This window comes from Shewanella olleyana, assembly GCF_023283825.1.
GTDB lineage: Bacteria > Pseudomonadota > Gammaproteobacteria > Enterobacterales > Shewanellaceae > Shewanella > Shewanella olleyana.
Map to the genome: position 1 here is coordinate 173,014 of NZ_JAKILD010000003.1, position 57,671 is coordinate 230,684.

Genomic DNA, 57,671 nt, shown 5'->3' on the forward strand with positions numbered 1-57,671 from the left:
ATTTCATCAAGCTTATAAGCAAAGCTCTCTTTTTCATCTTTCTGAGTAAGTAGCGTACGATATTTACCTAAATAATCCATAACCTCCGTATTATGGGCAGTAAATATAAATTGTGCGCCTTTAGTGTTCTTTTCTGGATCTAAGAAAAGTTCAAGTATCCTAGGTAACATTAATGAATGCAGATGTTTATCAAACTCATCTAAAATCAGTACTCCACCACTAGATAATGTCCATGCATAGAGAAAGAGTTGCCTATAAAGAGTTTTTGTTCCACTGGACTGTTCATAAAGCATCATTCTTTCTTTCATATCACCAATTTCGTAAATGAAAACAGGATAATATTCAGTCGCACCATCTTTTTTAATAGTTTCAGCAATTTCAATATTATCTATTCCAATGTCACTCTCGACTAGAATATTTTTCATAAAATCAAATGTGGTTTTATTTTCGTGGTAAACCTTACTTATCCAGGAGTCGTCTACTATTTCAGTATCAGTCTCAATCATTCCATCTACATAGCTCACGTTAGATAAAAAATTATGATTTAATTTCAAAAAATCATTTAATTCTTTCATCTCAGCTTTAAATTCAAATAATGAAAGATGAGATACAACTGATGCATTTTTTCTCAATGAGATGCCACTAAACTCTTTATACTCAGCATCCAAGAAACTAAATTTATGACTGGAAGATCTTTTAAATATATTTTTTAACGCTTTACCTTTTACCTTTATTGACAAAGATTCATAATTAACAAAGTTTGAATTTAGTTTTAACTCATATATATATTCAGTATCTTCACTTACAAACTCGACATAGAATTCGGTATCATTTGTATTATGAAAGTATGAGTTTACTAAGGTTCCGCTATTTTTATCTTTGGTTACTGAATTTTTTATAAATGAGCCTAAAAACTCCATGCTCTTTAGTATCGCTGTTTTACCAGAACCATTTGCCCCTTTGATACCAAGAGCAAATAAAGACCCATTTGGGTTCTTCTCAGTTTTTAGCTTTGTTGATTCAAAAGATATTTCAAAAGATTCTTTAAATGAACAAAAATTATTCACATAGAAAGTTTTATACATAGTGCAACCAAAAAAAATGTCATTAATGGCAAATATCCTACATCAAAAACCATTAATTAACCAATTATCTGCTCATTTTTACCAATACTGTCATTTTTAGCATAGGTGTTTTTTTTAAAGCATGTTTTTAACAAAAAAACACATTTTAAGCCCTTAAGTAAACTTCAAACCACTTAAAAACACCGTAATTAAGTCGTTCGTGATTCTACTCTTAAATACGACGAACCGAAGGGTTAGCGCTGAATTGACTATTGTCAAACCCTTAACTTCGAGCCATGCAAAAAGCAGCAGCTGATGCTGTATTACTGATATTAAGTAGCCAATAAAAAAAGCGAACCAATCGGTTCGCTTTTTCTCGTTATAAATAGTCAAACTTCGATGAAGTCAGCTACCTCGATAATTGCGTCGCTGGCGATGCAAATGCAAGGCGAATTGAAAGCTTTCGCGCGGAGTTGACTGTTGTCAATGAGCACGAAAGCTGAAATTCAACGCCGCAGTAGCGAGCCTAAGCAGCCATTATCATCATTCATATTCACTCAAAGGGACGCAAGAACACATTAAGTTGCGATCCCCATAAACATCATCAATACGATTAACCGTCGGCCAGAACTTGTTCGCTCTTGCTGCTGCACTTGGGAACACGGCTTCTTCACGGCTGTAAGGACGTGAATCAAACGCTGGGTCCATAATGTCTGCCATGGTATGTGGCGCATTGTGCAGTGGGTTGTTGTCCGCTGGCCACTCGCCTGCTTCTACTTTAGCGATTTCGCTGCGAATTGAGATCATCGCTTCAACGAAACGGTCTAGCTCAACTTTTGATTCCGATTCTGTTGGCTCAATCATCAGCGTACCCGCTACTGGGAAGCTCATGGTTGGTGCGTGGAATCCGTAGTCGTTTAGACGCTTAGCAATGTCCATTTCGGTTACGCCTGATGACTCTTTAAGTGGGCGTAAGTCGATAATACATTCGTGCGCAACGCGCTCATTTCGGCCAGTGAATAATACTGGGTAGTGACCTGATAGTTTCTTCATCACGTAGTTAGCGTTTAACAGTGCCATTTGAGTTGACTGCTTAACACCTTCGGTGCCCAGTAACTTTATGTACATCCAGCTGATAGGTAGGATGCTGGCACTGCCGTATGGTGCAGCAGAAACCGCGCCATTGTTGTCGCTTTCGCGGCCTGGCTTAACGATTTGGTGGCCTGCTACAAACGGTGCTAAATGCTTTTTAATACCGATTGGGCCCATACCTGGTCCGCCGCCGCCATGTGGAATAGCGAAGGTTTTGTGTAGGTTAAGGTGCGATACGTCTGCGCCGATAAAGCCTGGTGATGTTAAGCCTACTTGTGCGTTCATGTTGGCGCCATCAAGGTAAACTTGGCCGCCAAACTCATGGACGATTTCACAGATTTCAGCGATTGATTCTTCATACACACCGTGAGTCGATGGATATGTGATCATGATGCACGATAAGCTGTCTGCAAGTTCTGCCGCTTTTGAACGTAAGTCTTCAATGTCGACGTTACCTTCTTTATCACATGCAGTAACAACAACCTTCATACCTGCAAGCTGCGCTGATGCTGGGTTAGTACCGTGAGCAGATTGTGGGATTAAACAGATGTCTCTATGCCCTTCTCCGCGTGACTCGTGGTACTTTTTAATCGCAAGCAGACCTGCGTACTCGCCTTGTGCACCAGAGTTCGGCTGGATACATACTGCATCGTAACCTGTGATGTTAACTAAGAAGTCAGATAGCTCGTTGATAAGCTGAGTGTAACCTTCAGCTTGGTCTAGCGGGCAGAATGGGTGCATGTTAGCAAATTCTGGCCAGCTTACCGGTAGCATTTCAACGGCTGCGTTGAGCTTCATGGTACATGAGCCAAGCGAAATCATTGAATGGTTAAGGGCTAAATCTTTGTTTTCTAGACGCTTGATGTAACGCATCATTTCAGTTTCGCTTTGGTAGCGATTGAATGTTGGGTGCGTCAAGATAGCATCTTTACGTTCAAGTTCTGCAGGGATTGAGCTTGAACCGTTAGCAACGATGTCAGCATCGATTGCAGCGACATCTAAGCCATGACCTTCACCGATAATCACATCAAATAACTGGGCGATATCTTCACGTGTGGTGGTTTCATCTAAGCTGATACCCACAACGCCGTCAGCATCGATACGTAGGTTAAGCTCAGCGGCAACTGCACGCGCAGTGACGGTTGAAATGTCTAACCCTTTAACACTGATAGTGTCGAACCAAGTGTTGTTAACTAATTCAACGCCTTTAGCGGTTAAGCCGTTAGCTAGAATGTCAGTTAAACGGTTAATGCGACTTGCAATGGTTTTAAGCCCCTGTGGGCCGTGGAATACGGCGTAAAACGATGCCATATTCGCTAATAAGATTTGCGCAGTACAAATGTTTGAGTTGGCTTTTTCGCGGCGAATGTGTTGCTCGCGCGTTTGCATTGCCATACGCAGTGCTTGGTTACCACGGGTGTCTTTTGACACACCGATGATACGACCTGGCATTGAACGCTTGTGCGCGTCACGGGCAACAAAGAAGGCTGCGTGTGGTCCGCCGTATCCCATTGGTACGCCAAAACGCTGTGCGCTACCAAATACGATATCTGCGCCCATTGAACCTGGTGATTTAAGCAGTACCAGTGACATGATGTCAGCGGCAACAGTCACGATGGCTTTCTTTTCAGCAAGCTTAGCAAACAGTTCAGTGTTGTCGGTGATTTCACCATGGCGATTGGTGTACTGGAATAACGCGCCAAAGAGTTCGTAGTTAGCGGCATCGGCTGCTGGACCTACAATGACTTCAAAACCGAAACACTCTGCACGGGTTTGCACTACATCTAATGTTTGTGGGAACACATCGTCTGCCACAAAGAAAATGTTGGCTTTTTTAGCTTTAGACACACGCTTGGCCATGGCCATAGCTTCAGCAGCTGCGGTAGCTTCATCAAGTAATGATGCTGAAGCAAGGTCAAGACCGGTTAAGTCCATAGACACTTGTTGGAAGTTTAGAATCGACTCTAAACGGCCTTGAGCGATTTCTGGCTGGTACGGGGTGTACGCTGTGTACCAACCCGGATTTTCAAACACGTTACGTAAAATGACGTTAGGTACATCAGTACCGTAGTAGCCCATGCCGATGTAGCTTTTGAATACTTTGTTTTTATCAGCAATAGTGCGGATGTAGGCTGTGCCTTCCGCTTCGCCACATGAATCACCAATGGTTAACTCTTGCGGTAAACGAATTGAACCCGGCACGGTTTGTGCGGTTAAGTCTTCAAGCGACTCAGCGCCGACGAAGTTCAACATTTCTTGCTGTTGCGCTTGGTCTGGGCCTATGTGTCGGCTTAAAAATAATTCGTGTTGCTCTAATTGAGTTAGGGTTTGCTTAGTCATGAGAAGTCGTGTTCCAAATCTGCCAGAATGTCACTGTAGGGTTATAAACTGGTCTAGGGAAAAATGTTGTTGTGCAATACTTTAATGACTGGCGGAAGGATCGCTATATCATTAAAAAAACTTTTAAAGGCAAAACAAAAAGAAGCTCCCAAGGGAGCTTCTATTAGCGTCGACGATTATTCTTCGTCAATCACTTCTTGGTAAGCGTCAGCGTCTAACAAGTTAGCCACTTCAGCTTCGTCAGATGGCTTAACGCGGAAGAACCAACCTTCGCCAAATGCTTCGCTGTTCACTAGCTCTGGTGAATCTTCTAGTGCTTCGTTAACGGCAACAACGTCACCTGAAATTGGTGCGTAGATGTCAGATGCAGCTTTTACAGACTCAGCTACAGCGCAGTCTTCGCCAGCAGTCACAGTGTCGCCTACTTCTGGTAATTCTACGAATACCATGTCACCTAATAGCTCTTGTGCATGCTCAGTGATACCCACTGTGTAAGTTCCGTCTTCTTCTTTACGGATCCACTCATGTGATGAAGCATATTTAAGTTCAGCTGGAATGTTGCTCATTGTCATAATTCCTATATCTATAAATTTAAAGCGCAAATTTTTATTGTTAATGGGATAAGTACTTAATCATCAACTCATTGACCATTGATTGATATTATCTAAATAAGTCCATTTCCCAAAATATGTTAGTAGCAAAATGTGCTATGAAATCACAATTTTGCTTACTCACATCAGAATGCTTGTTTACCGTTACGTACAAAACTTGGTGCAATAACTTTTACTGCAACACGTTTTTTGCGCATTTCAACTTCAGCAGTATCGCTAATACCCTTAGGTACGCGTGCCATGGCAATAGAATAGCCTAAAGTTGGCGAGAAAGTCCCGCTGGTGATCGAACCTTCATGTTCAACGCCGTCTGCGTCAGTGAAAAACACTGGCATGCCATGACGAAGAACACCTTTTTGCTCCATCACTAGGCCGACTAATTTGTCAGGACCTGCGGCTTTAATCGCAGTTAATGCTTCACGACCGATAAAGTCACGGTCTTCTGGCTCCCACGCGATTGTCCAGCCCATGTTAGCGGCTAATGGGTTAATGGTTTCATCCATATCTAAACCGTAAAGGTTCATACCCGCTTCTAAACGTAGGGTGTCACGTGCACCGAGTCCACATGGCTTAACGCCTGCTTCTAATAGTGCTTGCCATAAAGCTTCAGCTTCAGCTTCTGGTACGATAATTTCGTACCCTGCTTCACCGGTGTAACCAGTGGTCGCAATGAATAATGACTCAGATTGAACACCAAAGAACATTTTCATGCCTTCAACGGCAGCTTTTTGCTCTGCTGAGAATACTTCTGCTGCTTTGGCTTTTGCGTTAGGGCCTTGAACCGCAATCATCGCCAGCTCAGGACGCTCAGTGATAGTCACATCAAAGCTTGCAGACTGCTTGTCCATCCACGCTAAATCTTTAACGCGAGTGGCTGAGTTAACTACGACACGATAATGAGTGTCAGTAAGGTAGTAAGTAATAAGGTCGTCGATAACGCCAGCGTTGTCGTCTAGCATGCCGCTGTATAGCGCTTTGCCAGCCACTTTAAGCTTAGCAATATCGTTTGCTAATAATTTACGAAGGAATGCACAAGCATCGGTACCAGCCACATCAACCACTGTCATGTGTGATACATCGAACATACCTGCGTCTTGGCGCACTGCGTTATGTTCTTCGATTTGTGAACCGTAGTTAAGTGGCATGTCCCAACCGTGGAAATCGACCATCTTGCCGTTTGATTCTAAATGCTTGTTAAAGAGTACTGTTTTATTAGCCATTATAATCTCTTTTTTAAGAGCCTTCTGAGGGTAAAACAATTGAAGGCATTTATATTCCGTGAACACTGAAAATGCGAGATTAACAATCCTCACGGTTATGAATGGGGCAAAATTATACCCATAGGGTAAGTTTTGTATAGTAGGAAATTTTCTAATCCGAGCTTGTTAACATTAGATTTACTAATGCGTTACTTCTCGTTTTTTTAACAGAATTTCATCCACTTCGGCCGATCCCCTGATATATAAGCGGTTTTAGGCTAAGGTGGTGATAAAATTTTACTCACGGCAAAGTTTGGGAAGTTTGAGTTTATTGCCTATAGCCTGTTTGATGAACACTGTTTTCAGTCCAGCAACATTATCAATTAGGGTTAACCCCAGATCCCGAAAGGCTTTTTTGAATGGGTTACTCCCCGCAAAGAGTCGCTTGAACCCTTCCATGGCACTGATCATTTCAATGGCTTCGGCTTTACGGTAGCGTTCTAAGGCGCGAAGGTTGGCGTAATCGCCGATATCTTTGCCAGCTTCATTTAACTCGCTAATTGTTTCAATAATACTAGCGGCGTCTAAAAAGCCTAAATTAACCCCTTGGCCAGCCAACGGATGGATAGTGTGGGCAGCATCGCCAGCCAGTAATAAACGGTGACGAGCAAAATGACGTGCATAACGCATACGCAGTGGATGCGATTGACGCTCGCTGACTAATTCGCACACGCCTAAACGACCATCAGATGCGGCTGTTAATGCTTTAGAGAACTCTTCACTTGAAAGCGCCTTTAAGCGCTCAGCTTCTGCTGGCGATACCGACCATACGATTGAACATAAGTTATCTTCGTACAGTGGCAGTAAAGCTAATGGGCCATCGGCTAAAAACACCTGACGTGCGGTGTCTTCATGGGGCTCTGTGGTGCGAATGGTGGCAACAATGGCGTGGTGGCCATAGTCCCAAAAAGTCAGTGGAATTTGGCATTGGCTGCGCACCCAAGAGTTTGCGCCATCGGCAGCAACCACTAATGCTGCGCTTAAGTTTTCGCCGTTATCTAAGGTTAACCATGACTCACGCTCACCAAATGCGATGCGTTCAAGTCGCTGACCTTCAAGATGGGTAATGTTACTGAGCTCGCTAGTGCGCTGCGCTAACGCATAACTAATTGATTGGTTTTCGATAATTGCGCCAAGGGATGGCTCGCTAATACTGGCAGCATCAAAGGCTATTTTACCTAATCCGTCTTTATCCCATACCGCCATTTTTTGATACGGCGCGGTCCGGTCATGGTCAATGTATTGCCATGCACCTAGGTTTGTTAGTAATCGCTCACTGGCTTTGTTTATCGCGCTAACTCTAAGTCGTGGCTCACCTGATACGGCTTCGGTTTGGCCTGCATCAATGACCACCACGTTTAAGTTTGCCTCGGCTAAACCGATTGCTGTTGCCAAGCCAACCATACCACCGCCAACAATGGCTACATCATAGGTTTGAGTTTGAAACATGTTAATCCTTAATCTTCAATCGGTTTAGTGACGATAGTAACATTCGTTTCTGGCTTATGCGCTTTTCCAGCCCATGGCTTTGTGGGCAATGGGGGCTTTCAGTGGCGGACACCAAGACAATAATCTTAACCCTAAACTGCGCCCAGCCACTAATGGCCAATGCTGATTTGAGAAGCCACGCACTAAAAACTCAACATTGTTGATGGTGCTGTTTCTGTCTTGCTCGCGTAATGTCAGGTAATGATGAATCAGCGAGTTTTGACCGCAATCAAGCGCTTGTGAACCGGTTTTACTGAGCTCGGTGAGGTTTGCTTCGATGGCATCAATTAAACCAACAACATCACGTAAACCTAAGTTAAAGCCTTGGCCAGCAATGGGGTGTAAGGTTTGCGCGGCATTACCAATAAATACTGTGCGATGGTAAATCGGTCTTGGCATGTACGATAACGTTAGTGGATAACTGACTCGTTCACCCACATCGGTAAAGCGCCCTGCTCGGTTACCAAACGCGGTTTGCAGCGCTGCTAAAAACTCAGCTTTGGGGGCGGTTTTAAGGGCTTGTGCTTGCTCGTTATCAAGCGCCCACACTAATGATACCCGAGGCTTAGCGTTAACGGACGACATAGGTAATAAGGCTAGTGGCCCCGTATCGGTAAAGCGCTCAAATGCCCAACCATCATGTGGCTTATCTGTTTGGACATTGGCAACCAATGCCACTTGGTCAAATTCGACTTTTTCAATATCTTGCTTTAAAGCTTGGCGCACTTTGGAGTTCGCGCCGTCAGCCGCTACAAGCAACTGAGTACGAATTTGCTGGCCATTATTTAAGGTTAACGTATGGCCTTGTGCGTCAGTATTTAACTCAACTAATTGCGCTGGGCAATAAAGTTTTACGGTTTGCTTAGCTGTGCTGCTATTTAACTCATCAAAAAGTACTTTGCCGACTTTAGCAAGCTCAACGACTTGTCCCATTGCCGATAATGAAAACTGCTCAGCGTTAAGTTCAGTCATGCCAAAATGGCCGCGATCAGAAATATGAATATTGTTGATTTCGGTGCCAAGGCTTACAAGCTTTGGCCAAATACCCAGACGGGTTAATTCAAACACTGAGCCGTGGGCAATCGCAATAGAGCGTGCATCAAAGCCTGGATGGTTATCGTCAGGCTTTACCGCTTCAATAATGGCAATGGATAAAGGTCTGCCAAGCTGCTGTTGATATTTATCTGATAACTGCGCTAAACCTAAGGCTAAACTCGCCCCAGCCATTGCACCGCCGACAATAGTGATGTCGACTTGTTCAACGGTAACTTGTTCAGCTGGCTTGCCTGAAATAGTCAGCTTTTCTGAATGAATTGGTTGGTCTGAACTAGTCAGCTTGTCTGAATGAGTTGGCTGGGTCATCGCGCGAGCTCTTTTTATGATTGATTTAACCTGTGCGCACTCAAATAAAACTAAGTGCGCTGCAGTAATTTTTTATCAAGGCTTTAGTACTCGTATTGACGTACGAGTTTATAAATACTCGTTAATGCAGTGGCGCTGTAGGTTCGCTGTCATCTAATGGGATTTCAGGGCCGAACTCTGAATAACACAATACAGCAGCCATACGGACAAATTCATGCAGCTCAATAAATGCAGCTTCTGATTCATCATCGTCACTGACATCAAATTCAACTTGAGCAATCGCGCCTAAGTCTTGAATGATTTCACGTACATCAGATGATGCGCCGTTAAGTTTAGGCTGGATAAGCGCAATAGCCGTTAAGTAGCTTTGCACCCATAGTGCAAGGCATTCTAAACGCTTGCTTAATGGCTCTTCTTCTTCAGGCAGTAATGGCGAGAAACCAAATTCAGCATCGCCTAAACGGGTAGCGGTATCTTTGAATAAATCTGAGATTAACTGCTGTAAATCGTTAGGTAGAGCTTGGCCGTCATTCATTAATTCAACTAACGGTTTTAACCACTTTAGATTAGCTTGATCAACTCCGCCGCAAATTAACCCGACTAATGCGCCATGCACCTCAACAGGATGCTGACCAATTTCAGCTGAATCTAGGGCTTTTTTCAGTTTTTCGATACATAAAGAAGGAGGGGTAGCCATGGTAATTTTCCATTAAATAATCAATCTGGTGCAATGCTAGCAGAGTTAATAACTGCGACCAAATTCTGCAAGACAAGTTGCTAAAATATTTCGTCAATCTGTTAAGTATATACCCAAACAACTTGAAGATACGAGTTTCAGAGCTTCACCGTGTTTTCAATACTAGGCGCGTTAATGCGGTAATGTAGGTACCTTATAAATTAGCGCAACAACGTAGTGGGAACACGGTGAAACTCCCTGAGGGCAAGTTTTACACGCGTTTATGCTGCGTTATTGATTTTGAAAAGGGAATAACCATTACCCGCAATCAATGCCTTGCCTAAACGCGTGTAAATTCTTGCTGAAATCGTGCATCTTCAGGTTGTTTGGGTATAAGGCACCTTAAGTCAATTAGCGTAATCATAGCTTGAGCTGAGTGCGCAATTGTTAGCCCATAGACTATTAATGACAGGCTTGATAAACCAATAACTAATATTAACCGTATCGAATATAACTCGATGAACTAAACGATTTTCAATAAACAACGTATCCTTAGAGATGTCTAAAACAAATGTGATGCGAGCTTAAAAAAAGATGAAAAAGCCGAAATGCTCATTCATCAAGCAAATAGCCTTAAAGGCGGCAAGTTACCTTGCACTTTTAATATGAGCGCTATATAGTCCGCAAACAGGCTGATTCCTTTACCTATGTTGTAAATTGATTGTAAATCAACGCTAATACTCGCATTCATGCTAAAGCGTTACAGTCAGAGGAATGAGTAAACTGCTACAATTTTTATTTTAGACGAATAAGGATCTTCAGCGAACTATGAGTAACAGTGCTATTGATATCTCCCTTTTAGGGCGCACCTACTCTATCGCTTGCCCGAAAGGACAAGAGGATGCTTTGCGTTCGATCGCCAAAGGTGTTGAGCAGCAGCTCACAAACCTAAAAGCACGAACCAATAATTTGAGCCGCGAAGAATTAGCTATTATGGCCGCGCTGAATATTGGTTACGAGCTACACGAAGAACAGCAAAAAAATAAGCAGTATATGGCGCAAATGGATGAGCGCATTTCGTTATTACAATCAACGTTAGAAAATTCGTTGGTTGAACGCACCAAGGAAGATTAAAGAATTTTGATTTGTGTTGAGCAAGCTTATTACCTCAACACGATTCACACTGGTTTTGCTCCCTGGGATATGCGCTTGTAGGTTATGTCCCTGTGCCGATATTTACAAACCCAGGGTGAATGTTTTCATTGACATTGTGTATGCTCGGCTCGTACCGAGAAACCTTAGGAGATGAACATTTTCCCGCCTTGAACCTACGGTTCAAGGGCTACACCGACGGTCGGTATTCTGGGGAGCATTCTAAATAACTAAGCGAATAAAAGCTTAAGTTGGGTCAATATCTAAGCCACCTTTTTAGGTGGCTTTTTTATTACAGGCTTTATACCCAAACAACCTGAAGATGCTCGATTTCAGCAAGAATTTACACGCGTTTAGGCAAGGCATTGATTGCGGGTAATGGTTATTCCCTTTTCAAAATCAATAACGCAGCATAAACGCGTGTAAAACTTGCCCTCAGGGAGTTTCACCGTGTTCCCACTACGTTGTTGCGCTAATTTATAAGGTACCTACATTATCGCATTAACGCGCCTAGTATTGAAAACACGGTGAAGCTCTGAAACACGTATCTTCAAGTTGTTTGGGTATATCACCAAGCCTCATATCTCACCAACATAGCAATTGCTGTTCATTTTAGGGAAAAAACCTTAAATCCCTCTAAGCTCAATAATATTACACTTAGCCTAGAAAGAAATATTTGAATAAAACTTGTATCAAAAAAAGCTAAAACAAACTCAATATCGTTTCAGTTAACAGTAGTTAATCGATACACCTGTTAAGCTTATGGTTATTATTGTTTTACACAGTTCATTAAGGTATAAAGTCCACAATATTAATAGCTTGTATTTATTGAGTATGACAAGTCGCACTTTTACTTTCGCGAACTATATTGCTTTCGCAATTGTTTCGCTCATCGCTTTATCGGGTTGTAAATCTACACCAGAACCCCAAAAAACCGCTTATGTTGTTCCGGCAGCGTTATCTCATTTGCCTCTTGATGCAGCTAATCAAGGTTTAGACATTGTCGATATTCAGTTAGCGCTAGGCGATCGCAATTTATACCTTGCTGTAAATGGCAATATCAAAATGCTATCGACTGCTCAATGTCAGTTGGATATCTCAGCTCATCGTGGCGATTTCCGTCAGCCAGAAAGCAGTTATAACGCCATTGCGGGTGCATTAAACGACAACTATAACAGTGTCGAAATTGATGTTATGCAACTTAAAGATGGCACATGGGTTAACCACCATGACAGCCAAACTGGCCGTGCTACCGTTCATTATACCGGCGAGCGATACAAGCTTGAGCGCATGAGTCGTAAACAATTTGGCGAGCTAAAACTGCGTGATAAAGACAGCAACGCTTTATTAAATGAACGCCCAATTACGGCCTCTGAAGCCTTTAAGATTTTTGCCGCATATCGAATGCCGAATCAAAAGCTTAACGTGGAAATTAAATCTGATCCCAGCGGTCAGGAATTAGTTGAGCTTGATAATATGCTGAGAAAGTATATTGGCCTAAGTGGCTATTACTATTCAGCTGCAGATCAAGACACCTTATATAAACTGCGTGGTATTAATCCCTACACTTATCTTGGGTTTGTCCAAGGTGGCCATCCAACCAGCGTTGAAAAACTGCGTAACGATTTACGTAAAGGGGTTAAAAATGATGCCTACTATCTTGATAACCATGATGACATTGAATTAGCAGGCCGCTACGGCACTAAACGTTATCGTTCGCGCTACAAGGATTACACCAGCAGTGCGGCGCTGGCTAAGTTACAAAAGCAACTTGGCAATAATTCTGGTCTCCACTTAGATATTCGCAGTTTCATGCAAAATAGCAGTGTGAAATATCGCGCTGATAAGTTAGGCATGAAGGTTTATACCTATTCGCTCAACGGGACTGATTATCATCAAAATCAATTACTCAAACTCAGCAAAAATAAGCTACCTGATGGCATCATTGTTGATGAAACGCCTTATAGAATTTGCCAACGATTATTTACTGCATCTGTGCCAGCTAAGCGCTACCAACCACTGAGTAATGTGGGCCGTTACATCGCTTCATTGCCGCAAGATGCCGATTTCGACCGTTTTGAAGAAATGCTTGGCTATCAAAAAGAAGGCTATTACTTGTCGATGGCTTCTGGGTTAAAGGCTATTTACACAGCCAAAAAGACCCAAGCTAAAAAAACTACGCCTACCCCTTTGTTAGAGCACGGTTTTCCAACCATTACCGATGAAAAAATCGATACTCATACAGGTGAGACAATCATTTTGACCTTACCTGATAGCAACAATAAATAATAATAAAAATAAAATCATGACAGATAAAAAACAAAGCCCTTTTGCAACGGACTTATTAAGCGCTACACCGACCCAGCAAAAAATGCAGAGCGCGGAAAAAGAGCTAAAAAAAGTCCAAAAGAAACAACAATCACAATCGGCAAAAGCCGCAGCTACACAAGAGCGTGAAACGCAAATCGCTAAGATGGGCAAACCATTTGGGTGGATGATGTTTATGTTCATTTGTTCGGTGTTGTATTTATTCCCAGAGGCAGTATTTAATGCCGCCTTAACCGACGTTGCTGGCGGTAAAAACTCCACTGAAGATGACTTGCGCGCAGTTGAGTTATTTGGCCGTACCATTAGTGGTATCGGGGTCACTTTGCTATTGGCAGACATGCTGCTAAAAGGCAAACAAGTGGCGAGAGTTGGCCGCGCATTAGGCTATTTTTGCTTGATTGCCGTGCTTGTGTGGCCAACGGTATTCTTTGGTCAAAAATGGTTAGTGGATCATTTTATTATTGATGCTTCAACCCCAGCTGAACGTCAACAAGCCTACTTGTCACAAGTACTGCGCAGCGCGTTAATTGAAAAATCGATTCAATTTGAAGGGATTGAATACGATCCAGATTCAGATCATAACGCCACCGAAAAAACCTTCCTCTCAGTCTTTGGTGGTTTAGTGTATGCCGATGACAAATTGGTGGATGATTTAAAACAGAAAAAACGCATGATCATGGAAAAATTTGTCCGTGACCGTGCGATGTCGCGCTTTGATGAGCACTATTCAAATTATGATGATTTCAGATTAAACCTGCGAGATAAATACAAAGAGTATGCTCAAGGCTCTAATCAATATAATCAAGCATTAAACACGGTTCAAAGCCGCTCCGATGAATACTGGTTAGATACCCAAAACCAAGTCAAACAAGGTTGGGAGAAATATCAACAAGGCACCTCGGCTTATGAAGCCCGTGTTGAATCCCGCGCGCAACAAATTGCCCCTAAGATGTATGACTTTTTCGAGCGTCGCAATAAATGCGCCGACATGAAAAAAGGCAGCAGTAAAGATCGTTGCTATGACAGATTGCAAAAAGGCTACGATAAAGAAATCGCCAAATACAGTATTCCTTACATTCCACCTGATGATTGGCTAATTCGTGAAGAAATTAGCACCTCTGAGAATGTAGGCAACTCCATCTTAACTGGCATCATGACCTTTGGTTTGTTCACGGCAATGCAAGCTGCCGATGCCGTTACCGGTGGTGATGCAGGCTTTAAAGACCATCGCATGGTGTACACCAATGATGTCAATCATTACAAAAATGTATTGATGGTGAAAATGGAGCCTGATTTTGTCAAAGAGTCTGGCGGCTATCCTTTAGGGATCAATACTATCCATGAGTTCAGACACCATGAACTTACCAGTCTCAAAGTGAATAAAACCTTAAAACAAAAAGGCTTAAGCTTACCGACGACTTGGGTCATGGCAGATCGCACAGGCTTTGACAATGCTGTCGCGAAAAAAGTACGTCAACAAGCCGATGCTGAGTGGCGCTCAAGCATGAAAGCAAAAGGCTATGACATGCCGCCTAATTTAACTTGGCAGCAATTTCAACAGCAAGGTGATGTGCAAAAGCGCATTCAACGCCAAATGAAGGAGTTGTACGTCAACCCGACATTAGCGGATTGGAATAACCGTGAGTTTAAACAAAAAATCATTGAGCCCAACATCAGCCGCAAGACCACTGAATACCTTAATGTCCTTGAAGCGCAGCAAGCGGAATTTGCCGATGGTGGTGCATTTGAATCGACGGGTAAGTCGGCACTGCGCGCCACAATTGTGCCGCCAATTTCAATGTCGATAAGTTTAGCGTTAGTGCTATTAACTGTGCTGAAACTACCAATGAAAGCGGTGGAATTAGTGCAAGCTAAACGCACTAGCTCAAGTGATGCGCCCAAAACTAAAGGCTATATCAAAGCCAGTATTTCTGGGGCGATGTTACTGGCGATTTTTGTAGTGCCATTAACCCTAGGCAGTAATCAATACACCATGAAAGGCTCGGCGTTAAATTACTTCTTTGAGCAAATGGAGAAGAATGATTCTGCCAGTATTTCTTTTGCTTTGAGATGGCTACTCGTCACTCAACCCATTGTACAGCCGATAGGTGCAGGGATAGATCAGCGCATGTTCATCACTCAAGGTTTTGATGCCATCAGTGAGCCGATTAATCAGTTCGATTTAACCTTGATGCCAGAGCACGACATTAGCCCGAAAGCCAATAATGACCATCAAGCGCAAGTGCTACTGCCATTAACCATAAATACCAATGTAACGGGTGCAAAAGTAGCCGTGATGAACATAAAACCCAAATATCAACCTGGGATGATGTTACCCGCCGGCGGGTATGACATAAAAGTGTCAGCCAATGGCCATGAACCAATAAGAAAATGGGTGTATTTAAAGGCGGATGCTACCGACTTCACCATAAAACTTTAGTTACGGCGCCATTAACAAACAACCAAGAACCCAAAAAATACATTTCACGCATTGATTTATAGGACGTATTACGTGAGCAAATTAGAGCAGTTCCAGGATTTTATCCGAAGCAACGGTAAAGACCTCACAGGTGTAAATGTGCCAGTGGTTTTGAGTAATGAAGAGGCAAAGCAACCAGAGCTTAACTTTACCTTTGGCTGGACCATTGAGATTGGTGTGAGCGAACATGAACATGGCGGTCATTGCCCTGCTGGAATAAAGTCTGGCAGCGCCTCAAATGCTTGTAACTGTGCTAATGAGACCGCAAGGCAATATGTTAACAACGACGATAGTTTGTTTAACGATCGCTTTCTTAAGATCCTTGGCCCTGATATTTCTAAAAACTTTTTGATTAAGGATTGCGGTTTACAATCTGCACCTGAAACCTATGTCGGTAGTAAAGTCTGTTATATCTGTGATGGAACAGGCGAAGACACGTGTTCTAGCTGTCATGGTCATGGAAGCACTTCTTGTTCTTCCTGTAGCGGTAGGGGCTCTTATGCTGTAACACGTGAAGAGAATAATCGCACGGTTCATAGTCGTGAGTCATGTTCGTCTTGTGGAGGAAGTGGTAGTAACACTTGTTACAATTGCAATGGACGTGGCAAGGTTACTTGTCGCACCTGTGATGGTGGCGGTTACCTCTACTTCAGCTACTCCATTGATGGTGAGGCGAAACGCAGTACTAGATGGGAATATAATACTAGTGACTACCATGAGTGGACATCTGACTATGTTAAAAAGACCGGCCTAAAACTGGTTCATCATTTAGATGATGTCACTGAAGTTGATGTAGCAGGAACACTGAATGGCTGTAGCTTTATTTATGCTTTTAAGGCTAAATTACCCACGCTACAATTTACGGCCAACATCGATAAAGTCGATACTATCATGTGTTTTGCGGGCAACAAAAACAGCACTCATAATGCTGGCGGTGTATATGATCCTGCAGTATGGAGTCTGGCAAAAAAGCTTGCTGGCGGCAGTAAATCAGATGATAAAGTGGCCTTATCCACTCCTGCAATTAAAGATATTATTGAATCGAACGAAACCAAAACAGCTATTCCATTATTGGAAGAAAACTGGGTTTCTAATGATATTAAAGAGGCTGTGGTCTCCAATTATCAAACGCTAGTAACCCAGCTTAAAAAACAAAGTGTTAAAGGTATCGCCCCTAAAATGTTTGGTGGCTTCATCAGTTACTCTTTTCTTTTCCTAATATTAGGTGTTTTGTTCGCCGTTATGTACCCCTCTTTTGCGCAAGATTCTGCATATCGCATGAGCGTACTGCAGCTTCCTGAATGGTTTTTTGCTTTACTGACAATGCAGTTTGGCTTATTTGGTCTGCCTGCAATATGTAATTACTTGTTCTTTTTTGGCTTTATTTGGCTTAGCTACCAATGCGTTAAAAAGTGGTACTGGAAAAACATTGGTCCAGGTAAAACATGGTTACTCGCACTCAGTTTAACCTTATTGGTGCCACATGCTGGGTTCACTTTGTTCTATAACGGGATTGAAGTGGTTAACCATACCCTAGAGGTCACCAATGCATTAATGGCGGGATCAATATTAGTAGGTTTATATTTAGTCGTCATCGGTACCAAATTGCCGAATAAATGGTATACAAAAATACTCGGGTTTATTGCAGGTATTGGCGCATACTGCGGCTTACATTACGGCCTATACTTATTGAATAGCCGGATTGGTTTTATTGAAAACCATGAAAGGTATCCGTTTGAGTTAGTGGAATCTTTAAATCCTGGCACTCAATTTATGGCCGAAAACTTAATTGAATGGGTCATATTATCAGTGATATTTGCCTACTTCTTAACGCGACGCCAATTCTGGTTAAAAGCCAAAACAGCAGTCGCTGATTACGACAGCCCAGTATTGCTAAAATCGATGAATATGGAAAAATAGCTAAGCAATTCGCAATGACTCTGTAAGCAAAGAAGATAATCAATTGATTATCTTCTTTGCTATTTGGGCATATCAGGATAACCTGCTATCTGTAACATCATTTGTTTATAACGCTATTTTTCCTTTCATTTGTATGTGATGGAGTACTTCCTACCTATGAGCATGACGCGTTTTATGGCTGGCTCAACCCAATACCAGTCTGATACAACAGATAATCAAACTCTTATTACCTATTTTTCTTCAGCAAGCCCTGTATCCGATGATACCTCGGCTACTACAGACGCGATTTATCCTCACTCTTTTAATAGTGCCAGTGACGTAGACCCCTTATTTGATAGTCGTAATATGAGCCGTGATAGCATTCGTCGCCATATTCGCCAACAGCGCAATGGCATATCACAGCCAGAGCAAAACCAATTAGCATTAATTGCCAGTCGTCATTTATTATCTGAGATCCAACGAATTTCAGCTAAACGAGTGGCCTTGTATTTAGGGTTTGATGGTGAACTCGCCACCAGCAAATTGATTGAGGCATTGTGGAAGCTTGACGTTGAAGTGTACTTACCACGCCTGCACCCTTTTGCTACAGGCCACCTTTTGTTTATGCGCTACACCGCAGACTCTGAGATGGTCAATAATCGCTACAATATTGCAGAGCCTAAATTGGATATTCGTAATATCGTCACCGTTGAGCATCTCGACATGATTGTCACCCCCCTGGTGGCATTTGATGATAAAGGCAATCGAATGGGGATGGGCGGCGGTTTTTACGATCGCACTCTGGCTCAAGTTACAGACAATAAACCGTTAGCCGTTGGCTATGCACACGACTGTCAGCAAGTGAGTTTTTTGCCTATTGAATATTGGGATGTCCCCTTACCTGTAATTATTACCCCTACTAGGCGCATTGCTTCAAAAAACCTCAGCTAATCCTTTTTAAAAAGGATGATGATAAGAAAGCCTAAGTAAGAAAAATTAGTAATAAAAAGCCGTTAATCCAATTGAATTAACGGCTTTCTTATATGGGCATCAGCAATCGAGTATGTGAGTATGAGTTAACTCGTCGCTTTATCTAACGCTTGACTCACATCGGCAATAATATCGTCGATATGCTCAATACCTACCGAAATACGCACTAAATCTTCAGAGACACCAGCTTTTGCTAATTCATCTGAATCAAGCTGCCTGTGAGTCGTACTCGCTGGATGACAAGCCAGTGACTTAGCATCACCAATATTCACTAAACGAAGGATCATTTGTAGTGCATCGATAAACTGGCCACCAGCCACTTTACCGGCTTCCGCATTGTCCGCTTTAATGCCAAAACTAATAATGCCTGACGCTTTGCCTTGAGTAATTTTTTGGCAACGCTCATGTTGTGGGCTATTTGGCAATGCTGCGTAATTGACCCAACTAACTTGTGGATGCGCTTGTAAATATTCAGCTAAGGCTAATGCGTTACTGCAGTGACGCTCCATGCGTAAGCTCAGTGTTTCTAGCCCTTGGAGTAATAAAAAGGCGCTTTGAGGCGATAAGGCAGCACCAGTATTTCGTAGCGGTACTACACGGCAACGACCAATAAAGGCTGCGGGTCCAAAAGCTTCGGTATACACCACGCCGTGGTATGACGGATCAGGCTCATTCAATAAAGCAAAGCGCTGTTTGTTAGCAACCCAATCAAACTTACCAGAGTCAATAATGACGCCACCAATCGTCGTGCCATGACCGCCAATGTATTTAGTCAGAGAATGAATCACAATGTCAGCGCCATGATCAAAAGCACGGCACAACACTGGTGTGGCGACGGTGTTATCGACCACCAAAGGGACGCCATGCTTGTGAGCAATATCTGCAAGACGCTGCAGATCTACGACATTACCAGCTGGGTTACCGATAGATTCACAAAACAACGCTTTGGTGTTGTCATCAATTAAGGCTTCTAAGCCTTCATAATCATCATATGCCGCCATACGCACATCAATACCTTGGCGAGGTAAGGTATGGGCAAACAAGTTGTAAGTGCCGCCGTATAACTGACTAGTGCTAACAATATTATCACCCACTTGAGTTAGTGCTTGAATAGCATAAGTAATGGCAGCCATACCCGATGCTACTGCTAGTGAAGCAATCCCGCCTTCGATGGCTGCAAGACGCTGCTCCAATACATCTGTGGTTGGGTTCATAATGCGGGTATAGATATTACCAGGCACTTTTAAATCAAATAAATCCGCACCGTGCTGGGTATCATCAAAGGTATAAGAAGTTGTCTGGTATATTGGCACTGCAGCGGCTTTGGTTGTCGCTTCGGATTGGTAACCATGGTGTAACGCCAATGATTCCAGTTTCATCTGTTTGGGAGTATTTTCCGCTGTCATAGTGGCTTCCTTTAATGAGTAATCGCAATAATGTGAGATTCATTGAATGAATCTACACACTAGCAACTAGACGTCTGGAAGTCTAAAACTTTTTTATTAAATCGTTAACTCAGCTTTTTATTAAATCATTAACGCCACTTTTAGTAATTCGTAAACTCCACAAAGCAGGTTTATTTAAGGTGTCTACCACCATCAACAGCATAGCTTCTACCTGTCACATATTGGCTCGACAATAAGTAGTCTACTAATTCGATAATTTCGCTGTTGCCAGCTTCTTTTGGCAATATTGCTTTAGCTAACGCTTTAGCTTTATACGCTTCATCATCGCCTTCGTTAAATAGAATCATTGCCGGGGCAATTGAGTTCACTTTCACACTTGGGGCAAATTTGGCAGCAAAGGATAGGGTCATATTGTGCAGCGCCGCTTTACTGGCCGCATAAGCAATATGCTTCTTGCTACCCTTTTCAGCCACATAATCTGTGATATGAATGATGTTACTCGCGCCCACACTTGTGCCAGCTGATTCCGTCAACAGTTCCGCTAAAGCTAAATTAATCTGATAAGGCGCGCTGACATGAATATTCATCATCCGTGTCATGATATCTGCTGAGCTGATCTCTGCAGTGGTTTTATCATTGTGCCAATCAGAAGCATTATGAATAATGCAATTTACCTGTGAATGCTGGGCTTTAATGCGGCTTAGCATGTCTTCTATTTCTGCAGGCTGACATAAATCACACTGGTACAAATCTGCGCCTAAATCCAATAACTCATCGATGGATGGATAGTGAGTTCTGAACGTGCCAATGACATTATAATCTTGGGCTAAAAAATGCTTTGCCAAGGCATAACCAATTCGTTTTCCGACACCTGTAATCAATAGGGTTTGTTTCATTAGGGTTCTCTTTTTAATGGTTACAGAAAAGCATAAAGGCCATTAGTGCTAAAAAGCGGCTAATGACCTATGGGGTATCATTCATGACTTATCAAACTTAACCAACTTGGTATGAGTCAACTTTTGGAGAAAAATTCAGCCCGTGAAGCTGGGTTATTTTTAAAACAACCACCTAAAGCTGACGTTTTAGTATGAGACTGAGTGTCCATAATGCCACGTGATTTAACGCAGTAATGAGTGGCGTTAATGCTAATAGCAACGTCATCGGTTTCTAGCAAAGTTTGCAATGCGACTAATACTTGCTGAGTAAGACGTTCTTGCACTTGTGGCCTTTGGGCAAAGAAACGCACTAAACGGTTAATTTTAGACAAACCGATAATCTTCTTTTTCGGAATGTATGCGACATCTGCAACGCCATCAATAGTAATAAAATGATGTTCACAGGTGCTAACCACACTGATATCGCTGACCTTAACCATTTCCTCGACGCCCATTTTGTTATCTATTTGGGTGACTTTGGGGAATTGATGATAATCAAGACCAGAGAAAATTTCGTTCACATACATTTTGGCAATCCGATGCGGTGTTTCGCACAAGCTGTCATCGGTTAAATCTAGCCCCAAAGTTGATACGACTTCAGTCATCAACCCTTGGATCCGTTCTATTTTTTGCTCACTGGTCATGTCATTTTCGACCAATGGCGTTTCGAGACCTCGCTCAATTAAAACTTGCTGCACCTTACGTGCTTCTTCTGAAATCATGTGTTTTCCTTATGGCAACCCGTGCCAAATAACACCACAACATTACGTAAACGCTTTAAGCGCTCGCTTATTTTCGCTGTTCTAAAGACAGCGAAACAGAGTCGGCAAAACGTAAAGCATGAGGTTTATCAATCGTTACTCGTGACATGGTAATAGATGGGTGCTCGCTACAAATGGCCAGTACATCGGCGACCAATTTTTCGAGCAGTAAAAAGCGCCCTTCTTCAACATGTTGAATAACTTTTTTAGTGATAACTTTATAGTTAAGTGCATCGGCAACATCATCCGTTTGAAATGACTTGTCGGCTGGATATTGGATTTCAATATTTATCACAACATCTTGCTGTTTTTCACGTTCGTCTGGATTGAAACCAATGAAGGTACGTAAACGAAGATTAGTAACTTTAATAATTGCTTGGCTAATAGACATAGTGAGCCTCTTATGAATACATGAACGTGATACGTGAGAATAAGCAAGTTAGATCACATAAAAAAGAGCCAACTTTTTACAGCTGACTCTTATAGTTATAGCGACAAATCGCCAATTTTGCTAACTAAAACTCTTTATAGTTTCGGCACTTAACTTTAAAGAAGATAATATAGAACACAGGTACAATAATCAAAGTCAGCATAGTTGCGACTCCTAAACTAAAGATAACCAGTGCTGCAAGCCACTTAAAGTAGGCATCTGTCAGTAAAAAGAAGCCCCGCCCTAAAATGGTATTTTCCGCCATACAAACAGGCCTTACATGACTCACCGTTGAGTTAAATAGCGCGTCTAATGTATCAATACCATCATTGATACCTAAGTTGATACCAGAGTTGATATCTGAGTTGATTTGATCCAGTCACACAATACCATTTAAAGTAGCATGCCCGCTAAACAGTGCTTGCTTAATAGCACCATAAAGCTAAATAATTTCTCAAAAATTTAATCTATTTTTCGACACTCAACGTACAACTCTAGACAAACAATGCTGAGGTCAACAAAGCAACGCTGAGGTGTACCATGGAATTACGAATTTTTTACGATAGTGCTTGCCCGTTATGCAGCAATGAAATGACCCAACTTAAAAAGTACGATCGCTTACATAAGATTGAGTTGGCTGATATAAACCAAGAAGGCTTTGAGCAAAAGTACCCTCATATTGACCTCTCTATCGCTAACAACATTCTTCATGGTGAAACCAGTGATGGAGAAGTATTAACAGGTTTAGATGTCACCGCCAAAGCCTGGGCCTTAACCGGTAAGCATAAATGGATCCAGTTACTAAGGCTTCCTTGTGTTAAACCCTTTGCTGACATCGCTTATCGCGGTTTTGCTAAAAATCGCTACCAGATATCGTACCTACTCACAGGTCAACAACGCTGCGAAGATGGCAGCTGCAAGCTGAAATAGTCTATGGATATAGCAAACCTAAAGCCAGTTGAAACCGCCATCATCATTGGCGCTTCCTCTGGCATTGCCAAAGCGATTGCCCAGCAGCTTTACCTCAATAACAATATCAAACAAGTCATCACCATAAGTCAAAACGATATTGACTATGGTGATAGATATGAGATTGCTGTTAAATATGACATTGGTGCTGAAAATCAAATTGAAGATGAAGTTGAAAATAAGCTTAATCATTTACACATCACTTCTGATTACTCACAGCAAAATATTGCCACTACCTGTCAGTCTCTTTCTTCGATTACAGGCCATATTGTTAAGGTGTTTATTTGTAATGGCAGACTACACACAATACATAAAGACAATAAAGCCTCACAGTCACAGTTAATCGCACCAGAAAAACGTTTAGAAGACATTAACCCAGAATCAATGCAGGCGTTATTCAATTCAAACGCCATAGTGCCTATGTTATGGCTGCAAAATTTAGTGAATGTGCTTAAGGGGAAACAGCAATGTGTCATTAGCGTATTAAGTGCCAGAGTTGGCAGCATCAGTGATAATCATTTAGGCGGCTGGTACAGCTATCGCGCAACGAAATCCGCGTTAAACATGCTAATAAAAACCTGCGCTATTGAGTACGCCCGCAGAGCTAAAAACTGCAAACTCATCGCTTTTCATCCTGGTACCACAGACACTGATTTATCCAAACCTTTTCAAGCTAACGTACCTGAAGGGAAGCTCTTTACTGCTGAATTTGTTGCTAAGCAATTGCTCGGTATTCATCAAGAGCTAACCTTTGACTGTGAAGCTGAATTCCTCGATTGGCAAGGAAAGACTATTACTTGGTAATCGACTCGGTTGATAATCTTTAGTTTCTGGGCAAAGAAAGACTGAAACGGTATAAATCATTAAATGTCAGACACAAAAAAGCGAAGCCTTAAGCTTCGCTTTTTAAGTTAATAAGCTATTGGCTTATTTAACGAATTCAACACCTAGGTTGATATCGCCTTTTAATGTATCAAGCATTGCATCACGAGCGTTCGCTTCAAATGCGCTTACTTCACCGTAAGCTAATACTTTTTCTACGCCGTTTTTACCAAGTACAACTGGCTGTGCGAAGAATTCAGCATGTTCACTGCCGCCATCTACGTATGCACATTCAACAACGTTTGCTTCACCTTGAAGGCCACGAACTAAAGATAGACCGAAACGACATGCCGCCTGACCCATTGAAAGTGTCGCACTACCGCCACCGGCTTTAGCTTCAACAACTTCAGTACCAGCATTTTGGATACGAGTGGTTAATGCAGCAACTTCTTCATCAGTAAAGCTTACGCCTTCAACTTGAGAAAGTAGTGGAAGAATCGTTACACCACTGTGGCCGCCGATAACATTGATGTTCACGTCAGCGACGTTTAAGCCTTTAAGATCAGCAATAAAGGTTTCAGAACGGATAACATCCAGTGTAGTCACACCGAATAAACGGTTCTTATCGTAAACACCTGCTTTTTTAAGTACTTCAGCAGCGATTGCAACCGTTGTGTTCACAGGGTTAGTGATCACGCCGATTAATGCTTTAGGACAAGTTGCCGCTACTTTTTCAATTAGGTTACGAACGATACCAGCATTGATGTTGAATAGATCTGAACGATCCATACCTGGTTTACGTGCAACACCAGCAGAAATGAGAACAACATCAGCATCAACTAGTGCAGGAGTAGGATCTTCGCCAGCGAAACCAGCAACTTCAACATCTGTTGGGATGTGGCTTAAATCGACAGCGACACCTGGAGTAACAGGAGCAATGTCATAAAGAGACAACTTTGAGCCTGCAGGAAGTTGAGTTTTTAATAGTAAAGCTAGGGCCTGGCCAATACCGCCAGCAGCACCAAGTACAGCTACTTTCATAATTATCTCCAATAACGTTCTAGGGTTGACTTCTAAATTTATGATTCGCAGTTTGTGACATAGATCATATTTCTTGTGGCGTCACATTACTGCATCACAGAGACAATTTCAATTATCCCTTAGTGGAGTAAAGCAATTTACTTATTCTATGATATGTATATAAATAATCACTGATTTAACCATTTACTCTGTAAAGTGAATTTTTATTCACCAATTTAGCTTATTTCTTGACTTGTGTTGTTTATATATTCAAAATGAACCCGTTTTGTGAATATATTGTATTCATTTTAAAAATTACTATAAGACGAAAAAAATATGCCAGCGACCAAGAATCAGGATGAACTCGTTAGAACGTTTAAGTCGATACTTAAGGAAGAGCGCTTTGGAAGCCAAAGCGAGATAGTTAATGCGCTGCAAGCAGAAGGTTTTGGCAATATTAACCAGTCAAAAGTTTCGCGTATGTTGAGTAAGTTCGGCGCGGTACGTACCCGAAATGCTAAGCAAGAAATGGTTTACTGTTTACCTGCTGAATTAGGTGTTCCTACTGCAGGTAGCCCGGTTAAAAACTTAGTACTAGACGTTGATCATAACCAAGCAATGATTGTTGTTCGTACAAGCCCAGGGGCTGCTCAGTTAATCGCACGTTTATTAGATTCAATAGGTAAACCTGAAGGGATTCTGGGCACCATTGCTGGGGATGACACCATTTTCATCTGTCCATCTAGCATTAAAACCATTGACGATACGCTTGAAACGGTTAAGTCACTATTTAACTATAGTGAGTAATTTTCTCAGGTCATCTCGGTGTTAAAGACCCAATAAAAAAGCAATGCTCTCGCATTGCTTTTTTTGTGCCTGTTCATTAACGCTCCACTAAGATTAGTCGTTAGCGAATTGAGCTAAAAAATCAAGTGAAGGGGCAAAAAATGAAGAGCCCGTTAATGCTTTAGTAAACTGCATTAAATGGTCATGGTTTCCGTGACCATCACCATAAACCATACTACGTAGCATCTCTTCAAAATGAGTCGGTTTGCTACAAGTAGAGATAAACATTAAACCTTGCTCTCTGAGCGAACCAAACGGCATGCTTTGACGTAATATCTCCATTGAATTACCGTCAGCATCTTTTAAATTAACACGTTTAATATGGCTTGTTAGCGGCTTATCTTCTGAAGCATATTCAATATCATCTTGCTTAGTACGGCCGATAATATCTTCTTGTTTCTTCTGAGGTAGACGGTTCCACTTGCTTAGGTTATGCGCGTACTTTTGCACATGTACATAACTTCCGCCTTTGAATGCAGTATCTTCATCAGCCACTAATGCGACTTCTTGACGACTACGTCCTTTTGGATTTTCAGTGCCATCAACAAAGCCTGTTAAATCACGGCTATCCATGAAACGGAATCCACGTTCTTCCTCGATAAGCTCAACCAAACCTTCAAACATTTGGCTAATTTCGTTGGCAACTAAATGCAAGATGTCATAACGATCGCAGCGAATATGCATAAATAAGTCATATTCAATTGCTGGCGCATCACGATTACCTTCTTGCATAGCAGGAAAAGGGCGTAATTGAGCTGGACGCTGCTCACCATAAATGGTGTCCCAGTAATTAGCACCAATTGCGACAAAGCCATTAAAGGCACTGTCAGCATATTGATCTGATAACTCATAAATATATTGAGCAACATTAGCTAAACAAGGACGCAGCTGGGCTTCTACACCTTCATTGGCATTAAACATCAAGTAGACGCTATGCAAATTTCCTTCTGCACAAACTCCTAACTGTTCACGAGGCATATTCTGTGTTTCCATGTTGGAATCAACCACCTTTTAACAATAATAAGATTAAAATAGTGTAAGGTAATTGAGCAATTTAATCCTTATGCTCCATCTCAATTTTCAATCAATTTAGACTTAAGTCACTAAAAAATCACTAACGGGTGCGCCGATATTGATAAATTGACCTTCTGACCTAACGTCAGTGTTGTTAATTGACTTCTAACTTCGAGCGTTTGTTGGCCTACTTTAACCCAATAATGACAAATTGTACCCAGAAAACGTCGCTCAATAATCTCTCCGTGTCCTTGAGCTGCTGGTTGCAAATCAATTTGTTGCGGTCTTAATAGTAATTCACCTTGGCTATTAGGCTCTCGAACAATGGAATGAGTACTTTCAATTATCCCTAATACGGACGATACCTGAGTTGGGCTTTTAATGGTGACAGTTAAGTAATTGCCTTCACCTAAAAACTCTGCCACATAGCGCTCATTCGGCTCCGCATATAACTCTTCAGCCAAACCGTGTTGCACAATGCCGCCGTCTTTAAATAAAGCCAATTTGTCAGCGAATACAAACGCTTCATCCTTACTGTGGGTAACAAATACCGCACTGACATTTCGCTGCTTAAGAATTTGTCTGATCTCAAGCATCATTTCACTGCGCACTTGTGAGTCAATGTTAGAAAACGGCTCGTCTAATAACAGTAATTCAGGTTGATAAGCTAACGCACGGGCAATAGAAACCCTTTGTTGTTGGCCGCCAGACAATTCATGAGGATAACGCTTGCCTAGTCCTTCCAATTTAACCAGCTGCAGCATATCGTCAAGGCGATCGCTGCGCTCTTTTGCTGTTAAATCTTTTACCCCAAATAGAATATTGTCGCTCACGGTTAAATGAGGAAATAAGGCGTAATCTTGAAAAATCATCCCAATGCCACGTTTTTCACTGGGCACAAATAGATTATCTGCACTCAAAGCTTGGCCATTAATCGCAATACTGCCTTGGCTAATGGCTTGTAGCCCTGCAATAGCCCGAAGCAAGGTTGTTTTACCGCAACCACTTGGCCCAAGTAGCGCAACAATTTCTCCCTGCTCTAATGTCAGATTTAAGCCGTTAAGAATCACCTGTCCTTGGTAGTCACTGTTTACATTTTGAATGGTCAATGTGGACATATTAGCTCTCTTGCTCCAATGAACGGTTAAGGTAAATCAACGGGATGAGTCCAACTATCACAATAACTATGGCGGCTAATGCCCCATGTTCAAGTTGCTCATCTGATACGAACTGGAACACGTGAGTGGCAAGGTTTTCAAAGCCAATTGGTCTAAGTAACAATGCCGCTGGCAGCTCTTTCATACTTTCAATAAACACGAGTAATGCACCAGCAAAAATACCTTTACGAAGTAAGGGTAAATGTACTCGCCACAACAGCTGTCTAGGCTTTTGTCCCATAGTGATACTGGCCATGTCTAATGAAGGGGATATTCGTTTATAACTGTTCTCAATACTACCAATCGAAATCGCTACAAATCGGACACAAAAGGCAAAAATTAACGCAAACACACTACCAGTAAATAACAGCCCAGGCCCCCGAGCATCAAAATAGTCGTAAATGTCATTAATGGCAAAATCGAGATAGGTTAATGGAACGAGCACACCAATCGCTAATACTGTGCCAGGAATGGCATAGCCTGTGCTGCTCAAGCGTGAAGGTAAAATATCGCTTTTTCGAGGACTGACCCGCCTAATAAACATCATCACTAACGCAAGTACCACACAAATGAAGCTCACTACGGCGGCAATATATAAACTATTAAAACTGTATTGCCAAAAGCGACTATTCCAGCTTTCATCAAAATAGTCGATTGCATAACCTGCAAGAACAGCAAATGGCAGTAAAAAAGCTAAAATAATTAGCAGACTACAATAACCAAATGATAGCCATGCTTTAAAGCCTGATAAATGATAACGATCAGACTCAGTTAGGCGTGATTGTTTTTGAAATAGCTCTTGTTTACGGCGAGCAAATCGCTCAAACCCTACCATAGCAAAGATGACCAGCAGCATAATAGCTGACAACTTTGCCGCTGCAGCTAGGCTGCCATAGCCAAGCCAAGTGTCATACACGGCGGTTGTTAATGTTGGAACAGCAAAATAACTCACTGTTGCAAAATCAGCTGCGGTTTCCATTGCCACTAACGCCATACCAACTGCTAGTGCTGGCCTTGCCATCGGTAAACCTAAACGCCAAAAGCTCTTCCACGGACTACAACCCATAATACGCGAAGCATGCAATAAGCTTGAGGATTGCTCCATAAAAGCTGTGCGGGCTAATAAGTAAATATAAGGGAAAAGCACCAGTGACAGCATAATTGATGCGCCAGTTAAGGTACGAATATCGGGGAAATAGTAATCTTGCGGAGAGGTCCAGCTAAAAGCTTGTCTGAGAAAACGCTGCACAGGGCCCGCATAATCAAGCATGTCAGTATAAACGTAAGCGACAATATACGCTGGCATTGCTAAAGGCAGTAATAATGCCCATTGAAAATAACGTCGCCCGGGGAAGTCACACCTAGCCACCAACCAAGCAGCTGGCACTGCGATCAGCAAGGATCCGATGCACACCTTGAACATTAACAACAAACTGTTGCTGATATAGGTGGGTAATACGGTATCAAATAGATGACTAAAAACAGCTTCGTCAGGGAGAGTTGCTTGTACTAAAAGTGCAAAAAGCGGCAATATTAATATTACCGCAATCGCATAACCAGCGAGCGACCAGCTTCTGGTTAAGCCTAAGATCATAAATACTTTCCAATTAGTGCCGCGTGCTTAGCACGCGGTAAAATAAAGCATCCTTACAGATCAAATTTTACTTCATCAAGTAGCTTCACTGCCGCTTGATGATTTTCAGCTAACTTAAAGATTGGCAGACTATCAGCTTTGAAGTCTCCCCAAGAAGCTACCATTTCAGAAGGTGCAACATCCGCTTTAACAGGATATTCCATGTTCACTTCTGCGTAAGATTTTTGAGCTACGTCAGACGATAAAAATTCCATCAATTTTATAGCATTATCTTTACTAGGTGCAAATTTTGCGAGTGCCATACCTGACACATTGATATGAGAACCACGATTTTTCTGATTAGGGAAGTTAATGTATACCGCTTCAGCCCAGCTCTTTTGCTTAGGATCAGTCATCATTTTACCAAAGTAATAACTGTTACCAATCGCAACGTCACATAAACCTTCTTTAACGGCTTTAACTTGAGCACGATCGTTACCCTGTGGCTTACGAGCTAAATTTGCTTTAACACCTTCAAGCCAAGTTTTAGTTTCAGCCTCACCGTGGTGAGCAATCATTGAAGCCACTAGCGCAATGTTATAAGGGTGCTTAAAGCTTCGGGTACAAATTTTACCTTTATACTCTTCAGAGGCTAAATCTTCATAATTAAGATCAAGCTTACCTGTACGATCTTTTGAAGAATAAACATTACGAACACGCATCGTTAATGCGTACCAATCATTTTCAGGTGAACGGTATTGCTCAGGAATATTGTTATTTAGCGTATCGCTTTTAACATCAACAACCAGATCTTTATCAACCAATTCCATTAAACGAGAAAAGTCAGAAGTCAACACAACATCAGCAGGAGAAAGACGACCTTCGCGAGCAATACGCTCTGCAATACCATCTTTGGCGAATACGACATTGACTTTAATGCCAGTGTCCTTGGTGAATTGTTCTAAAATCGGTTCAACAAGGAAAGCTTGTCGGTAAGAGTAAACAGTAAGATCATCTGCAGCTGTCGCAGCAATTGATCCCATAGATGTCACAGTAGCTAAACCTAACAACGCTAAACGTTTAAACGATTTCATTCCAAATTCTCCTTGGCTTGGCATTACTTAATCATATTGTAAAAGAGTGGTTAAGTAATTGCTTATGGAAATGATAATAATTATCAATTACGGAGAGGATAATGGATCGCTGCTTAAGGAGCAAGTGTTGTTTATATCTGAATTGAGGGATAATTAATGAGGCTTCAGGGGATTAAGTATATTAAAAGCTGTACAAATTCGATTCCATACAGCTTTTAAATGTTGGTTACCAATATTTCTCTACAGTAATTTGACCTGGTGCTCGGCGTAAGTTTTTAACTAACCCCTTTTCAGTTAATGCCGTTTGCGCATCTGTTATCATCCCAGGGTTGCCGCAAATCATGACCTGTGAGTTTTCTTGATTTAAAGCCACTCCCGCTGTTTGCTCAAGAATACCACTTTGAAGCCCATCAGGAATACGACATGAAAGCCCTCCATCGAAGGCCTCTCTTGTCACTGACGGAATAAAAATAAATTGAGTTGGGTACTTTTTCTGTAACGCTTGTAACTGCGGTAAATAAGCTAAATCTTCGATTAACCTTACCCCATATACCAACACGACTTTTTCAAATCTCTGCCAAGGCTCCTCAGTTTCCATCATTGAAATAAAAGGACCCACTGCAGTACCTGTCGCTAAGAACCATAAATGCGGACCTTGCAATGCACCTGTAGGAATTTCATCTAAGGTCATAAAACCCGCAGCTTTGGTACTGACTTCAATATTATCACCTACTTTAAGCGCTTGAAGATCAGGGGATAACTGCCCTTCTTCAACTGCAACAGCTAAGATTTCAATATACTCTTTACCTGGTGGGTTAACTACGGAGTATGCTCGCGCGATGCGTTTATCATCGCGAATTTGACTCAACTTGATGAATTGCCCAGCGATAAATGGCTCGACATCCGCTTTAATACGCAATGAGAATAACTTCTCGTTCCATTCAATACGTTCAGTGACGGTACCCGTTGTCCACATAAGCTATTCCTTGACTCATAAATGACGTTATTCGATATGTTCAGTCAACTTGCGGCGGTGCTGTATTCTGTTTAAAAGTTTCAAGCCCTGCCTGAATTAAACTATAGGTTTGTTCCACCCCAGCCGCAATGTCACCTTCAAACACTTTCAACCCTGATAGTATCTCAGTCGCTTCTTTAAAGCCTTGATCTATCGCACCAGAAATTTTTTCCATAAAACTATCTAATTGCTCAGTAAATTCCATTTGGCTGTTCTGCTGCTGATGTACTGAAAAGAAGTTAGTTGCAAAGCTAACTATACGTTCTGCAGTTGCTTCTGGCGAATAATCGACTTCACTATCAGCGGTTTTCTGAATCGCGTTTTCGCCCATTGTTGGTTCAAGTTCAATATTAATCGCATCAATGGCGGCGCGGTATAACAATGCCATAGATTGATTGCCTGCTGCGATACTGACTTTTTCTTGGGCTGCTAGGATGCTGCTGTTTTTAAGGTCTCGGCTTATCTCACTAACCGATGGTCTTTTCACTTCAGCGGCGCCATCATTAGCAGTTAATGGCTTAGTATCAGATTTAGCCAGCATCCCATCTGACGAAGTTTGACGGTTTGATTTGGCATTCATTTGCGTCGGGTTATATAGCTCCATCATCAGCTCCAATAATTTATCAATCACAATTCAGGTTAGCTTACTTTATCGGCAATTTTGTAAAAACCTTGAGTAATAGCTGCTATTAATTTGTTCGAGTTAATCAGCCTGCGGCCGATGTTACTCAATTTTTAATAAACGCATTTAAGTTCCATTACGCCATCAATACCGAGAATTTTAGGCTAGAACAATAGCTTGGCTTCATCCATAATGAATTGAGTCAAAAATTGAACAGCTTAGTGTTATTACTCACTTAACGCACTCAATACTGTAACGATTGCCATCGAACATTTTTAAGGAACAAAAATGCAGCCACATTGGTTTATTGTCGGATTAGAGATTTTTACAGGATTATTTCTAGCCTGTATTGCTATCGGTTTTATCGCGGTGATTTATATGTATATCGCCGATAAATTACAAACTAAACAAGCTATTCGCCATAACTACCCTGTTATAGGTCGCTTTCGTTATTTATTTGAGAAGCAAGGTGAGTTTTTTAGGCAATACTTTTTTGCCCAAGACCGTGAAGAATTACCCTTTAATCGCGCTGAACGCAGTTGGATTTACCGCGCGGCTAAAAATATCGACCGCACCATTTCATTTGGTTCAACTCAAACACACGACAAAACTGGCACTGTGATGTTTTTGAATGCGGCGTTTCCTAAGTATGACTCAGATCAGTATACAGATAACGTTCTCACTATCGGATCTGATTGTAAAACACCGTATCAAACATCGACTATTTGCCATATTTCAGCAATGAGTTTCGGCGCTTTGTCTCGCCCTGCTGTGACAGCCTTATCTCATGGCGCCGCGCAAGCGGATTGCTGGCTAAATACAGGTGAAGGGGGGCTAAGTGAGCACCATTTAAAAGGCAATTGCGATCTGGTATTTCAAATCGGCACGGCCAAATATGGGGTTCGTGATGACAATGGCCATTTAGACGATGACAAGCTTCGTTCAATTGCGAGCCATGACAGTGTCAAAATGTTTGAAATTAAGCTCAGTCAAGGTGCAAAACCTGGTAAAGGCGGTATTTTACCAGGAGTGAAAGTCACCGAAGAAATTGCCGCCATTCGCGGGATCCCTGTTGGAGAAGATTCAATTAGCCCTAATGGCCATGCAGAGTTTAATAGCGTAGTGGATATTATCGACATGATTTGCCATGTCCGTGAAGTCACCGGTAAACCGACCGGCATTAAGGCAGTGCTCGGTGATGAACAATGGTTAATTGATTTATGCGAAGAAATAAACCATCGGGGTATTGAACATGCACCGGACTTTTTCACTCTAGATAGTGCTGAAGGTGGAACAGGAGCCGCCCCACAGGCATTAATGGATCATGTCGGCTTACCGATAAAAGAAAGCCTGCCTATTGTTATCAATTTATTCAGACAAAAAGGTTTAAAACAAAGAATCAAAGTGATTGCCAGTGGCAAGATGGTGTTGCCTTCCCAAGTAGCATGGGCACTAGCGACAGGCGCAGACTTTATCGCATCAGCAAGAGGCAATATGTTTGCATTGGGTTGTATACAAGCATTGCAGTGTAATAAAGACACCTGTCCAACAGGGATCACCACCCATAATAAACACTTACAACAGGGATTAGACCCTCGTAATAAATCAGCAAGAGTCGCCAACTACAATAAATCATTGCATCATGATTTAAAGATTATTGCTCATTCATGCGGTGTGAGTGAACCAAGACAGCTTACTCGCCACCATGCAAAAATTGTCACAGAGAGTGGTATTTCAGTGTCGTTAGATAAGTTCTACCGACAATATTAGTAAAATTGACGAGTTATTTAAAATCCCAAAATATAAATTAGCAAAAGCTATTAGACTTATTGCTAATATATTGACATGGCATAACTTTGAACTATTTTTACAATAGGTGTAAAATTGTGACATAGAGCACATTTGTTTAGGGACTTACTTTTGAAAACTGCAAATTCGATTATGACATCCGGCGGGGCTCATAAATCAGTATCGCTAACCTGTAGCAACTGTGACAAACTTTCAGAAATTGAAGGTGAAAAAGTTTGCTTTGAACAAGGGCAAATCACTCGATTAACTGAAGATGTTAGTGCAAATACAATGATCAAAATGGTTTGTAATAGCTGGTCTAAGAATAGATAAGATGTGATTAGTAAGATGAGTTTCTGGCAATAAAAAAGCAATCTTCATGATTGCTTTTTTTATGCCTATTTATCACTGTAATGATAACGTAAACGCTATTACATAAACCTACAGTTAAATAGGTTATTCAAACGTTTATACCAAAATATCTGCCGCACTATCATCTGCTTTTAATAAACTATCTTCACTCTCGTTATCGTTTATTTTAGCCAGAGTTAGTCCACGGGTAGTCACAATCAAGCCTGCGCATAATTCATCATAGACTGACTGCAGTTCATCTTGATTCATTTCTCGCTTCTCAAGCGTCGCCATAATTGCAAACCAATCAGTGGTCACTTTATGTTGTGTACCCTCTAAGGCTGCTATTAAAGAAATGTTTTGCACTAACGACCTCCATATTTAGGCGTAATTACCTGATAATTTCCTATTTACCTAAACGATCTCAATCCTTTCCAGGCAATTAAGTTAATTATACACAAAAACTGCACTATCAAAGAGAGAAAACGTATACAAGCTGCACATCAAAGTGTGATTGTTTGCTCATTTTGGATCCGCCACAGTTTTGCATAGACGCCATTTTGTAATAATAACGCCTGATGAGTCCCTTGCTCAGCGATCTTTCCTTGACTCAATACGACAATTTTATCGGCATCAATAATCGTTGATAAACGGTGCGCCACCACCAAGCTTGTATGACCTTTTTCAGCCACTTTTAGCGCAGTTAATATCGCTTGTTCAGATTTACTGTCTAAAGATGAAGTCGCTTCGTCAAATACCAAAATAGGCGCTGACTTTAAAATTGCCCGTGCAATAGAGACTCGCTGTTTTTCTCCACCAGATAATTTTAAACCTCGTTCACCGACTTTGGTTTCCCACTGATGAGGCAGTGATTCAATAAAGTCAGTCAAATTGGCCAGTTTAACCGCCTCTCTTAATTCATCGTCGCTCGCAGTAGGCCTGCCATAAAGAATATTGTTATAAATGGTATCGTTAAATAGCACGGTGTCTTGTGGAACAATGGCGATGGACTGACGAAGTGCTTGTTGCGTCAATTGTTGAATATCTTGTCCATCGATTTTGATTGCACCACTGTCTACATCATAAAAACGAAATAGCAGTTTAATCAGCGTTGATTTACCAGCACCACTTTCACCGACAACCGCCACTTTCTGCCCTGCAGGAATGGTAAAACTGACATCTTTTAAAATGGGCCTTTCGTCATAATTAAAGCAAATATTATTAAAACTCAGCTCCCCTTTTGTAGGAACAACATCTGATGCTTGTGGACTATCTTTAATCGCTGGAACCTTGTCTAGCAAGCCAAACATACGTTCAATATTGGCTAACGCACCACGAATTTCACGATATACAAAACCTAAAAAGTTAAGCGGTATAAACAACTGCATCATAAAGGCGTTGATCAACACAAAGTCACCGAGCGTCATATTGCCTGCAGTCACTTCATAAGCCGCCAGCCACATCATAGCCGTCATGGCCACCGCAATAATTAACGCTTGCCCGGCATTGAGAGCAAATAATGACAACCTATTCTTACGTTTGGCCACTTCCCATTGTTCTAACGCAGAGTCGTATCGGTCGGACTCATAACGTTCATTATTAAAGTACTTAACCGTTTCATAATTCAATAAACTATCAACAGCGCGAGTATTTGATAGGGAGTCAGCATTAGCAGCATCTCGAACAAAACCTGTTCTCCACTCTGTTGCCACAACCGAATAACCAATATATGCGACCACTGCAACAAGCGTAATCAACGCAAAACCAATACCATAATTAAAGAAGAAAATGATGATCACTAAGCTGATTTCGAGGAGCGTTGGTACAATGTTGAACACCATAAAACGCATTAAAAAGCTGATACCACTGGTACCGCGCTCAATGTCTCGTGATAATCCGCCAGTCCTTCGGTCTAAGTGAAAATCAAGATCCAGTCGATGTAAGTGCTCAAATACCGCCAATCCAAGCCGTCTAATGGCTCTTTCAGTGACTCGCCCAAACAGCGTATCTCTTATTTCCCCAATAATGACATTCAAGAACCTAACAGATCCGTATGCGATAACTAAAGCAACCGGGACAGCCACTATCGCAGCCGTTTTTTGACCGTCTAAACTATCGACTAAGTCCTTTAAAATGAAAGGTAAACCGACACTGGCTAGTTTAGCGACAATAAGACATAACATTGCCAGAAAAATTCGCCCTTTGAATTCAAATAAATAGGGCCATAACAATCTCACTACTTGCCAGTTTAACTTTCCTACTGGTCCATCAAAATATGCTGACGGTCTCATTTACTTTCACCAATTACACTAAATTCACTTTCAAAATAATACCGGCATTAAACATTTAGCCAGTACCACAATCAATACAACAATCAATACAACAATCAATACAACAATCAATACAACAATCAATACAACAGTAAGTTAACACTATTATATGGAGTTGAGATTTATTCCATATCAATAAATCTCGAGAAGTTTCGGCTTCTTTCACTCGCTTTTGTAGATTTTAGATTATAAAAAACGCCACAAGTAACACTTTAGGCTTACAAACTGTTCTTTTAAGTAATTATAAAGGCTAGTTTTTATAAAATAATTTACTAAATATGCAATTATTAGTGTGTTTCTAGTTCAGCAACCAAAGAGAATTTGGTACTCTTTAATCGATACTTTTTGGCGAATTATACTAGCCATTAACATTTTTTCCCCGTTCAAAGGAAGCAACATGTTAGACGCAACAAAAGTTCAGCACCCACCATTACAATTAATACAAACATGGGTATGGATGATGATTGAATCAGGTAACCCTGAGCTTCAAGATAAAGGAAGAAACAATCTAATTTCGGCATTTGGAAGCCTAGCTAAAGCCAATGAGTATTTAGCTAACACCAACAAATAAAAAAGGCGCTTAACAGCGCCTTTTTTATTTATTATAAAGCCCGCTAATGACTAACCGCGTCTTTTCAGTACGCTGTCACTTAATGTTGCAAGCAACTTTTCTGTATCGCTCCAACCAATACAAGCATCTGTAATGCTTTGGCCATAGCAAAGCTCTTTTCCTACCACTAAATCTTGTCTGCCTTCTTCGATGTTACTTTCAACCATTACACCAAAGATATTTTGATTACCTGAACTAATTTGTCCTGCAACATCTTCAGCAACTATCATCTGTTTTTTATAGTCTTTGCTGCTATTAGCATGACTAAAATCGATCATAATGTTAGAAGGCAATTTTGCTTTCTCTAACTGAGCTTCAATCTCAGACACATCGCTTTCGCTATAATTTGGCGCTTTACCACCACGTAAAATGATGTGGCAATCAGGATTACCTTTTGTCGATACGATTGCAGAATGGCCAAACTTTGTTACCGATAGAAAATGGTGAGGTGCACTTGCTGCACCTATGGCATCGATTGCCACTTTAATTGTACCGTCGGTACCGTTTTTAAACCCGACAGGGCTTGATAAACCTGAAGCAAGTTCACGGTGAACTTGTGATTCAGTCGTACGCGCACCAATTGCGCCCCAACACATCATGTCTGCAACATATTGTGGTGTGATCATATCAAGGAACTCGCCTGCTGTAGGTATTCCTGACTCATTCAAATCAACCAATAGTTTACGAGCTGTTCTTAAGCCATCATTTAGCTTAAAACTGTTGTCCATGTATGGGTCGTTAATCAAGCCTTTCCAACCCACTGTGGTGCGCGGTTTTTCAAAATAAACACGCATAACAATTTCAAGTTGATCTTTATATTGCTCGCGAAGGGCAATTAAACGCTTGCCATAATCTAACGCGGCAACAGGATCATGAATAGAGCATGGGCCAATGACCACAAGTAAACGGTCATCTTGACGGTTCAGAATACGGTGGATCCCATCACGAGCATTAAACACGGTTGCTGATGCCGTTTCTGACGCCGGAAATCGCTCTAAAATAGCGATAGGAGGCAATAGTTCTTTTATCTCATCAATTCTAACGTCATCATTTTGGTAATACATAGTTTATACAGCTCCAGCAAACAGTTTATTTATGCCAAACTTTAAGCTTGGCAGTAAAGCATAACGCACAGCTTTATAATTCAAACAGTACCATACAATAATTCACTCAATCTATGATTTTGTCTATTTTATGAGTATAAATCACTGTTAATCAATAAGTTTAAATTTAACATTTTAAAATATCTAATAAATTCATTAATTTCGGTTATATTCGTCCCTTTATCCCATAATGTGAATTTTTTATTAGCAACGAAAAAGCTACGCTCAACTTAAACTGAGCGTAGCTTATTTGTGTATAACGTCATCCAGATGAAAGTGATCCTAGTCGCCGAAATGTTAATGCCGCATCATTGCTTGAAGCTTACCTTTGTATCTATGCTGACTCGTTTCATCAATACTTAAATCTAGAGCTTTCTCCATATTTTTCTTCGCTCTTCTTTCATCCCCCGTGGCCCAGTAAGCACGTGATAATCCAAAGTAGAACTCATGACGATAATCCGCTCTATCCACTGCACGTTTGTACCACACTAACGCCTCTTGATACTGCTTTTCAAAGTAGGCTTGCTGAGCCATGTCAAAGTAATAAAAGGGATTGTTTATACGGGCAAGCTCTAACACTTTATGTACCTGCTTCCATTCTTCTAATCTATCTTGCTCACCAAGAATGATGGCGAGGTTGTATAAGGTTGTGATGTTTTTAGCATCTAACTGTAAAACATGTCGGTATGCTTGCTCAGCTAATTCGTCCATCCCTTTATGACGATATATGACGGCAAGTGTATTAATGCTATTCACATAAAATGGGTCTAGCTCAATGGCTCTTTTAGCTAAGGCATAGGCGAGATCATATTCATTTCTCACCAATGCTTCAGCCGCAACATTATTAAAATACATGCCCGCTAAGGTTTGTCTGCTTATCTGCTTTATTCTATATGCTCTGACAGAACGCTCAGGCAAGAAGTCCACTAAGATTTCTGAGCCTCTCATGCTATATGTATTGGGTTGATCATGATGAAGTAGCTTCATATTCACGTGACCATTAACGAGATAAAAGCCTCCACGTCTATCCCAAACAGGCTCAACATCAATATCCTGAAACTTAACAGGTATATTCAAAGCATCAGCAACTGCGGTGGATAAAACCACCAAAGACATACAATTACCAGCACGCTCTTGGGCGGTTACTCTGGCCATTCTGGTGTAGTGGTCGCGAAATTCAAAACCACCATCTTGCGCACCAATATACTCAGCTAACCATTTATTTGCGGCTTGCTTTTCACCAGTAATACCAGCAGAACGTGCATACTCTTTTTTTATATCAATCACCATCCCTTCTGGGAGTTCAAAAATAGCATCGGTATCTGGAATTGCGACGGAGTTAAAATCATTATCACTGAACAATGTGCTGACTATAGCGGTGTTTTTTGTCTGAGTGGTGCTACTACAGCCTGTGAGGAAAGAAAAAAACAACGAGATAATTAACAAATAAAAACTATTAATCAATAACCTAGAAAAATAATTACTATTAGAAAATATATTTTTTGAATTTTCATCTTCTTGTAACATACATATGCTCCAGCAATTGCCTTAATTAAGCATAGTTGCAAGCGCAAAAAATGAGACACTTAAACGTGACAAAACCTATTTAATAAACGAATGAGCCGTCATTCGCGATATGTAAATTTAGATGAATTAGACTGGTAATATTAGTTATTGAACAGGTTTTACCTTTGGAGGGTTCTTTATTGAACGCTGAGGATTATCAATCTGAATATAAACCTCTTCACCTTGATAAGGGTATGGGCGATAAGCATTACCAGAGCAATTAAAGTAGCGGTAAGGTACTGCAATTGGCAAACAACCTACCGGTAATGCCTGTAATATTTGGATCTGCTGCTGCATCCGTAACATTTCTTGCCATTGATGATCTTGTTGCACTTGATCTCTTACTGCAAAAGCATCAAAAGGCTCAGAGGCCTTGCGGACCACCACTTTTCCAGCTTGAACCTCATTAACTGACAAGCTCAATATCAAAGCTGCCACACTAATTAAAACGGTTAACTTAACCAGCTTGCTCATATTACAACCTACTCAATACCCCATTGAGCCATTATTATAACAAAAAAAGCAGAGCACTATGGCTCTGCTTTTTTAAGCATAATTCAAACTAAATCATTTATTAACCAGCTGATTTAATTGAAACAAACTCTGGGTATGCATCGACACCACAATCTGATGAATCCATACCGTTATACTCTTCTTCTTCTGTTACTCGAATACCAACAGTTGCTTTCAGTACAAACCAAACAGCAAATGAAGCAGCGAATACCCAAGCAAAGATAACAAATGCACCATATAGTTGAGCACCAAAGTTAGCATCAGCGTTTGATAGAGGAACTAACATCAAACCTAGGAAACCACATACACCGTGAACTGAGATGGCACCTACTGGGTCATCAATTTTAATACGGTCAAAAGCAACGATTGAGAAGATAACAACACCACCAGCTACAATACCTGTTACACCAGCCATCAATAATGAAGGTGATAATGGGTCAGCAGTGATAGCAACTAGGCCTGCTAATGCACCATTTAAAATCATGGTCAAATCAGCTTTACCCCAAACAACCTTACACACGATGAGCGCAGATACAGCACCAAAAGCAGCGGCAGAGTTTGTGTTTAAGAAAATCTTCGCGACTGCAGTAGCATTTTCTGCATCAGAAACGAGTAACTGAGAGCCACCGTTAAATCCAAACCAACCCATCCATAAAATGAACATACCTAACGTGGCCATAGGTAAGTTTGAACCTGGAATTGGGTTTACTGCACCATTTGCACCATATTTACCTTTACGAGCTCCTAGTAGCAATACCCCAGCAATCGCAGCAGCGGCGCCCGCCATATGAACAATACCACTACCAGCAAAGTCAACAAAACCTGCAGCAGAAAGGAAACCACCACCCCATGTCCAGTAACCTTCAATTGGATAGATAACAGCTGTCAAAACCACAGAGAAAAGTAAGAAAGACCAAAGTTTCATTCGCTCAGCAACAGCGCCAGATACAATTGACATAGCTGTAGCAACGAAGACTACTTGGAAAAAGAAGTCAGACTCAAGTGCATGATCAGCACCGTCTGCTTGTGAACCAATGAGTGAACCAAACGATGGCAACCACCCTGCTTCGACATTATCGACATACATGATGTTGTAACCAACCAATAAATACATCACACATGCAATTGAATATAAACATACGTTTTTAGTTAGAATTTCTGTGGTATTTTTTGAGCGGACTAAACCCGCTTCCAACATGGCAAAACCCGCTGCCATCCACATAACTAAAGCACCCGAGATTAGAAAATAAAACGTATCTAATGCAAAGCGTAATTCAGTGACCGTTGTTCCTAACGCTGCTAACTCTTCCATTCCAGCCCCCTTATAGTGCTTCGTTATCAAGTTCACCCGTACGGATACGGATTGCTTGTTCGAGATCAGTTACAAAAATTTTGCCATCACCAATTTTGCCGGTATGAGCTGCTGTAGTAATTGCTTCAAGTAATACGTCTAAATTTTCTGCTTTAGTGGCAATTTCTAATTTTACTTTAGGAAGAAAATCAACTTGATACTCTGCACCACGATAAAGCTCTGTGTGACCTTTTTGACGACCAAAACCTTTTACTTCAGTTACAGTCATTCCTTCAATGCCCATTCCAGCAATTGCTTCTCGGACATCATCCAATTTAAACGGCTTGATGATAGCGCTGACGAGTTTCATCTCGACCTCCAAAAGTGTGATTGTTATATATTTGTTTGTAAATACAATTCAATCATTAGGCCAAACTTGTAAACACCTGTTTTACAACAAATAAATTAAAAACAGTTATTAATAAAGCCAAATAAACGCACCAAAAAAGTGCAGCTCCATTTCGGTGCGCACAAGATTAGCGCAGTCAGTTGAGGTTGGATTAGGGAAATTGTTAGAGTTAAATTAAAGGTTAAAAAAGTTTCTATATTCAATGAGCATTATTTTTTGCATTGCTCAAAGCCCAAAGCCCAAAGAGAAATTCAGTTTAATTACTGTGAAATTTACGCTCACTATCAGTAAACGGGTCAAAATAAGACCGCTACACAGGGCTTATACCAATCGGAATAAATAAGTGAGCAGATATTGCGTAGGAAAAAGCGCTTAGAACAAGGCAGGAATTGAAGCTAGCTAGTTGCTCTGCCTACAAATTTTTTAACGACGTTATAAGCGATTTTAACCAGTAAGAATGAGCATATTCTTATGCTGATTGGTATTATACCAATAGGGATAAATAAGTGAGCAGATATTGCGTTGGAAAAACCGCTTAGAACAAGGCAGGAATTGCAGCTAGCTAGTTGCTCTACCTACAAAATTTCTAACGACGTTATAAGCGATTTTAACCAGTAAGAATGAGCATATTCTTCTGCTGATTGGTATTAAATTCATAAGCGTTTTAGTCAATAAAAAGGCCCTCATATTGAGGGCCTATAACGATTTTGTTGGCTTACTAACTTTACCTTAAACGCACTGCAGTGCTCAGGCTAATGAATCAGCTCAAGTAATTAAAGGTTACCTGTAGAAGGCTCTTCAATCTCATCTGATGGCTCAGCTAATTCAGTGCGATCTTCAGCTAGTAAATCTGCCAATAAGCTATCGACATTTGTTTTATCGACCACTTCAGCTTCTGTAGCAGCTTCCGATGATACGATAACTTCGTCAGCTTCAGCGGCAATATCCGCAACTATTTCAGCTTCTAGCTCTTCGCCAGTCTGTTCAAGTTCGGCTAATAAAGCTTGTTGTTCACCTAATACTGAATCAACGACTTCGTCAGTTTCAACACTAGATTCGGCTACAGTAGCTTCATCTAATTGAGCTAATGCTGTTTCGGCAACGACCACTTCAGCGGTTTCTGGACTTGCCATTTCAACCACCTCTGCAACGACAACACCTTTAACTGCTGGTTCAGATGTTACCTTTTCAGATGCCGGTTGATTGAATTGCGCCATTAGGTCTTCTGTCAATTCTGGCTTCATAACAACGACACCTGCTGCGGCAGCTAATACAACGCCAGCAATAACAAACTTAGTTCCTGAACCAGACTTTTTCTCTTGTGCTTTCTCAGCAGCAGCTTTCGCAGCTAATTGGGCTTGAGGGTTAGGTTGAGGCTTTATTTCTAGCTTAGATTTTGGCTTTGAAGCAGCTTCTGCTTCATTGCTTTGCACTGGCGCGGTACGTCTTTCTTGCGTCGCGACAGGCTTTGGCTCTGCTTTTATAACAGGTTCATTCGTCTGAATATCAGCCTGTAAATTATCTCTAATATCAGAGATAGGCTCTGGCTTTATTTCTGGTTTAATCTCAGTTTTCACTTGAGGAGTGTCAACCGCAACGTTAGTCATTGGCTCAGCCATGACATTAACATTGCTCACTTTTGCAGCCTGAGCTATCGGCGCCTCTGCAATAGGCGCTTCAGCCTTTGGGGAGGCGTACGCCGGTTCATCATTATATGGTGCACTAAAGGCAGCAACAGCTTGTTCATCTGCTGCTAGTTCAGGTAAAACACCTTGCTCAGGTCCTTTGGTTCTTGCACCTAAGAACTGACCACCATCATAGATTTCCATCTTATGACTTGAAACATCACCTTCAACCACACCAGAGCTTACGATAACGAGACTATTACAGTGTAGAGAACCTTTAAATACTCCACAAACGCGCAGTTCTTGACAGTAAAGTTCACCGTCAATTTCGCCACCTACTTCAATTTTAACTTGGTCTGTTGAACGAATAACACCTTTGACTTGACCAGCAATCAAAGCAGGCCCTTTTACTGTCATTTCCCCATCCAGTGAAGTTTCGGGACCAATAAAAGTCACCCCGTTTCCTTTGTTATTCATACCCAGCAGTATCCTTCTTATTATAAATTTTCGACTTATAGTAAACTAACTAAATAAAAACAACAATAACATTGCGTTTACAATCCATTCGCCTGCCAATCCACGTAAATTTATCTAATCCATTAATAACTTCAGTGTTTTCTAATTATATGTAATAATCTGTATCTGCTAGATTTGCAGACTATTGTTAAGGACTTCAATAGTTGATTGTTATAAACAAGGACGTAAGATGATTTTATCGGATATTTTCTTAGGTGATATACCTGAGCCTTTGACGCAACAACTCTGTCAAATTACTGAGCTACTTAAGTGTAATACCATCAGCCATGACCCTCTTGATTTCCATTGGCAACAGGCTGATCAGCACAAAAAAATTCTCCTGCACTTTGTTGATGATCCGAAACAACACATCCCTAACTTATCGACAGAACTTATCTCTGAAGGTAAGCACCTCGCTTTTTGCTCAAGCTTGAACTCAGATACAGAAACATTACTCATAGCTAATGGTTTTCATGGCGGCCTTTCCGTAAGCGCATCCATTATCGAAATCATTGAAGCACTAAAGAATATCGATAATAATAAGCTCTATTTCAGCCATGATGCGATGTCGCATTATATTCAATCTCGTAAACGCCAGCCTATTACGCAACGTCAAACAGAGTTACTGTCGTTAACAACTAAAAAAGAACAACAAGTATTATCTCTGGTTTGCCAGGGCTTATCTAATGAGCAAATTGCCGCTCATTTAAGTATTTCAATCAACACAGTCAAAATGCATATCCAAAATATTTTCAAAAAAACCAAAGTTTCTAGTCGAGGCCAACTGTCTTACGTATTCACTCAAGTGTGAAGGTACAAGTCAATATCTGAAAATAAATTGACGCTATAAGCCCATTTAATTACTGATATACTTTGATATATTAAACGACCAATAAGCTTTTGAGTGGCTGTAGCGTGACAACTAATCTATTACATTTATATCGCGATAAAATAGTGCAGTCGAAGTCAGGCGCACTCGATCCCACTCAGCAAGTGTTAGTCGACGATCCAGCCCAAGCACACGCACTAAAACTGCTTAACCAGTTATTCAACGAACTGAATCTCCAACACTCAGTCGATGCTGACTCGACTTCAGCTGATAAAGTAATAAATCAAGCAAACCATACCATCGGCGTTTATCTCTGGGGAGATGTGGGCCGCGGTAAAACCTTTCTGATGGACTTGTTCTACTCAAACCTCATTACTGACCGTAAGCTGAGATTACATTTTCATCGATTTATGGCCGAAGTGCATCATCAACTAAACACCAGTAAAGGTGTTAGTGATCCATTAGTTCATATTGCTCACTTATATGCAGAGCAATATCAAATAATTTGTTTTGATGAGTTCTTTGTCTCTGATATAGGCGATGCCATTATACTAGGGCGCTTATTTGAGCACTTGTTTAGTCATGGCGTTATACTCGTTGCCACCTCTAATATTGAAGTGAATCGGCTTTATGAAGGTGGATTACAAAGGGAACGATTTTTACCCTTTATCGATTTGTTCAAAAAGCAGGTACAGGAAGTTGAACTTAGTGGCGAGATTGACCACCGCATCAATCAACAAGCGAGTTCAACTCGTTGCGAGCAAATATCTCTTAACCCTTCAATGGATCATGAAAACTTCATCGCACTCGCAGGGCGTCACTATCCACACCAAGCAGCGGTATGCACAACACATAATCACATCAGTATCTGTAACCGCTCGATACCCTACCAGGCTATGGTCAACAAGCTTATTTGGTTTAATTTTGAGGACATCTGTGACGGACCAAGATCCCAACTAGATTACATAGAAATTGCGAGTTCATTTGATCATGTCGTAGTGGATGAAGTACCACAACTTGGTGGCGAAGTGAGGTCATGGATTAAGGCGCGTGGAACTGAGGATGCTGCTGTTGGAACTAAAACGGGCGAGAGACAACTCAATTATGCAACCAATGATGATCCTGCAAGACGCTTCATTAGCTTAGTCGATGAGCTTTATGATCAAAAAGTATCACTCACCGTTTGCTCAATCTTTAATATAGATGAGCTTTATACTGGCGGCGCTCTTTCCTTCGAATTTCGCAGAACCATTAGCCGTTTAATAGAAATGAAACGTTGGGACTAGCTCACTATCATCCTTGTCAGATAACCTACCGCCTAGCTAAAGAAATTCACTCTAGCTACTTACTCTAGCAATTAACTATAGTGACTTACTCTAGTCACTTAGTCCCTATCAAAGTGACTTGAAAGTAGCTTGTTAACCTTTATTGAACAGTATGATTAATCACTTCACTGAAACGACGCATAAAATTCTCAAAGGCTTCATTATCAGGATAATCGAATTGGTATTTATTATGGAAATAGATATTAAGGGAAGTACGTCCATCACTAAGCGTAATAGTGTAGCCATCATAACCCGTTTCAGCGTGTAAGCCACACAGTTGGTAAGTCGAGTTATAGCCGCTTTCACTCGAATGCTTTTCACCAAATTCAGTTATTTTATTAAACACTTTCAGTGCTTGATAAATATCTATGGCGTTTTTCATGGGACGACTCCTGACTGAATGCAGACCAATAATAGTTAATTAATATTAGTCATTAATACGAGTAATGATTTTACGCCTAAAGCGCTTAATAAGATCACCTCGTTATGTGATTATTCAGTCTAAGCTAGCGACAAAAGATAACAGTGATAAAGCGCTGAATTTTGCCAACATAATGGTCAATTTGTGTATCAATTTGCTTCAGCGACCATCGTGATGTCGCGCTTTTACCTGGTACATTGCTTGGTCTGCTAACTCTAAATATTGAGTAACATTCAATTTTTGTTTGGCATTTCTTGACGCTAAACCGACACTGTAAGCCAACTCAAAAGGTTCGTTACTAGTATCATTGTGTTTTTTAAGCGCACGTTTAAAACGTTCAAGAGCAAAAGTGACATGACCATCATTGCATTCACAAAATAACACTAAAAATTCATCACCGCCAAAACGGGCAATTACATCAGAATCTCTAAACTCTTGAGTTAATAAGTTTGCGAAAGCTTTTAACGCTCTATCGCCTGCATCATGCCCATGATTATCATTAATTTGTTTGAAGTAATCCAAATCAAAAAACACTAAACAACTGCCAACCTCATTTCGATCCCAAGTTGATATCGCTTGATTGGCTAACACTTCAAAACCACGTCGATTTGAAATTCCCGTTAGTTCATCCAACGTCGTTTGCTGTATAGAGACTAATTCAGACACCACCATTTCGGCTAAATCTTTAAGTGCAATTTTATCATCGTGGCTAAATTCACGTGGTTTATCATCAATGATACACAATGTTCCCACACGCATACCGTTCGGCATTGTGAGAGGATGACCAGTGTAAAAACGAATATGAGGTGCTTCTGTCACCAAAGGGTTGTCAGAAAACCGTTCATCTTTGGAGGCGTCATTAATAACAAACGGTCCTTCATGATGAATGGCATGACCACAAAATGAAATATCTCGAGGAGTTTCACTGGCAACTAGGCCTTGGCAGGATTTAAACCATTGGCGATTTTCATCAACCAAACTCACTAAACAAATTGAAACTGAAAATAGTCGTTTTGCTAAACGAGTAATACGATCAAAGCGCTCTTCAGCAGCGGTATCTAATACGTTTAAATTTCTCAGTGTCTGTAAGCGCGCTTCTTCATTGTCGTGTATAGGTGCAGTTAACATATTCCCAGCCCAAAGTTACTAAGGATCATTTTCTTATTTTTTATTGTTAACAGTAGCTTAACAAATAATCATTAGATAAGTTACTGATTAATACTCAGAATAGCAGTTTAAAATTAACTCTGTTGATAATATCTGCATTTATTTATATGCAATCAACCTAACTTTACTCATTTATTTATCTATAATGGGCCAAATAACCAACTAAGTAAATTGCGCAAAACCTAAGTTACATCTTGCTATTTAAAGCTATGTTGAATTAAAGCTTCATGCTGTTTCTACATTAGCCGCTAAGTCAGACTCCACGCCTAAAATATGCTGGTAGATATCGATAACTTGAGAAACATTTTCGTTAGCTATACTGGCATCTATCAAGCCTTTTTGCTGTTGTAACGTCAGTCGATGATTCTCATCCCTTAACCAACAATAAGTCTGAATTAAGTGCTGTGCTGTCATCATGGGTAAAATCTCCAATTCGGCAAGAACTTGAAAAATGTGCACATTATCAGACCAAATAGCCAACTCTTTATACTGGTTTGCATTTGCTAAGACCAAGTATTGAGCCATAAATTCAATATCGGCAATGCCACCAGCACTTTGCTTTAAATCAAACTTGTCATTGCTCACTTTTAGTAAGTGATCGCGCATTTTTATTCGCATATCTCTGACTAACTTTGCTAACTCAGGAAGGTCACGGGGCTGAGACAATACTTCAGTTCTTATTTCGCTAAAGCGCGCAGCTAATTGATTATCGCCATAGACAAAACGAGAACGAACTAAGGCCTGATGCTCCCAATTCCATGCTTCTGTTTGTAAGTATTCTTTAAATTGTTCAACCTCGGTGACGAGTAGTCCTGATGCCCCTGAAGGTCTAAGACGCATATCCACTTCATAAAGCTCACCCGAAGTTGTACGAGTGGCAAATAGATGCACAATTCGTTGTGCAAGCTTTAAGTAGAAATGTCCAACTCCGATAGGCCTTCTGCCATCGGTTTCACCTGTGTTCACACTATTGCGTAGGAACACCAAATCTAAATCTGAACCATAGCCCAGTTCAATACCGCCCAATTTACCGTAGCCGATAATGGCAAAGCCCATTTTATCTGGACTAGTTCCTTCAGGAACGCCATGACGAGCTGCCACTTGATGCCAAGCCTGAAGCACCACTTGTTCAATTATGGCTTCCGCTAAAAAAGTAAGATGATCGCTTACTTCCATCACAGGCAAAACACCAGTCACATCAGCGGCGGCAATTTTGAGCTGCTGGGACAATTTGAATTGTCGCAGCGCTTCCATTTGCATTTCCATGTCATCTTCTGGCACTCGTAATAAATACTGTCTTAACTCGCTTGGATAATCATCCACCGATGTCGTGTCGTATAACTGAGAAGGATCGATTAACTCGTCTAGCAGCATGGGGAAGTTAGCTAACTCATGAGCAATCCAAGGACTAGCACAACATAAGCTAATCAGCTGTTGGCGAGCTCCTGGGTTTTCACATAAGAGTTCCAGATAAGTCGTTCGTGTTAAAATATGTTCCAACACACCAGAAACCGCTTTCAATGCGACACTAGGAATGGGTTGTTCTAATAATTCAGACAGCAATCTTGGCATCAGCTTTTCGAGTGTCTCGCGGCCTCTGGGACCAATAGAGCGTTTGGTGGTTATAGAGCGCCACTCGATGAGTTCTGGCCAAAAATTAACATCATCCACTAAATGTTCATCTAAAAGCGCTGCTGCATTATCTGGGTCTTCAATAACCCATAACTGGCTTGTCCAATGTTCACTTTGTTCTTGTTCGTCTTCGCCGCCTACTGTCTCTTTAAAGTGTCCATGAATTCGATACATGGCATCAGCAATTTTTGACCTTAGTGCAGCTTCATTTTCAACTTGCATCGCAAAGCATAAACGCTGCCAATCAACCTGATTATCTGGCAAGGTTTGCGTTTGCTTGTCATCGATGGCTTGGAGTAAGTTTTCAACGCGTCTTAATAAAATATAACTGTGTTTCAAATCATCTACAGCAAGGTATTCAAGTTGACCAAGGTTATATAAAGTATCAATAGCACCAAATAGACTTTGCTGACGTAATGATGGCTCCCTGCCGCCGCGAATGAGTTGAAAACTTTGCACCACAAACTCAACTTCTCGGATCCCACCAGCACCTAATTTGATGTTATCTGTCAATTGACGACGACGTACTTCTTGGGCAATCAATTGTTTCATTTTTCTGAGGGAATCAATGGCTGAGAAATCGATATATCTGCGGTAAATGAAAGGCCTTAATAAGTCATGCAAATCATCGCTATATTGAGTCCAAGGCCCAAGAACTCTAGCCTTAACCATGGCATAGCGTTCCCAGTCACGGCCTTGCTCTTGATAGTAATCTTCTAGGCCACTAAAGCTTACCACCAGCGGGCCGCTTTCACCGTAGGGGCGCAAACGCATATCAACTCGAAATACAAAGCCATCAACAGTGACTTGATCGAGTAAATTGACTAAACGCTGGCCCATTCTGATGAAAAACTGCTGGTTGGCTTGGGCACGGCGTCCACCTTTCGTTTCGCCATGTTCAGGAAAGGTAAAAATTAAATCAATATCAGATGAGAAATTCAGCTCGCGGCCGCCAAGCTTGCCCATGCCAAGAATCAATAAAGGTTGCGGATTACCCTCGTCATCGGTTGGAGTCCCTAATTGCTGGCACATTTCTTTATATAACCAATCGCGAGCAGCGATGACTAAGGCCTCAGCAAGTGCTGACAAGTCTAATAGTGAAGACTCGACATCAGCATAATTTTTAAAATCGCGCCATGCTAGTCGCACCATTTGCAGGTTACGGTATTGACGCAAAGCAGATTTAACTGCCTCTTCGGAGGTTAAACTAGATAACTCAGCATCGAGTTCTTCGGCAAAAAGCTGTCTATCAACATCATTGATTAATCCATTGAATAATGAACTAATCCATTGCGGGTTTCTGCATAACTGTTCAGCAATATAATCACTCAATCCAAAGACTGATTTTAACTCTTGCTGTTGAACATGATCCAAATTAGCGGCTAACTCAGGTGACTCATCACATAGCCTTAACCAGTAACGTTCTGCAATGTCAGATAATTCGGCAGATAAGGCGCAGTTACTTTGGTTTTGCATTATTATTCGATCCCTTCAGCAATTTAAACACAGCGTAACACTTTCTAATCGACATAATATGTCAACATGTGCTATACCATTCATAACAAAAGTTTAATGTAAGTCTTAATTGAATATGCCATTAAGATTACTATAACCTGTATAGTAGTTATACCTAACCGTATAAATATTTGGTCGTTATTGAGCACATATTTATGCGGTTTGTTATTATATTTATAGATTAATTTCTAACCATTTGGAGAAAACATGGCTGGCATGCTTCCCCGTGTCCTCGCAGTATTTTCAACGATAATATTGTGCTTTACATTAACAGGCTGTGGTGATGACAGACCTGAAAAAATAGCTCAGTATCAGCAATTGTCTCAACAACGTTTGGGTCAATTAAGCTCGATGCTCAATAGTGGTGAGTTGCGTAATGCTACATTACTAAACCAATACAGCAATTTACTCAAACAAAGTAAACCTGATTTAGTGCCGCTGTTAGATGAACTGGCAAAAGATGCTGGTACCTCAGGACCGATGTTTCAGTCACTAGAGAGACGTGTGAGTGAACTTTCAAGTTCAGCCAATTTTGTCGACTTAGATCAACAGCTCGATGAAGCACAAAACATCTACCATGCTGCAGACCCTAGCCTCTATAACGATATGCTCTCGGATCCTGTCAATGTGGTTGCTGATTTATCCGGTGGTCAACTAGCCCGAGTTAACTCAATCAGTCGTGAAGCGGCTGCACTGGCGAATGGCAATGAAGACTTCGGCGCCGGTAGCCAGTTAGTCGGTAACCCTTCCTATGGAAGCTGGCAATCTGACTCAAGCGGTATGTCCTTTTGGGCTTGGTATGGCATGTATTCGATGTTTTCTAATATCATGAACCCAGTTCGTTACGATCGCTGGTCGAATAATCGTGGTTATAGTTACTACAATGATGTGGGCCGCTCACGATACACATCACCAAAACAAGCTAGTGCGCAAAATCGCACCTATGAGAACACCAAAAAAACCTTTAACTCTCAAGGTCGACAGTTTAATAGCCCTTATGCAAAATCGCGTACTGGCTCTACAGGCTTATCAAGACAAAGTACTTCTGCACCTAAAGCCAGCACTGCAGGTACACGAAGTGCAAGCACAAGCAAATTTCGTTCGACCTATTCAAAAGACAGCAGTTTCCGTAATTCATCAAGCCGCACGACTCGCGGTGTACGCCGAGGCAAATAAGGAAAAATCATGACATTTTTAACTGACTTCGGGCTCACATTAGACCTCGCTATTATTTTAGCCATCGATATCACCATTGCGGTAGTTTTGTTAGCACTTATGCGTTATTTACAAGGTTGGAGCATAAGAGTAAACAGCCGCGCTGAACTTGCCGAACGTGATAATTTCGCTTTTGGTGTGAGTACCGCTGGCGCCGTTTTGGCACTAGGGATTGTACTAAGTGGCGCGATTACAGGTGAAGCGGCAAACTCTTATGTAATGGAAGCCATCGGCATGGCCTGTTACGGTGTTTTTGGTTTAGTACTGATTAAATTTGGCCGCTTCTTGCATGACAAGGTCGCGCTCAACGAAGTAGACAAAAATAGCCAAATCGTTAACGGAAATATGTCTATTGCCATCGTTGATGCTGCTGCAGCTATCGCCACAGCGATTATCATTCGCTCGGTATTAATGTGGGCAGAAGATATTACTGTAGATACCTTTATCGCTATTTTCACTGCATTCTTAATTTCACAGTTAATGTTAGTGGTGTTAACTCGATTCCGTGAGCATCAATACGCGAAACGAAATCAAGGTGATTCAATGCAAAAAGCCCTAGAGCAAGGACAAGTCGCTATTGCAGTGCGTCATAGCGGCTACATGATTGCGATGGCATTTACTTTTAATGCTGCAAGTCATTTCATTATTTATGATCCGACCGCTTACATGGCAAATATCATTGGCTGGTTGACCTTCTCTATCGTCATGTTAATTGCACTGTCAGTATTATTAGCGATTGTGAAAAAATTAGTGCTAGCTCAGATTAACTTAACTGATGAAGTAGAAAAGCAGCATAACCTTGGTGTTGCAGCCGTTGAACTTGCTATTAGTGTCGGTATTGCACTTATTCTTGCGGCATTAATGGCGTAAATCGATGAATAATACTTTGCTTGAAAACGGCCAGGAGGGCAGCAACAAGCAAAGCAGCCCTTCTAAACGCAGTTTAGCTTGGTTTGACGATGTCCTTTTACTGGGCATTATGGCACTCCTTGCTGGCTGCGGTCTTATCTACGAATACCTTTTATCCCATTACGCAGGCCGTATCTTAGGCGCACTTGAGGCCGCAATTTATACCATGATAGGTATTATGATTGTGTCGATGGGCATAGGTGCTTTTGCCGCTCGTAAAATTCGTTGTGCCTTTACCGGTTTTGCCTTACTCGAACTTATCGTCGCATTTTGCGGTTCGTTAGCGATTTTAATTACTGCTGCTGTTATTGGCTTTGGCCAACAACTTCCATTAATTATTGCCAACACATTAGGCCTACCGCCTGACCATATGCCCGACGGTGGTTTTATTGGCACTCTGCAAAATATGAGTGAATATCTACCATATGTTTGGGGGGTTATTCTAGGCTTGATGATCGGTATGGAAATTCCGCTCATCGCCCGCGTACGCCAATCACTATCTGAAGAACACCTAATGCACAATGCAGGGACTATTTATGGTGCTGATTACATTGGTGCTGGTGCAGGTGCAGCGATTTGGGTGTTATTCATGTTGTCGCTTGATATTCAATTAGCTGCAGCATTAACCGCAAGTGTTAACTTACTTGCTGGCTTTGTGTTTATTTGGCGTTTTTGGCAACAAATTCGTTGGGCAAAATTAATTCTCGTCGGCCACTTTGTGGCGAGTGGTGTATTGGTTTTATTAGCCATGCATGGCCCTAGTTGGGAGCAAAATTTTAATAACCTGCTTTATAAAGACAAAGTAGTTTATGCCGAGGCAACCCGCTTTCAACAACTGACCTTTACAGAAAGACTGCGTGGGAGTGGTCAAGCGCCAGTTTACTCACTCTATATTAATGGTCGATTACAGTTTTCAAGTATTGATGAGCACATCTACCATAGCTTTTTGGTTCATCCAACGATGGCTGCGAGCGCGAGACAAGATAATGTATTAATCATTGGCGGCGGCGATGGTCTTGGACTCAAACAAGTCTTTAAATGGGCCCCTAAATCAGTCACCTTGATGGACTTAGATGAGAAACTCGTTGATTTATTTCGCGAGCCACACGTCAACATGCCTACTCATGTGAGCAATGCCATGCTTGCTTTAAATGGTGATGCGCTTAATGACCCTCGTGTAAAGTTGGTTTATGACGATGCATTTAACGGTGTCGATAAGTTGATTAAAAATAATCAAAAATTTGATGTCATCATTGTTGATTTACCCGACCCAAGCCACCCTGATTTAAATAAACTGTACTCAGATTTATTTTATCGGAAATTGGCTGAGTTACTCAGCGCTGATGGCGCGATGACAGTGCAGTCAACATCGCCTTATCATGCACAAAAAGCTTTTATATCAGTGGGAAAAACTATTGAGTCTGCAGGTTTTGCAGTGCAGCAATATCATCATAACGTGCCTAGTTTTGGTGAGTGGGGCTGGACCATTGCCACTCGCTCTGGCCTAGATGCAAAAGCGCGTCTTGCTCACGATGAAGTGTTACCTATCGACGAAGATTGGCTTACTCCAGGGTTGATGAAAGGTGCATTTGAATTCCCTGGGAATTTTTATGTAGATAAACAGAATATTGAGATTAATAGAATTGGCTCATTGCAGCTGTACCATTATCACTTGGCATCTTGGTCAGATAATCAAGGGATGAATCTTTTTTAATCTACCAAAAATAGCCTTGACATAATATGTCTAAGTGCTATCTTTGAAACCTAAGACATAATATGTCAACAAGGAAAAATATGAATATCCATAAGATTGCTAACCACTTAACTGAACTCGGCGATGAAAGTCATACCGGTTTAAAGTTTGACTGTTTCCCAATTGACGGTGATGTCGAAGTATTACAAGTCAACGTTGCTGGACGAGAAGAGTTACCAGTATTCGTATCTGTAACTGACAACCAAATTTTATGTATCAGTTACTTATGGGATGAGAGCGAAGTGAAACAAGAAACTCGCACTCAAATGTTTGAAACCATGTTGGAGCTAAACATTCCAATGCCACTTTCATCATTTGCAAAAATTGATGATAAATATGTGGTTTACGGTGCACTATCAGTCACCTCCAGCATGGAAGAGATTGAACAAGAATTATCAGTATTGTCTGATAACTGTTTAGAAGTCATCGACGAACTTGTCGAATTTTTGAAGTAAGGAGCCATATCATGGGCATTTTAAATAAAATTTTAACGGCATTTCGCGGCGGTGCAAATGAAGTCGGCCAAAATATTGTCGATGCAAATTCTACCCGTATTTTTGAGCAAGAAATCCGTGACGCAGAAAAGCATTTAACCAAAGCTAAGCGTGAACTCACTGACGTAATGGCGAAAGAAATGCAAGCTAGCCGCGAAGTGGATCGCTTAAAGCGCAGCATTACTGAGCACGAAGGTTATGCAACTCAAGCACTTGAAAAAGACAACGAAGCATTAGCTATCGAAGTGGCTGAAAAAATTGCCCAACTTGACCAAGAGCTTGCAGACCAAGAAGCGGCTAACACTAGCTTCTCTGCGCACGCAGTTCGCTTGAAAGAATTAGTCAAGAAAACTGAACGTCAGTTAACGGATTATCAGCGTCAACTGAGCATGGTAAAGACCACTGAAAGTGTTCAAAAAGCCACTGCAACCATCACTGACTCATTCGCTTCAAGCAACTCGAAGCTAATGAATGCGAAAGATTCTTTAGAGCGCATTAAGGCCCGTCAACAGTCATTTGATGACCGTTTACAAGCTTCTGAAGCTTTAGCTGAAGAAAACAGTGACAAGTCTTTACATGCTAAATTAGCTGAAGCTGGCATTGGCGAGCAAAAATCGAGTGCTAATGCAGTATTAGATCGCCTTAAAGCGAAAAAAGGTTAATTAAGCTATGGGATTTCTAAGTGGCCTATTCGGCAAAAAAGAAGCCCCAAAACGTCAGCTTGATCATGTGAATAAGCTTCTCAAGGGAGATATGATCTCCCTTGATGATAGCTTTGCTTTACCTGAGCAACTGCGTGGGCAGCAACTTAAAGTTGAACAAGTCCATACTTACGAGTATGAACGCTCTCAGCAATGTGAGTGGTTACTTAGAGGACATAGTGGTACTGCTATTTACCTCTCTTATCATCAAGAAGATGAAGCATATTTAAGTTTTTCAATCAAAGTTAATCGAGCCGTTGTAGAGCAGCTATTCGACTTAGATCAATTTGGTCAAATTTTTGAAGAACCCGGTAATGCAGAACTCACTCCCCTTTCATTATCAAACGAATTAGATAGCGAATACGGACGTTGGCTTGCTAGCGCATATCATCAAGTCGAATTTGGTTGTTTTGGATACTTCCACCGTGAAGATTATCGTGGTCAAAAACCGCCTCAAGATGATAACAGTCAGCACCGTGGACTGGCTTTTGAAAGCTACTCTTTGGTCAATAATGAAGATTCCCACGCCGTCGATATCGAAGTATACGAAGGTGGCGATACTGATGTGATGTTAACTCTGTATCGACCTGTCACTGATATTCGCGAGTTTTGGCCAGCAAGTTAGCTTGAGTTGTTTAAGGAGTAACACCTGTCATGAGTAAAGGTAAATCATTACCAGATACATGGATTAAAAATCAGCAAGCAGCAAAAGCAACGCAAGTGGCTTTTGACCTCGATGAAAAGTTTCAATACTTAATTCGAAAAGCAGCGCTTGATGCAGGTGTTAGCCCTTCTGATCAAATACGTGCGATCTTAGGTTTAGAAGTCACTAAACGTCCTAAACGACCAAGATTAACGGTTTCGCTGAGCCAAGATGACTATGCCATTTTAGCTCAACGCTATGGACTAGAATCAGATGCACAGCTTGAAATCAAAAAACGTGTATTAGATGATTTAGTCCAGTTTGTTGATGTCTAGTTTGTTAGCCTTCAATTGCGTTTAGCAATTATTTAATATCACAATTTTGACTATCGGATACAAAACACGCTTTCGAGCGTGTTTTTTTATACCTTAAGATTGTCTCGCCACAGTTACATTGATAGCATCATTACAGAGATATTCTGTAGAAACGGATTTTAAAATGATTGATAAAAAACGCTGGTCACTGAAAGCCCTAAATGGCCCAAGCCCATTTGATTTAGCC

The 57,671-nt window shown here is 41.2% G+C and carries 51 protein-coding genes and 1 other RNA gene (2 of these 52 only partly in view); 22 read left to right on the plus strand and 30 right to left on the minus strand.

Annotated features, from left to right (window positions below):
* From L2735_RS03420 to L2735_RS03450, 7 genes are all read right to left on the minus strand, one after another.
* A protein-coding gene (locus L2735_RS03420; RefSeq protein WP_248983367.1) for an AAA family ATPase crosses the window boundary here: on the minus strand, positions 1–1,085 show its 5' portion. It extends 82 nt beyond the left edge of the window; 1,085 of the gene's 1,167 nt are visible here — the first part of the coding sequence; the start codon lies at positions 1,083–1,085; its stop codon lies beyond the left edge, outside the window.
* A gap of 522 nt (positions 1,086–1,607) precedes the next feature.
* Positions 1,608–4,496 carry an aminomethyl-transferring glycine dehydrogenase gene (gene gcvP / locus L2735_RS03425; RefSeq protein ID WP_248983368.1) on the minus strand — a complete coding sequence of 963 codons (2,889 nt, stop codon included), beginning with the start codon at positions 4,494–4,496 and terminating at the stop codon, positions 1,608–1,610.
* A 176-nt stretch (positions 4,497–4,672) separates the two neighbouring features.
* Positions 4,673–5,062, minus strand: coding sequence for a glycine cleavage system protein GcvH (gcvH, locus tag L2735_RS03430; RefSeq protein WP_248983369.1), 390 nt, complete (start codon positions 5,060–5,062; stop codon positions 4,673–4,675).
* Between the two features lie 170 nt (positions 5,063–5,232).
* Positions 5,233–6,327, minus strand: coding sequence for a glycine cleavage system aminomethyltransferase GcvT (gene gcvT, locus L2735_RS03435; protein ID WP_248983370.1), 1,095 nt, complete (start codon positions 6,325–6,327; stop codon positions 5,233–5,235).
* Positions 6,328–6,603: 276 nt separating this feature from the next.
* Positions 6,604–7,815 (minus strand): FAD-dependent oxidoreductase, encoded by a 1,212-nt coding sequence (locus tag L2735_RS03440; RefSeq protein ID WP_248983371.1) that lies wholly within the window; start codon positions 7,813–7,815, stop codon positions 6,604–6,606.
* Between the two features lie 54 nt (positions 7,816–7,869).
* Complete coding sequence (gene ubiH / locus L2735_RS03445; protein ID WP_248983436.1) at positions 7,870–9,081, minus strand: 2-octaprenyl-6-methoxyphenyl hydroxylase; 1,212 nt, start codon at positions 9,079–9,081, stop codon at positions 7,870–7,872.
* Positions 9,082–9,337: 256 nt separating this feature from the next.
* A complete protein-coding gene (locus tag L2735_RS03450) occupies positions 9,338–9,913 on the minus strand; it encodes a UPF0149 family protein (RefSeq protein ID WP_248983372.1) in 576 nt (191 codons plus the stop codon).
* An 807-nt stretch (positions 9,914–10,720) separates the two neighbouring features.
* Here L2735_RS03450 and zapA point away from each other — a divergent pair.
* The 6 genes from zapA to L2735_RS03480 all read left to right on the plus strand — a co-directional run bounded on the left by zapA (position 10,721) and on the right by L2735_RS03480 (position 18,701).
* Positions 10,721–11,026 carry a cell division protein ZapA gene (gene zapA / locus L2735_RS03455; RefSeq protein WP_153912736.1) on the plus strand — a complete coding sequence of 102 codons (306 nt, stop codon included), beginning with the start codon at positions 10,721–10,723 and terminating at the stop codon, positions 11,024–11,026.
* Between the two features lie 56 nt (positions 11,027–11,082).
* Positions 11,083–11,265: non-coding RNA, 6S RNA (gene ssrS, locus L2735_RS03460), on the plus strand.
* Between the two features lie 613 nt (positions 11,266–11,878).
* A complete protein-coding gene (locus L2735_RS03465; RefSeq protein ID WP_248983373.1) occupies positions 11,879–13,333 on the plus strand; it encodes a glycerophosphodiester phosphodiesterase family protein in 1,455 nt (484 codons plus the stop codon).
* A gap of 16 nt (positions 13,334–13,349) precedes the next feature.
* Positions 13,350–15,812 (plus strand): hypothetical protein, encoded by a 2,463-nt coding sequence (locus L2735_RS03470; RefSeq protein WP_248983374.1) that lies wholly within the window; start codon positions 13,350–13,352, stop codon positions 15,810–15,812.
* A gap of 72 nt (positions 15,813–15,884) precedes the next feature.
* Entirely contained in the window at positions 15,885–17,771 is a 1,887-nt protein-coding gene (locus tag L2735_RS03475) for a zinc finger-like domain-containing protein (protein ID WP_248983375.1), read from the plus strand.
* Between the two features lie 156 nt (positions 17,772–17,927).
* On the plus strand, positions 17,928–18,701 hold the full coding sequence (locus L2735_RS03480) for a 5-formyltetrahydrofolate cyclo-ligase (protein ID WP_346348119.1): 774 nt from the start codon (positions 17,928–17,930) through the stop codon (positions 18,699–18,701).
* Positions 18,702–18,826: 125 nt separating this feature from the next.
* Here the strand turns inward: L2735_RS03480 and L2735_RS03485 are convergent, their stop codons facing one another.
* From L2735_RS03485 to L2735_RS03505, 5 genes are all read right to left on the minus strand, one after another.
* Positions 18,827–20,119, minus strand: a complete 1,293-nt coding sequence (locus tag L2735_RS03485) for an O-acetylhomoserine aminocarboxypropyltransferase/cysteine synthase family protein (protein WP_248983438.1) — start codon at positions 20,117–20,119, stop codon at positions 18,827–18,829.
* Positions 20,120–20,316: 197 nt separating this feature from the next.
* Entirely contained in the window at positions 20,317–21,042 is a 726-nt protein-coding gene (folM, locus tag L2735_RS03490; RefSeq protein WP_248983376.1) for a dihydromonapterin reductase, read from the minus strand.
* A gap of 116 nt (positions 21,043–21,158) precedes the next feature.
* On the minus strand, positions 21,159–21,803 hold the full coding sequence (folE, locus tag L2735_RS03495) for a GTP cyclohydrolase I FolE (RefSeq protein ID WP_248983377.1): 645 nt from the start codon (positions 21,801–21,803) through the stop codon (positions 21,159–21,161).
* Between the two features lie 67 nt (positions 21,804–21,870).
* The gene (folX, locus tag L2735_RS03500; protein ID WP_153912748.1) at positions 21,871–22,227 is read right to left on the minus strand and encodes a dihydroneopterin triphosphate 2'-epimerase; all 357 of its coding nucleotides are present in this window, start codon (positions 22,225–22,227) and stop codon (positions 21,871–21,873) included.
* A 130-nt stretch (positions 22,228–22,357) separates the two neighbouring features.
* Positions 22,358–22,537, minus strand: a complete 180-nt coding sequence (locus tag L2735_RS03505) for a hypothetical protein (RefSeq protein WP_248983378.1) — start codon at positions 22,535–22,537, stop codon at positions 22,358–22,360.
* Between the two features lie 275 nt (positions 22,538–22,812).
* Here L2735_RS03505 and L2735_RS03510 point away from each other — a divergent pair, with 275 nt between their 5' ends.
* Entirely contained in the window at positions 22,813–23,202 is a 390-nt protein-coding gene (locus L2735_RS03510) for a thiol-disulfide oxidoreductase DCC family protein (protein WP_248983379.1), read from the plus strand.
* Between the two features lie 3 nt (positions 23,203–23,205).
* Complete coding sequence (locus L2735_RS03515; protein ID WP_248983380.1) at positions 23,206–24,045, plus strand: SDR family NAD(P)-dependent oxidoreductase; 840 nt, start codon at positions 23,206–23,208, stop codon at positions 24,043–24,045.
* A gap of 123 nt (positions 24,046–24,168) precedes the next feature.
* Here the strand turns inward: L2735_RS03515 and mdh are convergent, their stop codons facing one another.
* Positions 24,169–25,104: a malate dehydrogenase gene (gene mdh / locus L2735_RS03520; RefSeq protein WP_220753464.1), complete on the minus strand. Its 936-nt coding sequence runs from the start codon at positions 25,102–25,104 to the stop codon at positions 24,169–24,171.
* A gap of 315 nt (positions 25,105–25,419) precedes the next feature.
* Between mdh and argR the strand changes: the two genes are divergently transcribed.
* Positions 25,420–25,890 carry a transcriptional regulator ArgR gene (argR, locus tag L2735_RS03525; RefSeq protein ID WP_153912722.1) on the plus strand — a complete coding sequence of 157 codons (471 nt, stop codon included), beginning with the start codon at positions 25,420–25,422 and terminating at the stop codon, positions 25,888–25,890.
* A 93-nt stretch (positions 25,891–25,983) separates the two neighbouring features.
* Here argR and L2735_RS03530 read toward each other — a convergent pair whose 3' ends face one another.
* The 6 genes from L2735_RS03530 to L2735_RS03555 form a co-directional block, all read right to left on the minus strand.
* Positions 25,984–26,922 (minus strand): Dyp-type peroxidase, encoded by a 939-nt coding sequence (locus L2735_RS03530; protein ID WP_248983381.1) that lies wholly within the window; start codon positions 26,920–26,922, stop codon positions 25,984–25,986.
* Between the two features lie 110 nt (positions 26,923–27,032).
* Positions 27,033–28,061, minus strand: coding sequence for an ABC transporter ATP-binding protein (locus L2735_RS03535; RefSeq protein ID WP_248983382.1), 1,029 nt, complete (start codon positions 28,059–28,061; stop codon positions 27,033–27,035).
* A gap of 1 nt (position 28,062) precedes the next feature.
* Positions 28,063–29,694, minus strand: coding sequence for an ABC transporter permease (locus L2735_RS03540; protein ID WP_248983383.1), 1,632 nt, complete (start codon positions 29,692–29,694; stop codon positions 28,063–28,065).
* Between the two features lie 53 nt (positions 29,695–29,747).
* A complete protein-coding gene (locus tag L2735_RS03545; RefSeq protein ID WP_248983384.1) occupies positions 29,748–30,767 on the minus strand; it encodes a Fe(3+) ABC transporter substrate-binding protein in 1,020 nt (339 codons plus the stop codon).
* A 226-nt stretch (positions 30,768–30,993) separates the two neighbouring features.
* The gene (locus tag L2735_RS03550) at positions 30,994–31,743 is read right to left on the minus strand and encodes a ferredoxin--NADP reductase (RefSeq protein ID WP_248983385.1); all 750 of its coding nucleotides are present in this window, start codon (positions 31,741–31,743) and stop codon (positions 30,994–30,996) included.
* Positions 31,744–31,783: 40 nt separating this feature from the next.
* Positions 31,784–32,413 (minus strand): DUF5610 domain-containing protein, encoded by a 630-nt coding sequence (locus L2735_RS03555; RefSeq protein WP_428848286.1) that lies wholly within the window; start codon positions 32,411–32,413, stop codon positions 31,784–31,786.
* 279 nt (positions 32,414–32,692) lie between these two features.
* Here L2735_RS03555 and L2735_RS03560 point away from each other — a divergent pair, with 279 nt between their 5' ends.
* Positions 32,693–34,174 carry an FMN-binding glutamate synthase family protein gene (locus L2735_RS03560; protein ID WP_248983386.1) on the plus strand — a complete coding sequence of 494 codons (1,482 nt, stop codon included), beginning with the start codon at positions 32,693–32,695 and terminating at the stop codon, positions 34,172–34,174.
* Positions 34,175–34,324: 150 nt separating this feature from the next.
* On the plus strand, positions 34,325–34,525 hold the full coding sequence (locus L2735_RS03565) for a hypothetical protein (RefSeq protein WP_248983387.1): 201 nt from the start codon (positions 34,325–34,327) through the stop codon (positions 34,523–34,525).
* Positions 34,526–34,660: 135 nt separating this feature from the next.
* Here the strand turns inward: L2735_RS03565 and L2735_RS03570 are convergent, their stop codons facing one another.
* Both L2735_RS03570 and L2735_RS03575 read right to left on the minus strand, forming a co-directional pair.
* Complete coding sequence (locus L2735_RS03570; protein ID WP_153912714.1) at positions 34,661–34,909, minus strand: hypothetical protein; 249 nt, start codon at positions 34,907–34,909, stop codon at positions 34,661–34,663.
* Between the two features lie 137 nt (positions 34,910–35,046).
* Positions 35,047–36,834, minus strand: coding sequence for an ABCB family ABC transporter ATP-binding protein/permease (locus L2735_RS03575; RefSeq protein ID WP_248983388.1), 1,788 nt, complete (start codon positions 36,832–36,834; stop codon positions 35,047–35,049).
* Positions 36,835–37,270: 436 nt separating this feature from the next.
* On the opposite strand from L2735_RS03575, the gene L2735_RS03580 reads away from it, so the two are divergent.
* The gene (locus L2735_RS03580) at positions 37,271–37,444 is read left to right on the plus strand and encodes a hypothetical protein (RefSeq protein ID WP_119967651.1); all 174 of its coding nucleotides are present in this window, start codon (positions 37,271–37,273) and stop codon (positions 37,442–37,444) included.
* Between the two features lie 50 nt (positions 37,445–37,494).
* Here the strand turns inward: L2735_RS03580 and aroG are convergent, their stop codons facing one another.
* The 6 genes from aroG to L2735_RS03610 all read right to left on the minus strand — a co-directional run bounded on the left by aroG (position 37,495) and on the right by L2735_RS03610 (position 44,467).
* On the minus strand, positions 37,495–38,547 hold the full coding sequence (gene aroG / locus L2735_RS03585) for a 3-deoxy-7-phosphoheptulonate synthase AroG (RefSeq protein ID WP_248983389.1): 1,053 nt from the start codon (positions 38,545–38,547) through the stop codon (positions 37,495–37,497).
* Between the two features lie 336 nt (positions 38,548–38,883).
* Positions 38,884–40,113 carry a tetratricopeptide repeat protein gene (locus L2735_RS03590; RefSeq protein WP_428848287.1) on the minus strand — a complete coding sequence of 410 codons (1,230 nt, stop codon included), beginning with the start codon at positions 40,111–40,113 and terminating at the stop codon, positions 38,884–38,886.
* Between the two features lie 144 nt (positions 40,114–40,257).
* On the minus strand, positions 40,258–40,626 hold the full coding sequence (locus L2735_RS03595; RefSeq protein ID WP_248983391.1) for a hypothetical protein: 369 nt from the start codon (positions 40,624–40,626) through the stop codon (positions 40,258–40,260).
* Positions 40,627–40,726: 100 nt separating this feature from the next.
* Entirely contained in the window at positions 40,727–41,977 is a 1,251-nt protein-coding gene (locus L2735_RS03600) for an ammonium transporter (RefSeq protein ID WP_248983392.1), read from the minus strand.
* Between the two features lie 10 nt (positions 41,978–41,987).
* Positions 41,988–42,326 carry a P-II family nitrogen regulator gene (locus tag L2735_RS03605; protein WP_153912710.1) on the minus strand — a complete coding sequence of 113 codons (339 nt, stop codon included), beginning with the start codon at positions 42,324–42,326 and terminating at the stop codon, positions 41,988–41,990.
* A gap of 812 nt (positions 42,327–43,138) precedes the next feature.
* A complete protein-coding gene (locus L2735_RS03610) occupies positions 43,139–44,467 on the minus strand; it encodes a bactofilin family protein (RefSeq protein ID WP_248983393.1) in 1,329 nt (442 codons plus the stop codon).
* Positions 44,468–44,696: 229 nt separating this feature from the next.
* Here L2735_RS03610 and L2735_RS03615 point away from each other — a divergent pair, with 229 nt between their 5' ends.
* Together L2735_RS03615 and zapE are read left to right on the plus strand one after the other, a co-directional pair.
* Positions 44,697–45,317, plus strand: a complete 621-nt coding sequence (locus L2735_RS03615; protein WP_248983394.1) for a helix-turn-helix transcriptional regulator — start codon at positions 44,697–44,699, stop codon at positions 45,315–45,317.
* A gap of 104 nt (positions 45,318–45,421) precedes the next feature.
* Positions 45,422–46,621 (plus strand): cell division protein ZapE, encoded by a 1,200-nt coding sequence (gene zapE / locus L2735_RS03620; protein WP_248983395.1) that lies wholly within the window; start codon positions 45,422–45,424, stop codon positions 46,619–46,621.
* Between the two features lie 139 nt (positions 46,622–46,760).
* On the opposite strand, the gene L2735_RS03625 is transcribed toward zapE, so the two are convergent.
* The 3 genes from L2735_RS03625 to glnE form a co-directional block, all read right to left on the minus strand.
* Positions 46,761–47,042: a DUF3081 family protein gene (locus L2735_RS03625; RefSeq protein WP_248983396.1), complete on the minus strand. Its 282-nt coding sequence runs from the start codon at positions 47,040–47,042 to the stop codon at positions 46,761–46,763.
* A 198-nt stretch (positions 47,043–47,240) separates the two neighbouring features.
* Positions 47,241–48,209 (minus strand): sensor domain-containing diguanylate cyclase, encoded by a 969-nt coding sequence (locus L2735_RS03630; protein ID WP_248983397.1) that lies wholly within the window; start codon positions 48,207–48,209, stop codon positions 47,241–47,243.
* A gap of 264 nt (positions 48,210–48,473) precedes the next feature.
* A complete protein-coding gene (glnE, locus tag L2735_RS03635; protein WP_248983398.1) occupies positions 48,474–51,356 on the minus strand; it encodes a bifunctional [glutamate--ammonia ligase]-adenylyl-L-tyrosine phosphorylase/[glutamate--ammonia-ligase] adenylyltransferase in 2,883 nt (960 codons plus the stop codon).
* Between the two features lie 246 nt (positions 51,357–51,602).
* On the opposite strand from glnE, the gene L2735_RS03640 reads away from it, so the two are divergent.
* From L2735_RS03640 to L2735_RS03675, 8 genes are all read left to right on the plus strand, one after another.
* Positions 51,603–52,571 carry a hypothetical protein gene (locus L2735_RS03640; protein ID WP_248983399.1) on the plus strand — a complete coding sequence of 323 codons (969 nt, stop codon included), beginning with the start codon at positions 51,603–51,605 and terminating at the stop codon, positions 52,569–52,571.
* 9 nt (positions 52,572–52,580) lie between these two features.
* The gene (locus L2735_RS03645) at positions 52,581–53,480 is read left to right on the plus strand and encodes a DUF350 domain-containing protein (RefSeq protein WP_248983400.1); all 900 of its coding nucleotides are present in this window, start codon (positions 52,581–52,583) and stop codon (positions 53,478–53,480) included.
* A gap of 4 nt (positions 53,481–53,484) precedes the next feature.
* Positions 53,485–55,233: a polyamine aminopropyltransferase gene (locus L2735_RS03650; RefSeq protein ID WP_248983401.1), complete on the plus strand. Its 1,749-nt coding sequence runs from the start codon at positions 53,485–53,487 to the stop codon at positions 55,231–55,233.
* An 80-nt stretch (positions 55,234–55,313) separates the two neighbouring features.
* A complete protein-coding gene (locus L2735_RS03655) occupies positions 55,314–55,727 on the plus strand; it encodes a YjfI family protein (protein WP_248983402.1) in 414 nt (137 codons plus the stop codon).
* Positions 55,728–55,738: 11 nt separating this feature from the next.
* Positions 55,739–56,428 carry a PspA/IM30 family protein gene (locus L2735_RS03660; RefSeq protein WP_248983403.1) on the plus strand — a complete coding sequence of 230 codons (690 nt, stop codon included), beginning with the start codon at positions 55,739–55,741 and terminating at the stop codon, positions 56,426–56,428.
* 7 nt (positions 56,429–56,435) lie between these two features.
* Positions 56,436–57,092: a hypothetical protein gene (locus L2735_RS03665; RefSeq protein ID WP_248983404.1), complete on the plus strand. Its 657-nt coding sequence runs from the start codon at positions 56,436–56,438 to the stop codon at positions 57,090–57,092.
* 29 nt (positions 57,093–57,121) lie between these two features.
* Positions 57,122–57,445, plus strand: a complete 324-nt coding sequence (locus L2735_RS03670; RefSeq protein WP_248983405.1) for a hypothetical protein — start codon at positions 57,122–57,124, stop codon at positions 57,443–57,445.
* Positions 57,446–57,608: 163 nt separating this feature from the next.
* On the plus strand, positions 57,609–57,671 hold the beginning of the coding sequence (locus L2735_RS03675) for a potassium channel family protein (RefSeq protein WP_248983406.1). The gene runs 747 nt beyond the window's last position; the window shows 63 of its 810 coding nt (coding positions 1–63); the start codon lies at positions 57,609–57,611; its stop codon lies off the right edge, out of view.

Excerpts from the sequence above, each read along its gene's own strand:
- glnE (WP_248983398.1), bottom strand. The coding sequence starts at position 51,356 with ATGCAAAACCAAAGTAACTGCGCCTTATCTGCCGAATTATCTGACATT.
- gcvH (WP_248983369.1), bottom strand. The coding sequence starts at position 5,062 with ATGAGCAACATTCCAGCTGAACTTAAATATGCTTCATCACATGAGTGG.
- L2735_RS03660 (WP_248983403.1), top strand. The coding sequence starts at position 55,739 with ATGGGCATTTTAAATAAAATTTTAACGGCATTTCGCGGCGGTGCAAAT.
- aroG (WP_248983389.1), bottom strand. The coding sequence starts at position 38,547 with ATGTATTACCAAAATGATGACGTTAGAATTGATGAGATAAAAGAACTA.
- L2735_RS03485 (WP_248983438.1), bottom strand. The coding sequence starts at position 20,119 with ATGAAACTGGAATCATTGGCGTTACACCATGGTTACCAATCCGAAGCG.
- L2735_RS03470 (WP_248983374.1), top strand. The coding sequence starts at position 13,350 with ATGACAGATAAAAAACAAAGCCCTTTTGCAACGGACTTATTAAGCGCT.
- L2735_RS03640 (WP_248983399.1), top strand. The coding sequence starts at position 51,603 with ATGGCTGGCATGCTTCCCCGTGTCCTCGCAGTATTTTCAACGATAATA.
- L2735_RS03465 (WP_248983373.1), top strand. The coding sequence starts at position 11,879 with ATGACAAGTCGCACTTTTACTTTCGCGAACTATATTGCTTTCGCAATT.
- L2735_RS03580 (WP_119967651.1), top strand. The coding sequence starts at position 37,271 with ATGTTAGACGCAACAAAAGTTCAGCACCCACCATTACAATTAATACAA.
- L2735_RS03590 (WP_428848287.1), bottom strand. The coding sequence starts at position 40,113 with ATGTTACAAGAAGATGAAAATTCAAAAAATATATTTTCTAATAGTAAT.
- mdh (WP_220753464.1), bottom strand. The coding sequence starts at position 25,104 with ATGAAAGTAGCTGTACTTGGTGCTGCTGGCGGTATTGGCCAGGCCCTA.
- L2735_RS03505 (WP_248983378.1), bottom strand. The coding sequence starts at position 22,537 with ATGGCGGAAAATACCATTTTAGGGCGGGGCTTCTTTTTACTGACAGAT.
- L2735_RS03650 (WP_248983401.1), top strand. The coding sequence starts at position 53,485 with ATGAATAATACTTTGCTTGAAAACGGCCAGGAGGGCAGCAACAAGCAA.
- L2735_RS03535 (WP_248983382.1), bottom strand. The coding sequence starts at position 28,061 with ATGTCCACATTGACCATTCAAAATGTAAACAGTGACTACCAAGGACAG.
- folM (WP_248983376.1), bottom strand. The coding sequence starts at position 21,042 with ATGAAACAAACCCTATTGATTACAGGTGTCGGAAAACGAATTGGTTAT.
- gcvP (WP_248983368.1), bottom strand. The coding sequence starts at position 4,496 with ATGACTAAGCAAACCCTAACTCAATTAGAGCAACACGAATTATTTTTA.
- L2735_RS03560 (WP_248983386.1), top strand. The coding sequence starts at position 32,693 with ATGCAGCCACATTGGTTTATTGTCGGATTAGAGATTTTTACAGGATTA.
- L2735_RS03515 (WP_248983380.1), top strand. The coding sequence starts at position 23,206 with ATGGATATAGCAAACCTAAAGCCAGTTGAAACCGCCATCATCATTGGC.
- L2735_RS03655 (WP_248983402.1), top strand. The coding sequence starts at position 55,314 with ATGAATATCCATAAGATTGCTAACCACTTAACTGAACTCGGCGATGAA.
- L2735_RS03600 (WP_248983392.1), bottom strand. The coding sequence starts at position 41,977 with ATGGAAGAGTTAGCAGCGTTAGGAACAACGGTCACTGAATTACGCTTT.
- L2735_RS03550 (WP_248983385.1), bottom strand. The coding sequence starts at position 31,743 with ATGTGGACAACGGGTACCGTCACTGAACGTATTGAATGGAACGAGAAG.
- L2735_RS03540 (WP_248983383.1), bottom strand. The coding sequence starts at position 29,694 with ATGATCTTAGGCTTAACCAGAAGCTGGTCGCTCGCTGGTTATGCGATT.
- L2735_RS03530 (WP_248983381.1), bottom strand. The coding sequence starts at position 26,922 with ATGGAAACACAGAATATGCCTCGTGAACAGTTAGGAGTTTGTGCAGAA.
- zapA (WP_153912736.1), top strand. The coding sequence starts at position 10,721 with ATGAGTAACAGTGCTATTGATATCTCCCTTTTAGGGCGCACCTACTCT.
- L2735_RS03595 (WP_248983391.1), bottom strand. The coding sequence starts at position 40,626 with ATGAGCAAGCTGGTTAAGTTAACCGTTTTAATTAGTGTGGCAGCTTTG.
- L2735_RS03665 (WP_248983404.1), top strand. The coding sequence starts at position 56,436 with ATGGGATTTCTAAGTGGCCTATTCGGCAAAAAAGAAGCCCCAAAACGT.
- L2735_RS03610 (WP_248983393.1), bottom strand. The coding sequence starts at position 44,467 with ATGAATAACAAAGGAAACGGGGTGACTTTTATTGGTCCCGAAACTTCA.
- L2735_RS03545 (WP_248983384.1), bottom strand. The coding sequence starts at position 30,767 with ATGAAATCGTTTAAACGTTTAGCGTTGTTAGGTTTAGCTACTGTGACA.
- ubiH (WP_248983436.1), bottom strand. The coding sequence starts at position 9,081 with ATGGCTGGGGCGAGTTTAGCCTTAGGTTTAGCGCAGTTATCAGATAAA.
- L2735_RS03450 (WP_248983372.1), bottom strand. The coding sequence starts at position 9,913 with ATGGCTACCCCTCCTTCTTTATGTATCGAAAAACTGAAAAAAGCCCTA.
- argR (WP_153912722.1), top strand. The coding sequence starts at position 25,420 with ATGCCAGCGACCAAGAATCAGGATGAACTCGTTAGAACGTTTAAGTCG.
- L2735_RS03440 (WP_248983371.1), bottom strand. The coding sequence starts at position 7,815 with ATGTTTCAAACTCAAACCTATGATGTAGCCATTGTTGGCGGTGGTATG.
- L2735_RS03630 (WP_248983397.1), bottom strand. The coding sequence starts at position 48,209 with ATGTTAACTGCACCTATACACGACAATGAAGAAGCGCGCTTACAGACA.
- gcvT (WP_248983370.1), bottom strand. The coding sequence starts at position 6,327 with ATGGCTAATAAAACAGTACTCTTTAACAAGCATTTAGAATCAAACGGC.
- L2735_RS03575 (WP_248983388.1), bottom strand. The coding sequence starts at position 36,834 with ATGAGACCGTCAGCATATTTTGATGGACCAGTAGGAAAGTTAAACTGG.
- folE (WP_248983377.1), bottom strand. The coding sequence starts at position 21,803 with ATGATTTCAGAAGAAGCACGTAAGGTGCAGCAAGTTTTAATTGAGCGA.
- L2735_RS03615 (WP_248983394.1), top strand. The coding sequence starts at position 44,697 with ATGATTTTATCGGATATTTTCTTAGGTGATATACCTGAGCCTTTGACG.
- L2735_RS03625 (WP_248983396.1), bottom strand. The coding sequence starts at position 47,042 with ATGAAAAACGCCATAGATATTTATCAAGCACTGAAAGTGTTTAATAAA.
- L2735_RS03670 (WP_248983405.1), top strand. The coding sequence starts at position 57,122 with ATGAGTAAAGGTAAATCATTACCAGATACATGGATTAAAAATCAGCAA.
- L2735_RS03480 (WP_346348119.1), top strand. The coding sequence starts at position 17,928 with ATGAGCATGACGCGTTTTATGGCTGGCTCAACCCAATACCAGTCTGAT.
- L2735_RS03510 (WP_248983379.1), top strand. The coding sequence starts at position 22,813 with ATGGAATTACGAATTTTTTACGATAGTGCTTGCCCGTTATGCAGCAAT.
- L2735_RS03645 (WP_248983400.1), top strand. The coding sequence starts at position 52,581 with ATGACATTTTTAACTGACTTCGGGCTCACATTAGACCTCGCTATTATT.
- L2735_RS03605 (WP_153912710.1), bottom strand. The coding sequence starts at position 42,326 with ATGAAACTCGTCAGCGCTATCATCAAGCCGTTTAAATTGGATGATGTC.